General features: G+C 42.7%; 52 protein-coding genes, 1 tRNA gene and 1 pseudogene (1 of these 54 running past the window's edge). 28 read left to right on the top strand and 26 right to left on the bottom strand.

Annotation, left to right across the window (positions count from 1 at the left end):
• Positions 1 to 289, top strand: the end of a protein-coding gene (locus LW728_RS01260; RefSeq protein WP_287668517.1) for a chloride channel protein. It extends 2339 nt beyond the left edge of the window; only the last 289 of its 2628 coding nucleotides appear in the window; its start codon lies off the left edge, out of view; its stop codon occupies positions 287 to 289.
• Positions 290 to 297: 8 nt separating this feature from the next.
• Here LW728_RS01260 and LW728_RS01255 read toward each other — a convergent pair whose 3' ends face one another.
• Positions 298 to 678 carry a DUF1830 domain-containing protein gene (locus tag LW728_RS01255; protein WP_002733612.1) on the bottom strand — a complete coding sequence of 127 codons (381 nt, stop codon included), beginning with the start codon at positions 676 to 678 and terminating at the stop codon, positions 298 to 300.
• Positions 679 to 1526: 848 nt separating this feature from the next.
• On the opposite strand from LW728_RS01255, the gene LW728_RS01250 reads away from it, so the two are divergent.
• From LW728_RS01250 to LW728_RS01200, 11 genes are all read left to right on the top strand, one after another.
• The gene (locus LW728_RS01250; RefSeq protein WP_287764807.1) at positions 1527 to 4274 is read left to right on the top strand and encodes a type I restriction endonuclease subunit R; all 2748 of its coding nucleotides are present in this window, start codon (positions 1527 to 1529) and stop codon (positions 4272 to 4274) included.
• Between the two features lie 28 nt (positions 4275 to 4302).
• A complete protein-coding gene (locus tag LW728_RS01245) occupies positions 4303 to 4473 on the top strand; it encodes a type II toxin-antitoxin system HicB family antitoxin (RefSeq protein WP_287764805.1) in 171 nt (56 codons plus the stop codon).
• Positions 4474 to 4482: 9 nt separating this feature from the next.
• Positions 4483 to 4881: a nucleotidyltransferase family protein gene (locus tag LW728_RS01240; RefSeq protein ID WP_151694700.1), complete on the top strand. Its 399-nt coding sequence runs from the start codon at positions 4483 to 4485 to the stop codon at positions 4879 to 4881.
• On the top strand, positions 4878 to 5222 hold the full coding sequence (locus LW728_RS01235) for a HepT-like ribonuclease domain-containing protein (RefSeq protein WP_123230081.1): 345 nt from the start codon (positions 4878 to 4880) through the stop codon (positions 5220 to 5222). The genes LW728_RS01240 and LW728_RS01235 overlap by 4 nt, the downstream gene beginning before the upstream one ends.
• 12 nt (positions 5223 to 5234) lie before the next feature.
• The gene (locus LW728_RS01230; RefSeq protein ID WP_287764801.1) at positions 5235 to 6719 is read left to right on the top strand and encodes a restriction endonuclease subunit S; all 1485 of its coding nucleotides are present in this window, start codon (positions 5235 to 5237) and stop codon (positions 6717 to 6719) included.
• A gap of 365 nt (positions 6720 to 7084) precedes the next feature.
• Positions 7085 to 7483: a GxxExxY protein gene (locus tag LW728_RS01225; RefSeq protein WP_002734461.1), complete on the top strand. Its 399-nt coding sequence runs from the start codon at positions 7085 to 7087 to the stop codon at positions 7481 to 7483.
• Between the two features lie 125 nt (positions 7484 to 7608).
• A complete protein-coding gene (locus LW728_RS01220; RefSeq protein ID WP_002731890.1) occupies positions 7609 to 7869 on the top strand; it encodes a hypothetical protein in 261 nt (86 codons plus the stop codon).
• Positions 7856 to 8176 carry a type II toxin-antitoxin system RelE family toxin gene (locus LW728_RS01215; protein WP_002733533.1) on the top strand — a complete coding sequence of 107 codons (321 nt, stop codon included), beginning with the start codon at positions 7856 to 7858 and terminating at the stop codon, positions 8174 to 8176. The genes LW728_RS01220 and LW728_RS01215 overlap by 14 nt, the downstream gene beginning before the upstream one ends.
• Before the next feature lie 24 nt (positions 8177 to 8200).
• Positions 8201 to 9688 carry a class I SAM-dependent DNA methyltransferase gene (locus tag LW728_RS01210; protein WP_287764798.1) on the top strand — a complete coding sequence of 496 codons (1488 nt, stop codon included), beginning with the start codon at positions 8201 to 8203 and terminating at the stop codon, positions 9686 to 9688.
• A 48-nt stretch (positions 9689 to 9736) separates the two neighbouring features.
• Positions 9737 to 10039 (top strand): gamma-glutamyltransferase, encoded by a 303-nt coding sequence (locus LW728_RS01205; protein WP_223211080.1) that lies wholly within the window; start codon positions 9737 to 9739, stop codon positions 10037 to 10039.
• A 12-nt stretch (positions 10040 to 10051) separates the two neighbouring features.
• Positions 10052 to 10264 carry a gamma-glutamyltransferase gene (locus LW728_RS01200; RefSeq protein WP_198285480.1) on the top strand — a complete coding sequence of 71 codons (213 nt, stop codon included), beginning with the start codon at positions 10052 to 10054 and terminating at the stop codon, positions 10262 to 10264.
• 118 nt (positions 10265 to 10382) lie between these two features.
• Here LW728_RS01200 and LW728_RS01195 read toward each other — a convergent pair whose 3' ends face one another.
• The 5 genes from LW728_RS01195 to LW728_RS01175 form a co-directional block, all read right to left on the bottom strand.
• Complete coding sequence (locus tag LW728_RS01195) at positions 10383 to 10892, bottom strand: hypothetical protein (RefSeq protein WP_287764795.1); 510 nt, start codon at positions 10890 to 10892, stop codon at positions 10383 to 10385.
• A complete protein-coding gene (locus LW728_RS01190; RefSeq protein WP_287764793.1) occupies positions 10889 to 12127 on the bottom strand; it encodes an ATP-binding protein in 1239 nt (412 codons plus the stop codon). The genes LW728_RS01195 and LW728_RS01190 overlap by 4 nt, the downstream gene beginning before the upstream one ends.
• A 243-nt stretch (positions 12128 to 12370) precedes the next feature.
• Positions 12371 to 15076: a phycobilisome rod-core linker polypeptide gene (locus LW728_RS01185; RefSeq protein WP_287764790.1), complete on the bottom strand. Its 2706-nt coding sequence runs from the start codon at positions 15074 to 15076 to the stop codon at positions 12371 to 12373.
• Positions 15077 to 15250: 174 nt separating this feature from the next.
• Positions 15251 to 15589: a divalent-cation tolerance protein CutA gene (gene cutA, locus LW728_RS01180; protein WP_287668537.1), complete on the bottom strand. Its 339-nt coding sequence runs from the start codon at positions 15587 to 15589 to the stop codon at positions 15251 to 15253.
• 144 nt (positions 15590 to 15733) lie between these two features.
• Positions 15734 to 16441, bottom strand: a complete 708-nt coding sequence (locus tag LW728_RS01175) for a Crp/Fnr family transcriptional regulator (protein ID WP_287668539.1) — start codon at positions 16439 to 16441, stop codon at positions 15734 to 15736.
• Positions 16442 to 16496: 55 nt separating this feature from the next.
• Here LW728_RS01175 and LW728_RS01170 point away from each other — a divergent pair, with 55 nt between their 5' ends.
• Positions 16497 to 17696 carry an acetate and sugar kinases/Hsc70/actin family protein gene (locus LW728_RS01170; protein ID WP_287764788.1) on the top strand — a complete coding sequence of 400 codons (1200 nt, stop codon included), beginning with the start codon at positions 16497 to 16499 and terminating at the stop codon, positions 17694 to 17696.
• 91 nt (positions 17697 to 17787) lie between these two features.
• Here the strand turns inward: LW728_RS01170 and LW728_RS01165 are convergent, their stop codons facing one another.
• From LW728_RS01165 to LW728_RS01150, 4 genes are read right to left on the bottom strand one after another with little or no spacing between them, the layout of a single operon-like run.
• Entirely contained in the window at positions 17788 to 17961 is a 174-nt protein-coding gene (locus LW728_RS01165) for a type II toxin-antitoxin system HicB family antitoxin (RefSeq protein ID WP_287764785.1), read from the bottom strand.
• Between the two features lie 8 nt (positions 17962 to 17969).
• Positions 17970 to 18371, bottom strand: a complete 402-nt coding sequence (locus LW728_RS01160) for a hypothetical protein (protein ID WP_002758495.1) — start codon at positions 18369 to 18371, stop codon at positions 17970 to 17972.
• A gap of 20 nt (positions 18372 to 18391) precedes the next feature.
• Complete coding sequence (locus LW728_RS01155) at positions 18392 to 18919, bottom strand: hypothetical protein (RefSeq protein WP_287764782.1); 528 nt, start codon at positions 18917 to 18919, stop codon at positions 18392 to 18394.
• A 60-nt stretch (positions 18920 to 18979) separates the two neighbouring features.
• Positions 18980 to 22966, bottom strand: a complete 3987-nt coding sequence (locus LW728_RS01150) for a magnesium chelatase subunit H (RefSeq protein ID WP_287764779.1) — start codon at positions 22964 to 22966, stop codon at positions 18980 to 18982.
• Positions 22967 to 24015: 1049 nt separating this feature from the next.
• Between LW728_RS01150 and LW728_RS01145 the strand changes: the two genes are divergently transcribed.
• Entirely contained in the window at positions 24016 to 28239 is a 4224-nt protein-coding gene (locus tag LW728_RS01145; RefSeq protein WP_287764776.1) for a lectin-like protein, read from the top strand.
• Between the two features lie 696 nt (positions 28240 to 28935).
• The gene (locus LW728_RS01140; protein ID WP_287764774.1) at positions 28936 to 29811 is read left to right on the top strand and encodes an N-acetylmuramoyl-L-alanine amidase-like domain-containing protein; all 876 of its coding nucleotides are present in this window, start codon (positions 28936 to 28938) and stop codon (positions 29809 to 29811) included.
• Here LW728_RS01140 and lpxC read toward each other — a convergent pair.
• From lpxC to LW728_RS01115, 5 genes and pseudogenes are all read right to left on the bottom strand, one after another.
• Positions 29808 to 30620: a UDP-3-O-acyl-N-acetylglucosamine deacetylase gene (gene lpxC / locus LW728_RS01135; protein ID WP_287764772.1), complete on the bottom strand. Its 813-nt coding sequence runs from the start codon at positions 30618 to 30620 to the stop codon at positions 29808 to 29810. The two genes, LW728_RS01140 and lpxC, sit on opposite strands and share 4 nt — an antisense overlap.
• Before the next feature lie 119 nt (positions 30621 to 30739).
• Positions 30740 to 32725, bottom strand: coding sequence for a BamA/TamA family outer membrane protein (locus LW728_RS01130; RefSeq protein ID WP_409773324.1), 1986 nt, complete (start codon positions 32723 to 32725; stop codon positions 30740 to 30742).
• Between the two features lie 361 nt (positions 32726 to 33086).
• Positions 33087 to 33965 (bottom strand): Hpt domain-containing protein, encoded by an 879-nt coding sequence (locus tag LW728_RS01125; protein ID WP_287668560.1) that lies wholly within the window; start codon positions 33963 to 33965, stop codon positions 33087 to 33089.
• A 137-nt stretch (positions 33966 to 34102) separates the two neighbouring features.
• Positions 34103 to 34264: pseudogene (locus LW728_RS01120) on the bottom strand (IS630-like element ISMae27 family transposase); the annotation flags it as partial.
• A complete protein-coding gene (locus LW728_RS01115; RefSeq protein WP_223211078.1) occupies positions 34221 to 35378 on the bottom strand; it encodes an AAA family ATPase in 1158 nt (385 codons plus the stop codon). The gene LW728_RS01115 and the pseudogene LW728_RS01120, both read right to left, overlap by 44 nt.
• A 730-nt stretch (positions 35379 to 36108) precedes the next feature.
• On the opposite strand from LW728_RS01115, the gene LW728_RS01110 reads away from it, so the two are divergent.
• The 4 genes from LW728_RS01110 (at position 36109) to LW728_RS01095 (ending at position 39766) form a co-directional block, all read left to right on the top strand.
• Positions 36109 to 36459, top strand: a complete 351-nt coding sequence (locus tag LW728_RS01110) for a DUF6883 domain-containing protein (protein ID WP_104395420.1) — start codon at positions 36109 to 36111, stop codon at positions 36457 to 36459.
• Positions 36456 to 36764 carry a DUF4926 domain-containing protein gene (locus LW728_RS01105; protein ID WP_002732232.1) on the top strand — a complete coding sequence of 103 codons (309 nt, stop codon included), beginning with the start codon at positions 36456 to 36458 and terminating at the stop codon, positions 36762 to 36764. Before LW728_RS01110 ends, LW728_RS01105 begins: the two co-directional genes overlap by 4 nt.
• Before the next feature lie 510 nt (positions 36765 to 37274).
• Positions 37275 to 38732 carry an AAA family ATPase gene (locus LW728_RS01100; RefSeq protein ID WP_287764766.1) on the top strand — a complete coding sequence of 486 codons (1458 nt, stop codon included), beginning with the start codon at positions 37275 to 37277 and terminating at the stop codon, positions 38730 to 38732.
• Between the two features lie 23 nt (positions 38733 to 38755).
• On the top strand, positions 38756 to 39766 hold the full coding sequence (locus LW728_RS01095) for a DUF4435 domain-containing protein (RefSeq protein WP_287764764.1): 1011 nt from the start codon (positions 38756 to 38758) through the stop codon (positions 39764 to 39766).
• Between the two features lie 67 nt (positions 39767 to 39833).
• On the opposite strand, the gene LW728_RS01090 is transcribed toward LW728_RS01095, so the two are convergent.
• The 10 genes from LW728_RS01090 to LW728_RS01045 form a co-directional block, all read right to left on the bottom strand.
• The gene (locus LW728_RS01090) at positions 39834 to 40169 is read right to left on the bottom strand and encodes a ribulose bisphosphate carboxylase small subunit (protein WP_002741682.1); all 336 of its coding nucleotides are present in this window, start codon (positions 40167 to 40169) and stop codon (positions 39834 to 39836) included.
• Positions 40170 to 40184: 15 nt separating this feature from the next.
• On the bottom strand, positions 40185 to 40583 hold the full coding sequence (gene rcbX / locus LW728_RS01085) for a RuBisCO chaperone RbcX (RefSeq protein ID WP_002732424.1): 399 nt from the start codon (positions 40581 to 40583) through the stop codon (positions 40185 to 40187).
• A gap of 130 nt (positions 40584 to 40713) precedes the next feature.
• On the bottom strand, positions 40714 to 42129 hold the full coding sequence (locus tag LW728_RS01080) for a form I ribulose bisphosphate carboxylase large subunit (protein WP_002753365.1): 1416 nt from the start codon (positions 42127 to 42129) through the stop codon (positions 40714 to 40716).
• Between the two features lie 550 nt (positions 42130 to 42679).
• Positions 42680 to 43342, bottom strand: a complete 663-nt coding sequence (gene ccmN, locus LW728_RS01075; protein WP_002800746.1) for a beta-carboxysome scaffolding protein CcmN — start codon at positions 43340 to 43342, stop codon at positions 42680 to 42682.
• Between the two features lie 131 nt (positions 43343 to 43473).
• The gene (locus LW728_RS01070; protein WP_287764761.1) at positions 43474 to 45432 is read right to left on the bottom strand and encodes a RuBisCO small subunit-like domain-containing protein; all 1959 of its coding nucleotides are present in this window, start codon (positions 45430 to 45432) and stop codon (positions 43474 to 43476) included.
• Positions 45433 to 45502: 70 nt separating this feature from the next.
• Positions 45503 to 45814 (bottom strand): beta-carboxysome shell vertex protein CcmL, encoded by a 312-nt coding sequence (gene ccmL / locus LW728_RS01065; protein ID WP_002734360.1) that lies wholly within the window; start codon positions 45812 to 45814, stop codon positions 45503 to 45505.
• Between the two features lie 32 nt (positions 45815 to 45846).
• Positions 45847 to 46188, bottom strand: coding sequence for a carbon dioxide-concentrating mechanism protein CcmK (locus tag LW728_RS01060; protein WP_002733426.1), 342 nt, complete (start codon positions 46186 to 46188; stop codon positions 45847 to 45849).
• Between the two features lie 66 nt (positions 46189 to 46254).
• Positions 46255 to 46566 (bottom strand): carbon dioxide-concentrating mechanism protein CcmK, encoded by a 312-nt coding sequence (locus tag LW728_RS01055; protein WP_002734613.1) that lies wholly within the window; start codon positions 46564 to 46566, stop codon positions 46255 to 46257.
• A gap of 856 nt (positions 46567 to 47422) precedes the next feature.
• Positions 47423 to 47707, bottom strand: coding sequence for a Nif11-like leader peptide family natural product precursor (locus LW728_RS01050; protein ID WP_002741693.1), 285 nt, complete (start codon positions 47705 to 47707; stop codon positions 47423 to 47425).
• Between the two features lie 244 nt (positions 47708 to 47951).
• A complete protein-coding gene (locus LW728_RS01045) occupies positions 47952 to 48074 on the bottom strand; it encodes a hypothetical protein (protein ID WP_256377561.1) in 123 nt (40 codons plus the stop codon).
• Here LW728_RS01045 and miaB point away from each other — a divergent pair.
• Together miaB and LW728_RS01035 are read left to right on the top strand one after the other, a co-directional pair.
• A complete protein-coding gene (gene miaB / locus LW728_RS01040) occupies positions 48073 to 49413 on the top strand; it encodes a tRNA (N6-isopentenyl adenosine(37)-C2)-methylthiotransferase MiaB (RefSeq protein ID WP_002800739.1) in 1341 nt (446 codons plus the stop codon). The two genes, LW728_RS01045 and miaB, sit on opposite strands and share 2 nt — an antisense overlap.
• Positions 49414 to 49579: 166 nt before the next feature.
• Positions 49580 to 49966, top strand: a complete 387-nt coding sequence (locus LW728_RS01035) for a C6orf136 family protein (RefSeq protein ID WP_002800738.1) — start codon at positions 49580 to 49582, stop codon at positions 49964 to 49966.
• A gap of 9 nt (positions 49967 to 49975) precedes the next feature.
• Here the strand turns inward: LW728_RS01035 and LW728_RS01030 are convergent, their stop codons facing one another.
• Positions 49976 to 51388, bottom strand: coding sequence for a slr1306 family protein (locus LW728_RS01030; RefSeq protein WP_287764758.1), 1413 nt, complete (start codon positions 51386 to 51388; stop codon positions 49976 to 49978).
• A gap of 176 nt (positions 51389 to 51564) precedes the next feature.
• Between LW728_RS01030 and rpmG the strand changes: the two genes are divergently transcribed.
• From rpmG to LW728_RS00995, 7 genes are all read left to right on the top strand, one after another.
• Positions 51565 to 51759 carry a 50S ribosomal protein L33 gene (gene rpmG, locus LW728_RS01025; RefSeq protein ID WP_002734724.1) on the top strand — a complete coding sequence of 65 codons (195 nt, stop codon included), beginning with the start codon at positions 51565 to 51567 and terminating at the stop codon, positions 51757 to 51759.
• A 40-nt stretch (positions 51760 to 51799) separates the two neighbouring features.
• Positions 51800 to 52015, top strand: a complete 216-nt coding sequence (gene rpsR, locus LW728_RS01020; protein WP_002770735.1) for a 30S ribosomal protein S18 — start codon at positions 51800 to 51802, stop codon at positions 52013 to 52015.
• 592 nt (positions 52016 to 52607) lie between these two features.
• Positions 52608 to 54836 carry a sensor histidine kinase gene (locus LW728_RS01015; RefSeq protein WP_287764756.1) on the top strand — a complete coding sequence of 743 codons (2229 nt, stop codon included), beginning with the start codon at positions 52608 to 52610 and terminating at the stop codon, positions 54834 to 54836.
• 76 nt (positions 54837 to 54912) lie between these two features.
• Positions 54913 to 54985: transfer RNA gene (locus LW728_RS01010), tRNA-Phe, on the top strand.
• Between the two features lie 234 nt (positions 54986 to 55219).
• Positions 55220 to 55963 carry a HEAT repeat domain-containing protein gene (locus tag LW728_RS01005; RefSeq protein ID WP_004163699.1) on the top strand — a complete coding sequence of 248 codons (744 nt, stop codon included), beginning with the start codon at positions 55220 to 55222 and terminating at the stop codon, positions 55961 to 55963.
• On the top strand, positions 55947 to 56564 hold the full coding sequence (locus tag LW728_RS01000; RefSeq protein WP_159247621.1) for a flavin prenyltransferase UbiX: 618 nt from the start codon (positions 55947 to 55949) through the stop codon (positions 56562 to 56564). Before LW728_RS01005 ends, LW728_RS01000 begins: the two co-directional genes overlap by 17 nt.
• A gap of 327 nt (positions 56565 to 56891) precedes the next feature.
• Positions 56892 to 57506 carry a LapA family protein gene (locus tag LW728_RS00995; RefSeq protein ID WP_004163697.1) on the top strand — a complete coding sequence of 205 codons (615 nt, stop codon included), beginning with the start codon at positions 56892 to 56894 and terminating at the stop codon, positions 57504 to 57506.
• Positions 57507 to 57671: the final 165 nt, after the last annotated feature.

The following is a 57671-nucleotide window of genomic DNA, read 5'->3' as shown; positions in this document are numbered from 1 at the left end:
TAAAATCTATTCTCCGACGGAGTTACTGCCAGATCTGTCTATTTTGGAAGTTTTACAAGCATCTTTACAGAAAGCGATCGCACAGCCAGTCCTGCCTTTACCGATTCGTTCGGCCTCTCCGGCCGAGGCGGTAATTAATCTGGTAGAATCGGAGGATTGTTCTTTGGTGCTTTTGGGTGCATCTAGGGAAAGTTTGCTCAATCAGTTCTTAAATGGCAATATCCCCTCGACGATTGCCCGTGCCGTTAACTGCACTGTCATTCTCGTGCGAGGGGAATTATCGGAGTAGGTTATTAGCTAGGCGGAAGCTAAAGTTAAACCGAAGGGTACGGTATTGTCAATTTTGGCCCCTTGACTTTCCCCTAGGGAATGGGGGTAGAATATTTCCCCCTCTAGTTGACCATCGGAGTCATCGTCATCCCCATCGCTGATATAAAGGCGTTCACAGGGGATATTATCGGAAAGGATGGCACTGGCCATCATCCCCGTATGAATCTCTAAGAAAGCATCCGCTAGGGTCTCAAATACTAAACGCTGCCCGGGGAAAACCACCCTTTCAAAATACCAGTTAGCAATATTGGTGATGCGAACAATTTGAATATGATTGGTCGCATTGACATAGCAACAAAGAATACTATTTTTCTTGCCGTTGGGGAGGGGATCGAGAATCTGTGCCATAGCAATTGGGGTGATCTTAAAGTGGGTTTGTCATCGCTCCTTCACCGTAACATCCTTTGATCCCCGATAGCTGTAAAGATGATTACATTACTCTGATAAAAATCTACCGATAGCTTTTTCTGGTGATAGAAAGCGGTTTTTATTAAAAAATAATTAAATTTAACTAATGCCTAGTTTTGGCTATTTGTCAAGGGGGTAACTGCGCTTTTTTGCTGTTTTTCTTGATTTTTTGCCCAGCTATTTAGGGTCAATCCTAATTTTCAGGGAAAAAGTACCTGAATTTTCCCGCTGCTCACTCCCAGATCTGGTATTTTTTGATTGACAAAAAGTCTAAAATTCTTACCCAACAAGGTTTTTAGATTTATTCAGCCAGTCCTAAGTATGCGCTCTCTGATTCTATCTTTTTCGGTAACAATATCAACAACATTGTCAAGTTTACTACTGTTTAGCGGACTAAGCTGTACTGCATTTAAACTGCGTATTGAGAATTTTAGTACAAATGCTCGAACTGCCTCTTGCTGCTCCCCTGCAATCTTAACGAGTAATTTAGATAGTCAAGAGCTTACCACCTAAACTCGGTAGCTGGAAAAAGGTTAATTGTCTCAGTTGCTGATTTTAGCCTCTAGATTAATCATCGAGAATTGAGCAAGCGATCGCATTTATGATCTGATTTTAATTTATTGAGGGTCAGTAAGAATAGCGATAATTGACATTTCTTAAGACCTTATCTCCGACCACTGATAATTAATATTAAGATAAAAAAAAACTTTCTAAAATCTGCTTAGATAAAGATAAATATTGACATTTGCCGTTAAATTAGTCAGCTTATCGCGCCAAATTTGCTAACCATGCCTTCCAGCAATCAAACCCCAGAAAACCAATCGCGTGAACTGATTGACGAACAATTGCGTCAAGCGGGATGGTCTGTCCAAGATAAAAAAGAAATCAACTTCAATACCAGTTTGGGAGTGGCTATCAGGGAATATCGAACCGATACTGGATTCGCTGATTATGTCCTGTTTGTGGATAGAGAACCCGTCGGTATTATTGAGGCCAAACGAGAGGAAAAAGGCTTGTACTTAACGGTAGCGGAGGAACAATCAAACAAATACGCTAATAGTAAGCTGAAATATATCAATAACCGGCCCCTTAACTTTATTTACGAAAGCACAGGCAAGCTGACGCGCTTTACCAATCGCCGCGACCCGAAACCTCGTTCCCGTCTTGTTTTTTCCTTTCACCGACCGGAAACCCTGCAAGAATGGCAAGATAAACCCAAAAGCTTGCGGGATAAACTGCAAGATATTCCCCCCCTTGACCCGAATGGACTAAGAGAATGTCAAATTAAAGCTATTACCAACTTAGAAGCCTCCTTTAAGCGAAATTTTCCCCGGGCCTTGCTGCAGATGGCCACGGGAAGCGGCAAAACCTTCACCGCTATTACCGCTATTTATCGTCTCCTAAAGTTTGCCGATGCCAAACGGGTGTTATTTCTAGTCGATACCAAAAACTTAGGAGAACAAGCTGAACAGGAGTTTATGAGTTTTGTTCCCAATGATGATAACCGAAAATTTACCGAACTTTACAACGTTCAGCGATTATCCTCCAGTTATCTGGCCAAAGATGCTCAGGTCTGCATCTCAACCATTCAAAGACTGTATTCTATCCTTAAAGGCGAAAGTCTCGATGAGGCTGCCGAACAAACCAACCCGAATGAATTAGTACAAGGGAAACAACCGGTCCCCGTGGTCTATAATCCGAAAGTTCCTCTTGAATTCTTCGATTTTATCGTCATCGATGAGTGTCATCGCTCGATTTACAACGTTTGGCAACAGGTTTTATTATATTTCGACGCTTTTCTGATTGGTTTAACCGCCACTCCCGACGTGCGGACATTTGCCTTTTTCCATGAAAATGTGGTTAGTGAATACAGCTACAAACAAGCGGTAATGGACGGCGTAAACGTAGATTATCAAGTCTATACTATAGAAACGGAGATAACCAAGAATGGCGGGCGTATTCTCAGGGAATACATCGAAAAAAGGGAAAAATTAACCCGTGAAAAACGCTGGGTACAACCGGACGAGGATATTGTCTATACCGGCAAGCAACTTGACCGAGATGTGGTCAATCCCAGCCAAATACGCCAAATTATCCGCACCTTTCGCGATAAACTGCCAGAATTATTTCCCCATCGCCAAGAAGTCCCGAAAACCCTGATTTTTGCCAAGGATGACAGCCATGCTGACGATATTATTCAGATAGTCCGGGAAGAATTTAGCGAAGGGAACGATTTTTGCAAAAAAGTTACCTATAAATCGCCAGAAGACCCGAAATCTGTGCTTTCTCAGTTCAGAAATGAGTTTAATCCCCGTATCACCGTCACAGTCGATATGATTGCCACGGGAACCGATATTAAACCCCTTGAGTGTTTAATTTTTATGCGGGATGTCAAATCTCGAAACTACTACGAACAGATGAAAGGACGAGGTACACGCACCCTTGACCATGATGGTCTCAAAAAAGTCTCTCAATCCGCCCTTTCTGCCAAAACTCACTTTATTATCATCGATGCTGTCGGTGTGGAACAATCAGCCAAAACCGATAGCCGGCCCCTGGAAAGAAAATCCAGTGTCCCCTTAAAAGACCTGATGATGGGCATTATGATGGGAACAGACGATAGCGATGCCTATATCTCCCTAGCCTGTCGTTTTGCGCGATTAGAACGACAAATCACGCCAAAAGAAGCTGAAAAGATAAAAGAAATCACCGGAGGGGCAACTTTGGGAGATATGGCCAAAGCCCTGCTTAATGCCACAGACCCCGATAATATTGAGGATAGGGCCAAAGAAACCTATCAAACCACAAATCCGACCCCAGAACAGTTAAAAGCGGCGGAAAAAGCCCTTACTCGTGCGGCTGCCGGCTATTTGACTGGGGAATTGAGTCATTACCTTGAGAATGTGCGGAAAGTACACGAACAGTACATAGATACTCAGAATCTGGATAGGGTGACATTCTCAGGATGGAGTGAAGCGCAACGGATAGACAATCAAGCCCTAATAAATGACTTTACAGCCTTTATTGAGGCAAATAAGGACGAAATCACCGCCCTGCGTATCCTCTATAACCTGCCCTATCAACAGCGTCCCGTCACCTATAAAATGGTCAAGGAAGTCTTAGATATTCTCAAAAAAGACCGCCCCAACCTAGCGCCAGTGAGAGTATGGGCAGCCTATCAACAGATAGAAGCGGTGCCAAGCAATCCCACCAGTGAGTTAACAGCGTTAATTGCCCTAATCCGGCGTGTTATTGGCTTAGATGAGGTTTTAACCCCCCATGAAAAACGCATCGATAAAGCTTTTCAAACTTGGGTTTTTCAAAAACAGGCGGGCGCATCAGTAAAATTCAATCAAGAACAGATGCAATGGCTACGGGCCATCAAAGAACATATTATCAGTTCTTTTGCCTTAGAGCGAGAGGATTTGGACTATACCCCTTTTGATAGTATGGGGGGAATCGGTAAACTCCATCAGCTTTTTGGCGATGAGATGGAGGCTATTATCGAGGAATTAAACACCGCTTTAGTGGCATAAAATACGAAATCAAAAGGACTCCTAAATCATGAAACATAAAATCATTCTCTATCAATCCGAAGAAGGCTGCAGCGTCTGTTGTCCGGGGTTGCCCGGTTGTTGGTCCCAGGGAGAGACAGAGAAAGAAGGGTTAAGCAACATTCAAGACGCAATTACTGAATATTTGTCAGTTATTGAGGAATTATTTCCTAGAAATTAAGGAGTAAATATGACCTTACAAGATGTGATGGAATTAGCCAAGCAATTATCGCCGATGGATAAAAAATGCCTCGTTGAACAGCTTTCCTCTGAAGTTAAACCCGAAGAAGTTAAACCGAAAACTTTAGAGGAAATCAAAGCAATTTTAATCCTTTATAAGCCCTTTTTAATAGAGAGGTTTAAAATCCTTGAATTGGGACTTTTTGGTTCCTATGTCAGGGGAGAACAAACTAAAGATAGTGATGTGGATATTTTAGTAGAATTTTCCCAAGTCCCCACCTTATTTGATTTAGTAGAAATTGAGTATTTAATTAGTGATAAACTTGGTCTTCCTGTGGATTTAATTGATAAAAAATCCTTAAAAGCTGCCCTTCGTGAACAGATTCTCAATGAGACAGTTTATCTATGAAAAGGATTGTCAAAAATTATCTAGAGGATATTTTAAAATATGCTAAAATAATCCAAGAACAAACCATAAATTTATCTTTTGAGGAATTTGAACAAAATGAGGAGAGAGTTTTATCAGTGATGATGGCTTTGGCAATTATTGGGGAAGCGAGTAAAAATATTCCTGATGAGTTTCGCTGTCTCTATCCGCAAATAGAATGGCGGAAAATGGCAGGAATGCGAGATAAAATTATTCATGATTATTCAGAGGTTAGATTAATCACGCTTTGGCAAACATCCCAAGACAATATCCCTGATTTAATTGCAAAAATGACAACTATTATTAATCCTCAAGAGGAGTGATTTTTATTAATTATGACTGACTCAAACTCAAATTATTCAGATTTACCACAGGGGTGGAAAATTGTGCAGCTTCAAGACATAGCTGAGATTAATCCTAAATTACCCTATACAGATTTAGATGATAGCTTAACCGTTTCTTTTCTGCCAATGGCATCTGTTGAAGAAGTCTCAGGCAAATATGATTTATCTCAGACTCGTTTATATGGTGAAGTAAAAAAAGGATATACAGCATTTATAAATGGTGATATAATTTTTGCCAAAATAACGCCATGTATGGAAAACGGTAAAATAGCTATTGTAGAAAATCTTCAAAATGGTATTGGGTTTGGTTCTACAGAATTTCATGTTTCTAGAATAAAATTAGGATTAAATAAAAGATACTTATTTTATTATTTTACTCAGGCTTCTTTTAAGAGAGAAGCTAGGAGAAATATGACAGGAAGTGCAGGACAATTACGCGTTCCTAAAAAGTATTTTGAATCTGTTGAAATCCCACTTCCTCCCCTACCTGAACAACATCGAATTGTCGAGAAAATTGAAGAATTATTCTCAGAATTAGATGACGGGGTTGCATCCCTTAAAAAAGCGCTAGAACAACTAAAAACCTACCGTCAAGCAGTGTTAAAATGGGCATTTGAGGGCAAATTAACCGAAAAATGGCGCAACACACATCAAGACAGTCTAGAGGATGGTGATACCCTATTAGAACAGATTAAAGCTGAAAGAAAACGCCATTATCAGCAACAATTAGAAGACTGGAAACAAGCGCTTAAAGAATGGGAAAATAACGGCAAGGAAACCAAAAAACCCACCAAACCCCAACAACCAAAAGATTTACCTCCCCTCACCAAAGAAGAATTAAGCAATTTACCCAGTTTACCTAATGGTTGGATGTGGGTGAAATTGGAGGATATTACCAACATTACGGGAGGAATTGCAAAAAACTCCAAGAGAAATGCTCTGAGTATTAAGCTTCCATACTTGCGTGTTGCTAATGTATATGCGAATTTTTTAGACTTAAATGAAGTCTATGAAATTGGGTTAAGGCAGGAAGAAGTTGAAAAATTTTTATTAGTTAAAAATGATCTTTTGATTATAGAAGGTAATGGGAGTATTGACCAAATTGGTCGAGTTGCTATCTGGAATGATAAAATTAATCCTTGTGTTCATCAAAATCATGTAATTAAAGCTAGACCTCACACAAATACTAATCCTCTGTTTTCTCTATATTTTTTACTTTCTCATCAAGGTAGAAAATTTATAAAAAAACAAGCGGGTTCAACATCAGGTCTTTATACATTAAGCTTATCCAAAGTGAGAAATTTAAACATCCCTTTTTGCTCCCTCCAAGAACAAACCAAAATCGTGCAAGAAATCGAATCAAGATTATCAGTATGTGACCAATTAGAAGCCACCCTCACCGAGAACTTAGATAAAGCAGAAGCATTGCGCCAAAGCATCTTAAAACGGGCCTTTGAGGGGAAACTCGTACTATGATTAGGAATGATTAAATGAGGACTATGATTGAGGGATTGATGGGGTGATAAAGTGGTCAAAAAATCTGATACTTGTAGTAAAATCTAATCATAGCCAATCAAAAAATCACATAAATCACAGTACGGATTGATGGGGTGATAAAGTGGTCAAAAATCTGATATTTGTAGTAAAATCTAATCATAGACAATCAAAAAATCACATAAATCACAGTACGGGGGGTTAGAAAAATTATGTGACCCGTAGTAAAATCTAATCATAGCCAATCAAAAAATCACATAAATCACAGTACGGGGGGTTAGAAAAATTATGTGACCCGTAGTAAAATCTAATCATAGCCAATCAAAAAATCGTATCAAGTCAATAGCATGAGTTACGTTTCTTCTCAATATCCAGACAGCGAATTAACAGGTAAAATAATCGGTTGTGCCATGGAAGTACACCGCATACTAGGAAACGGCTTTCAGGAAAAAATCTATCAACGCGCCTTAGCCATAGAAATGACATATCAAGGAATTTCCTTTAGTCAAGAACACGAAATGAATATCATTTATAAAGGAACACATATCGGCACAAGACGAGTTGATTTTTTTGTAGAAGGAAGGATAATGTTAGAAATCAAAGCCGTCATTAAACTTGAAGATGTTCACCTCGCACAAGCCATTAATTATATAGAAATTTATAGACTTCCCATCGGTTTACTAATTAACTTTGGCTCAAGAAGCTTAGAATTTAAACGAGTCATGAAACCAAAACCAAAACCATGATTAGGAATCATTAAATGAGGACTATGATTGAGATAACTAATAGGATGCTCAATTCAAAAAATCTGATACTTGTAGCAAAATCTAATTATAGTCAATCAAACAACCACACAAAATATAGTACAGAAATGGCACAAGCAATTCGTCAAACCACCTTCGTTCAATCCGATGGAACAATAAAAATCGACACCCCCCAACTTCCCCAAGGGGCAAAAGTCGAAGTTATTGTCATCCTCGAAGACAATCCTCAAACCCTGTCAGCCGAAGCTTTAGCTATAGAAAGACTGCCCCAATTAGATAATCCCAGTCAATTAATTACTCTTATCGAAGCAGACCAAGAAATTGACGAAGATGAGCTAAAACAGTGGGTTGCCAATGAGCAAAGCTAAAAATCCTTATATTGTTCAAAGCGTCAAAGAATTACAAAATGACATCTCGCAATTACCGCCAAAACTGCAACAAAAATGGCAAAACTATCAAAAAATACTCGCCTTAGACCCCTATCAAACGTTAGGATTTCCTAGTCATAACTTAACAGGAAAACTCAAAGGATGTCGTGCCTTAGAAATCGATTGGAATGGAACCCCCTACCGTCTTGTTTATCGCATCCATGACAAACCTTCTCCTAAACGAGTGGTTATTCTAAGCTTTGCTGAACATGACCCTGCTTATGAAAAAGCCAAAAAACGCCAATAAAACCCTAATAAACAAACCAATGTCATGAATACCGCCTCAATTGTGTCAAAAGTTTGGAGTTTTTGTAACACCCTGCGGGATGATGGGGTCAGTTATGGGGACTACCTTGAACAACTCACCTACCTTCTATTCCTGAAAATGGCTGATGAATACGCCAAACCGCCCTATAATCGCAAAATCGGCATCCCCTTTGAATACGACTGGCAAAGTCTGCGGAGCAAACGAGGGGCCGACCTCGAAACTCATTACCTCGGCATATTACGCGAATTAGGGCAAAAAAAAGGCTTATTAGGGCAAATCTTCACCAAAGCTCAAAACAAAATCCAAGACCCTGCCAAACTGCTCAAAATCATCACCATGATAGATGAAGAAAACTGGGTGATGATGGAAACGGATGTCAAAGGCGACATATACGAAGGACTTCTAGAAAAAAACGCCGAAGACACCAAAAGCGGCGCCGGCCAATACTTCACCCCCCGGCCCTTGATTTGGGCCATGGTAGAATGCTTGCGTCCCCAACCCATGGCAACTATTGCTGACCCTGCCTGTGGAACCGGCGGCTTTTTTCTGGCAGCCTATAACTTTTTGGTCAAAAATCATCCCTTAGACCGAGAACAGAAAGAATTTCTCAAAAAAAGCACCTTTCACGGTAATGAAATCGTCGCCAATACAAGACGCCTGGCATTGATGAATATGTTTCTGCATAATATCGGCGATATTAACGATGAGCAATGCTTTATCGCCTCCACCGATGCTCTGATTGCTCCTTCTCCCCTTAGCGTCGATTATGTCCTTGCTAATCCCCCTTTCGGCAAAAAAAGCAGCCTAACTTTTACCAATGAAGACGGGGAACAGGACCGAGAAGACTTAACCTATAATCGTCAGGATTTTTGGGCAACCACTTCTAATAAACAACTCAACTTCGTCCAGCATATTCGTTCCATGCTCAAAAGCACAGGACAAGCTGCCGTGGTTGTCCCCGATAACGTCCTTTTCGAGGGTGGCGCCGGGGAAACCGTCCGCAAACAACTATTATCAACCACCGATTTGCATACTATCCTCAGATTACCCACCGGCGTATTTTATAAACAGGGAGTGAAAGCCAACGTCATCTTTTTTGATAATAAACCCGCCGCTAAAGACCCTTGGACAAAAGCTATCTGGTTTTATGACTTTCGCACCAATATTCACTTTACCCTCAAGAAAAACCCCTTAAAACCAGCCGATTTACAGGACTTCATCACCTGTTATCATCCCCAAAATCGTCATCAACGCAGCGAAACCTATTCAGAACAGAATCCCGAAGGACGTTGGCGAAAATTCACCTATGATGAGATTATCGCCAGGGATAAAACCAGCCTCGATATATTTTGGCTCAAAGATAAAAGTTTAACCGACCTTGACAACCTGCCTGACCCCGATGTGCTGGCTTTGGAGATTATGGAAAACCTCGAAGCTGGATTAGAAAGCTTTCGGACAATTGTGGACAGTTTAGAAGTCACCGAGACTTAATGCTTCCAACTTCCATCGGGGAAGGTGAGAAATTCTCGATTAATACACTTGTTCGCACCATTAATTCTACCAACAACCCCAGAAGGGAACCGTCTATCTGGCCACAAGCGATCGAGATTTTCTGGTATTGTAAAGTTTCAATCCAATTTTGATGGTTTTGCCATTGCTATTTTAGTCCCCCAGACGGGAATCGCCCTACATAACCGTGCTAGTGGTTTTACCCTCGAATTGGGTCATCCTAACCCCATTACCCCCGCTAAACGCCCTTTTCATCTGATTATCCCCAGTTTTCTCCGTTGGGATGATGGCAATTTTGATGGGTGCGCCGATGCCCCCCAAGTCCCCCGATAAATGGCGGTAAACATGGTTAACCATCATTTCAATCCTCAAACCGCCCTTGATGCCCCTAGATGGCGATTTTTACGGGGAAACAGCGTACTTTTAGAAAGGGGTGCAGCCCCCGAATTACTGCCCAGATTAACCCCCAGAGTCCATCAGGTGGCGATCGCAGATTCCTCCCATTTTGGCAAGGGTCAAATTATCCGGCAAATTGCGAACCTCGGTCCGATGGGTTAGCTTTGGGATATTGAGATAACGAAGGCGGTCGGCAGGGTGAGATTCAATATCAAACTAGGATATCTCTACACTCTAGAAAATAAATATCTTCAGAGCAAGGGAATCAAATAGAATTGAATCAGTCAATTTTGATGATATTTTGAATGATTAATCTAAACCCAGTTTCTTGGTGAAATTTTTCCATCCTCTCTGTTTGTGAAGTCTGAAAGGTAGGCTTTTTGTTATTGGCAATGTAGGCTTTTCTAGATGAATAATCCTCTATACCATGATTTTCAATAAATACCCGAATTGTGTTTCTTAGTTGCTCTTCTCCGTCTCCTACCCACCCCGAATTTTTCCCCTTTCGTTCTTTTAATTCTACAAAAATCAAACAATTAGCATAGGTCAGCATTCCATCACAGCGTTTATCCATACCACTACCATCGACTTTTCTAATTTCAATACATTTATCAATAGCGGTAAATGTCACTTCAATTTCTTGAGAGTTTTCCACAATAGCAATCCAATCCCTGGGATTTTCTGTATCTAAATAAGCGGGAGTTTCTGGGGGAAATGGCGGATCACAAATTCCAAATTTATGCCGAGGGGTTTGACTCTGACATTTTTTATCAAAGAAATTGATCTTCATAACTGTTCTTCGATTTCCAGTAAATCATCAAAAAGCTGATTTGTCTCTCCTAGGCAAAGATTGAGATAATTTTCATCAGAAGGTAAACCATTATATGTAGCAAGTTCTCGGATTTCTCCTTGCTCTGTTAATTCATATACAATAGCATCTTCTGCCGCTATACAAGAGGCTTTCGGGACAATTTGGTTGAGCTTTTCTTGGAGATAATCGGCGTTAGAAATCGCTGATGATAGGATTTTTTTAATAACTTTATCTGCTTTGATAGCTAGGGTTAGATCGTTGATAATATAAGGACTATGAGTAGTTAAAATTAGTTTATTTCCCTGGGTTAAATTGGCAAATTCAAATAATTTATATAAAATCTTTTTCTGAGATTGAGGAAATAGATTCTGCTCGATTTCTTCCACAATATTTACAAAACACTCATTGCGGTATTTAGAAGATAATACTTCTAGTGCCGCCTTTTTTAGGTTATCGGAAAGATTATCATTAGAGATAATTTTCTCGATTTCCATTTTTAATCTTTTTTGCTCCTCTCCACTGAGTTCATTGCCGGAAGTTTCTTGAGTTCGATTAATCGATAAAGCAATATTTCGAGAAACGAGAAATAAAGGAACAAAAGACTGAAAACCACTGGAAGCTTCTGATAGATTTAGTTGATAATCACTACCCACAATCTTGGCCAGTCTATTGAGTTTATCAAATTCCAATTTAACCTCACCTACTGGCAAAGTCAAACTGCCAGATAATTCCTGTTGTGAGCGATCCAATTCTTCCCAGAAAGTATATAATGATTCTGGCAGTCCTTTGAGTTTTTCTGGCCATCTTACTGCACTCAAAAAGTTTCGCTCTGCTGGTACATACATAATTTTTGGTACTCGATACTTTGAATTATCAGTACGCTCGATCGATAATTTAGCATTTTCAAAACTAATTCGATAAACATCTCCATTGTATTCAATTTGGGTTTCGGGTAAAAAGTAATTGGTTAAATTTTGGTATTGACAAAAAGATTTAACAAAACGATTATATTTAGTCACATATTTTTCCTCTAAATCTCCACGATATAGAGCTTTTTCCAACCAGCTTAATGTTGATATTAATTTAGCAATGCTACTTTTTCCAGTTCCTTGATTACCGATAAAAATCGTTACTTTCCGAACGTCGATAAAACCATCATTTTCTACTAAACCCGCCTTAATTGGACCGAAGTCTTTAACTTTAATTTGGCTCATTGTTATCCCCTTGATTGACGATAAGTAGCTGGTTATAATTAAATTAAAAATGGATTTTAGGTTCGATCCCCCCTTAGTCCCCCCTTGATAAGGGGGGTGCCGATCCCCCCTTAGTCCCCCCTTGATAAGGGGGGCATCTGATAATTTTTAACGCCTACCTACTTAATAAATTTTGGCCAGTAATTTGTCCTGAAAAAAAGCTCGTGTTGAACACGAGCTAAATTAACTAACTTCAAGGACTAATTAGCCACCGACTTTAACTACCGGTTTAAAACTGGGAACCACCAGTTCACTATCCTGTTTAGTCAGCTTATTGTATAAGCGTTCCGTATTGGGGAAATTCGCGGCCGGTAGAGTCGGGAAACGACGATAGGGAACCGTATCTTCACCAAATAATTGTAGGTATTCCATGCTATTAACCATGGCACCAATAAAGGCCTTTAATCCCTTAGTTGCCAGAATTTGGTTATATTTCTGGATTTCTTTTTGATTCAAGGGAGCGCGACCTAAGAAGTGCTTGGTTCCCAATTCAATTACTTTCGTATTCGGATAGGGAGCATAGAATTCTTTCAGGTAAAGATCCGAACCACCTAAACCCTCAATAAACTCTTTCACCGTGATCTCAGCATTGCTTAATTTACTCTCTAAAGCGGTAAATTCGGCATTGATGATATAGGGTTCGAGATCCCGTTCAAAAATCTGACGATAGGCGGCGCGAACAGTATTTTGTACGGCAACTTTATCGAGATTAGTTAACAGTTTAAAGACCTTAGTTTGTTCCCGTTGAACCGTGACACCTTGACCGACACGAGATTGAATATCGGGTTCAGTGCGAATCGAGACCGAAGGTGTACCCAATTCAATAAAGCGCGGGGTTTCCTCTTTATCAACTCTTTGGCCGATATCTTCGCGGAGATTGCCCAAACGCACCATCCGTAACTGCATCCCTTGGGGAGTTAGATAGCGCTCGTAGGGAACCGTATCTTCGCCAAAAGCTTCCGTATATTCAGGACTATCGATCAGAGCATCGATTAAAGCATAGAAGCCTTTTTTCGAGCAGATATCGAAGTATTGATTCATTTCCTGACGACCGTAGGTGGGACGACCGAGCAGACGACGGTGAATATATTCGATCGCTTTCACCACATAGAGAGGAGTCCAGTAGATTTTCCGGAAAGCCTCGGATTTAGCTAGGGTTTTGATAAACTCGCGCAGAGTAATATCGCCATTTTCTAGCTTAATCTCGGCCACGGATAAACGCTGACCTTCGTAGGGCATTCGACCGAAAACCTGACGATAAGCCGCTAAAATCACTCTTTGGGTGGAACTTTCGCCAAATTTAACGCTCACCCCATTACTAGAACCGGGTAACTCGTTATTGAGACGGAAAACTTTCGGTCCCAAAGTACCGGGGAATTCACCTCGGGCGCCGGGGTTGCTATTTTGGTTATTAGTAGCAGGTCCGCGGTGGATGAGGATACGTTTGCTATCTTTACCGAAGGGAGCGGGACTAGAACTAGGTTCGCGGGTTTCTTTCGGGAAAATTGCCCCAAATTGGATTTCTAGGGGGTCATTTCCGGAACCGTAAACGTGCTGATCCGGTAAGGGGCGATCGTATTTAGCAAAGGTGGTGATAAATTGGGGAACTTTGCGGAAAGGTGCGCTGTAGTTAAACAGGTCGATCTGCATCCCCCAGTTACGACATTCCTGTGCTTCTGCACCCAAACCCCGGAGATAGGGAACGGTTTCTTCGCCGAAATAGTCGGAATATTCCTGAGAATCGACTAAAGCATCGATTAACGCCGCTAAACCCCCGCTAGAGACGATCGAGAAGTATTTCTGCACTTCTTCCCGGGAGGAAGGACCGCGACCGAGGAAATGACGGAAAGCCAATTCTAGGGCGCGACTATTGATAAAAGGTTCAAAGAACTGTTTGCGGTAGAGAGGCGATTTACCGAGACGACGGACGAATTCTTTCATCGAGATGTCGCCGTTTTTCACCTTCGATTCTAGGTCAGAAATGGACTGACTGTAGGCGCGGGTGATGTCCCGTTCAAAAATTTGTCTGTAGGCGGCCTTGATAATCGAAGATTTTTCCGACTCTGATAAACCGGTTTTCATGACAAACTTTTGCCGTTTTTCGGCGGCGTTGTAGTAGCTTTGGGGAAGACTTAAACCCTGTTGGTCACTACTGGGACGCTGACGCAGTTTATTAGAGGGGGTGGGGGCTTTTAATTCCCCCAGTAGGATATTGAAATAGTCACTGATTAAAGTGGCCGCATCCTTGTCTCTTTGGAAATACTCGATCGAAGCGGACCGCATTTCCTGTAGGGCCACGATGGTGGCATCAATGGAACAGGCATTTTCGAGAACTTCCCTTAAACCGCGAGTATTAACGATCAGGATACTGGTATCACCAGCCACGATCGCGTATGTAATGTAACGCAGGAACCAGGATAAATCCCGGAGGGACTTCTGCATATTGCTCGGACCGTAACGAGAGACGTTAATCGGTCGGAATCCGGGGGGAATCGGGCCGCTAGAGGCGAAAATCCCTTTTAAGCCACCGAGGAAGCCACCACCGCCACCGGAGCCGCTTTCCGCGTAGGTAACGGTTCCTAATTTCATCCCTTCCTGGACGTTGATAACTTTACCCGCACCCACCAGGGCCATTTCTTCCACGGGGGGTTTTTCTAGGTAGGCCATGGGTGAACCGCCGGTAAAAATCCGGTTAGCTGCCCGCGAGACGATCAGATCGGAGTTCCGGGTGAGCGTTTGGGCAATATCTAAGCGCTTGCTCCCCGATTGGAAGTAGGCGATCAGTTCATTGAGTTCGGGTTTATCGAGAAAGCGGTCTTGTTGTTCTGCTTGGGTAATGGCAGATACTGGGACGGTTTGATAGAGTTGGGGACGCGCTAAGGAGCTGCCACCGCTTGCCTTAAGACTCATTGGATTTTAACTATCTCCCTTGACGATGTGCTGAGTTCTCCAATCGTGGAGGCGATCGGTCTTAAAACCAGATGTTTAAAAATTTAATCAGCATCTAGATTAAAACTTTTTGCGCTTCCTGAGATAGTTTATTAAGAATTATATAGATTTTTTTCGCTAAAGTTGCCGATTGGTCTATTCTGACACCCTACCCGTATGGGAGGCTAACCAGTCTAAATAGGTCTGAGAACCCGCCACAATCGGTAAAGCGATGATTTCTGGGACTGCATAGGTATGAAGTTCCTGTATCTTCGCCGATAACTGCTCAAACTGCTTTAAATCGCTTTTAATCGCTAATTGCCATTCGCTCTCGTTTTCAATCTGTCCCTGCCAACGATAAATGGAACGAATCGGGTAAATACTGACACAAGCTGCCAAGCGCTCGTTAAGTAAGGCGATCGCTAGGTATTCCGCTTCCGTTTCGCTGGCCGTTGTCACCAGCACCACTCCAAAACCGGTTAATTTTTCAGTCATAAGTAGTCGTGCAAAATAAATTTCCTAGTGAAGATAGGCAATAGGCAATAGGCAAAAGGCAAAAGGCAAAAGGAGGAATAGATAATCAGTCTTTAATAACTGGATTTAGTATGATAACTGATAACTGATAACTGATAACTGAATTTAGGTGATCGCTTTTTCTAAAGCGGCCAGATCAGGAATACAGAGAGATTGCTGCTCTCGTTGAATCAGGCCTTTTTTCTCCAATTTGGTCAAGGAGCGGGTCACGGTTTCCCGGGCCAGGCCACTAATACCACTCAATTCCCGGTGAGGTAAATTGGGAATTACTGTACCCTGGTAGCTTTTTTCTCCTTGACCTTCGGCTAAAAAGAGTAAAGTATCGGCGACTCTGGAGAGACTATCGGCCTCGCGTAAACGTAAACGCCGGTTAACTTGACGCAAACGCTTGGCCATTAACTGAGAAAGACGAATTCCCGCTAAAGGCTCCGATTTGAGCAGATTAACAAAATCTTGGGCGGGAATACTGCTAATTGTGGCCGTGGTTAAGGTGATAGCATCAGTGGAACGGGGAGATTCTTCTAAAGCGGCCATTTCTCCGAGTATTTCCCCTTTACCGACGATATTTAAGGTGACTTCTTTACCCGACATATCGTAAGTACGAATTTTCACCCAACCATCCAGAATAAAGTAAACCGAACCACCCCAATCATTTTCTAATAAAATCGCCCGATTAGCAGGATGAGTGCGGGTGACAGCATGAAAAGTAACTTGATCGAGGGTTTCAGGGGGCAAACCGACCAATAAAGTGGCTGTATCTAATAATTTTTGAATCTCTGCTGATTTTTCCGCAGGATAGCGTTTTTCTTCCATGGTTTAATATTTAAATTTTGTTCGTTTTAAGTGGGTGATTCTACAATAGACAGTTGTGGGTATTTTTAATTATCTAGTGACCGATAAACAGGATTTTTCCTCCCTACTGACCGAGATCGATCGGATTCTTGCCAAGGTGATTTCCTCTCTAGTTAACCCGCAAGAAGTTACTTCCGAGACAATTATCGCCACTCGTCAACATTTAGAATCGGCCAAAGCGCTTCTTTTTCCTTTATTATCCCCCGCTCGAACCCCTGAAGTTGCCCGTTGGTCCCTGGGAATGGAGGTACAACCACCAGGGGTGAAAATCGTCTTTTTTCGGGAAAGCCAAGGACTGATTGATTTTTATCCTCTTTCTTGGAGTCTGGCAACGGGAACAAGCGATCTCTTACCCTGCCATCAGGTGGAAGAATATCTAATTAGCTGGCTATCTAATCGGGATTTTAGCACCGATTCTTGGCTCTGGGAAGCCTTAGAGCGATTAGAAGCTATCATTATTACCGATGACGGGGAAACCCCCACGGATGACCTAAAAAAAGCCCTTCTCAGAGCGCAACTAATACCCCCCGATTGCCTATCTAGTTTAGAAACAGCGATCGCTACTGCTCTGGCCTATATTCCCACTAGCGACCAACCTCAACCCCAAACCCTACTTGTTATCGAAGGTAAACGAGAGACTACCACTTTAGCGCTGCTGGAAGTCCCACCGCAAACTTGCTCTTTATCCCGTCAAGCGATCGCTCTGAGCCATTTTAACTACGGGGAAAACACCTATGAACAGGCCATACTCTCTCAGTTAATTTATCCTCTCTGGCGTTCTTTTTTGCCGCTTTCCCTCGCCGATCTCACCGATACTAATCCCTTAAAAAAATCTTTACTGGCAGCCGCTAGATTAACCAAATTAATCCTCCAAGAAGAAATCGAATTTACCTCCTCTCTAGCCGGTCATACTTGGACTGTCAGTCGCAGGGACTTAAATAAGAAGGTGATTGCACCATATCTAGATAATTTAAAACAGAAAGTTAATGATTTGTTAGAAAAACAGCAAAAAAGTCTTAAAGATATCGATCGAATAATTTTTAGCGGTAATTTTTTCTTGACTATTTGGCCCTATTTCTTAACAGAAATTCAGCAAGAATTTGCTGGCTGCCATCTAGAAGCCCCCAACCAAGAGACCTTCTCACCAGCAATCATGGGTTTGGGTCGTCTCTGTTTATTTTCGGATCTTAGAGGTCAGAAGGTCAATAATGCTTAAAAAATCGCATCGCCGCAACAATTTACGGGGATATTTTTTTATCTTTTAGAAAACATGGGAATATCTTTTTTATCACTAAAATAAACTGTCTCTATCCAAATTCGCTCGCTTCTTCAATATGAATAATCCCTTCCTCTAAAGTTTTACTATGAGTCATACATCCGGGTAAATCGGGAATTAACGCCGTGTATCCGCCTTCTTCTTCGGGATAAATTGAAATCGGATATTTAAGAGATAAAAAGTATTCTAATATTGGTTGTTCCATCGATAGATCTAAATAGGTTTGACTAAATCGCCAACTTGAGCATTATCAAAAGGTTTTAATTCATCGGATTCTACCACTTCAGATTTATAACTCCTCAATCCCAAAGAAGAATTTTCTATTCTTTTTCTATAAGTTTTTTTCTGATCGGTTTCAATTATAGATATTTTATCTTGAACGAAAATAATTCTTCCCGTACCTCTTACTAATTCGAGAAACCCTAAAGATTCGCCAGTATGCGGATCTAATATTTCTTCGTCATCGATACGATAAACCATCATTCTTTGACCTTCTCGAATTCCGTTCTGTTCACCTCTATTCATTACTAATTTATAGTCGTCAATAACCTTAACGACCGTGGCAGGAAAAGTTCCTTTGGGGGATAAAAGGGGAATTTCTGTGACGTTTTCCATAATTTCCTCTGCAGGTTTAATTATTTTTTATAAATACTCGGTTTGACTTTGATTCTTTGAATAATTTTGTCTTCGTTATTAGCTAATCTGTCTAAAACATTTTGATAGCCCGCTTCTGGCTGGTCGAGAACTGTCTGTATTTTTTGATCGCTTTGTACATTTTTAACAACCCCCTCACCGATTAATACTTCAAACCCATCTTCGTCCGTATAGTAAAACGATATCATTAGTTGAGCGGCAAATAAATTGGAGGCTTCGAGTAAGCATTGAATATTATTATTTGCGTCCTTTTGAACTCGTAGGATTTTCGGAATAATATTTTGCTTGACTCTTTGATATTCTTCTAGTGCCGTTTGTAACGCCTTACATAGAGTAGCTATAGCTAATATAGCTATCGTGATTATAACAAAAAGAACCACTAGAGGAATAGGTGTCTGCCCAGCAAATACCCACGCAAGTAAACTAGCGACAAAACCCAGGAATCCCAGCACCAATGACTGAATTCCTAAAAAACTAGACCAAATTAACCCCCAAAAGTTATTTTTCATGTTTGTTCAAAACTCAAGAGACCGGTGATTAGCCAGTCTCTCAAGTCTTATCTATCTATTCTACTCGATTCCTTCGATACGGTCCTCCACTTCTTGATAAAGTTCCTGTAAGCGGTCTAAATTCTCTTGAGAAGTTTCCCAGTAACCGCGACCATTAACTTCTAGCAGGGTTCCCACCATCTTGCGGAAAGAATTAGGATTGAGATTCATCAGACGCTGACACATTTCCTCATCTTGAATAAAAGTGGTGTTCACATCTTCATAAACCCAATTATCCACCGCATCAGCAGTTGCCGACCATCCCATCGTATTAACCAAACGCTTCGATAATTCTCGGACTCCTTCGTAACCATGACTTAACATTCCCTCGTACCATTTGGGATTGAGTAACTTGGTGCGGGTATCTAAGCGCACGGTTTCCGACAAAGTACGCACCTGAGCATTAGCGGTGGTAGTATCAGCAATATAGGCCGCCGGTTTTTTGCCATCATCGCGTAAACTAGCGACAACTTTTGTCGGATCCGAGTCGAAATAGTGGGAAACATCGGTTAAACTAATCTCGCTAGAATCCAAGTTTTGGAAAGTTGCCTCGGCAGTTTTTAAAGATGCTTCAAACAACTGACGATTATCGGCCATCATCCCCGGATTATCCGAGTCGAAAGCAAAACCCTTGCGGTTGAGATACATATTCTGTAACTCTTTTTCGTCTTCCCAACTGCTATTTTCCACCGCGAGATTAATATTAGAAGAATAGGAACCAGAAGCATTAGAAAAGATGCGGGTGGCCGCCTGTCGAACCGTTAAACCCATTTCTTTTGCTTGTGACCTAGCGTGTTTGCGGACATAATTCATCTCCACCGGTTCGTTTGCTTCCGCGGCCATTTTTACCCCTTGGTCAAGCAAATTCATCTGATTGATAAATAAATCCCGGAAAACACCAGAACAATTGACCACCACATCAATGCGCGGTCTTCCCAACTCCTCTAGGGGAATCAATTCCAATTTATTCACCCGTCCCAAAGCATCGGGAAGAGGACGAACCCCCACCATCCAGAGAATTTGTGCCAGAGATTCCCCGTATGTTTTGATATTATCCGTTCCCCAGAGAACACAAGCGATAGTTTCAGGATATTTACCACCATTATCCAGTTTTTGCCGTTCTAACAGACGATCCACCACGATTTTAGCCGATTTTACCGCCGCTAGAGTCGGGATAGACTGGGGGTCTAAAGCGTGGATATTTTTACCCGTCGGTAAAACCCCGGGGTTACGAATAGGGTCGCCACCAGGACCGGGAAGAACGTATTCTCCTTCCAATGCTTTTAATAGGGCCCCCAATTCATTATCAGCACAGACCTGTTCCAAACAGAATTCTAGGTATTCAAACAGGGGTTTTAACGCCACCGGATCAACTTGTGGATAACCCATCGACCGTAAAGTTTCCAGCCAAGGCGATTTCTTGCCTATATTCAAGAAATTCAGCTTAGAAAGCATCGATACCCGACCTTCTGCGTCGGTTTGGGACTTGACTAAAGTTGCGACGGCAGCGCGAGTCGCGAGGGTGATGTTTTGCAGTAATTCCACATCCTCCAGCACACCTCGATCGCTATTGCGATAAACTTCCTCTAGATCCCGGCCGATGCTGTTGGCAATAATCCGCGGTAAGGAAAGTAAATCGTCCTCTTCCCGGTCTAAACTGGCAATATTGACCAAAGTTGCCACCGCTTCCAGCGCCGAGGGGGGTTTCCCAATAACATGAAGTCCGCAGGGAAGTAAGCGCGATTCAATTTCCATCAGTTTACGATAGACCGAACCGACGATATTATCCCGTTCCTCTTGACTGAGATCGGCAGTGTCACCATCAGGTAAACTTATATCTTTGTCGAGATTGACCAATAAACATTTATCGACAATAGTATTGACAATTTGCACCCCACGCCCACTATCCTTCAGGGTTTGGTAGGAACCGATCAACTCGCTTAGTTCTTTTAACCCCTTGTAAAGTCCAGCATTTTCTGCCGGAGGAGTAAGATAGGAGATAGTTTCCGCATAACTACGACGTTTAGCGATCGTCGCTTCGCTGGGGTTATTAGCGGCATAATAGTAGAGATTGGGAATCATCCCGATGAGGTTATCGGGGTAGCATTCCCCAGACATTCCCATCTGTTTACCCGGCATAAATTCTAGGGAACCGTGGGTGCCAAAATGGAGAACCGCATCTGCTTTCCAGACTTGATTGAGATAGGTGTAGTAGGCTGCAAAACCGTGGTGGGGACTAGCAGAACGAGAAAAGAGCAGACGCATGGGGTCCCCCTCATAACCGAAGGTGGGTTGAACCCCAATAAAGACATTACCGAACTCTTTGCCGTAGATTAACAGATTTTGTCCATCACTGTTGAGATGTCCAGGTGGTGGTCCCCAATTTTCCTCCAAACGGACGGAATAGGGGGTTAAACGCTCGTATTCAGGCACAGACATCCGATAGGCGATATTTAGCTCCGGACTATGGTATTGTGCGGTGGCATCATGGATTACCGCTGCCATCAGTTCTTTCGGAGATGCGGGTAAGTCCTGCAAGTCATAACCGTTATTTTGTAACGCTTGCATCACCTCGTAGATAGAACCGAACACATCTAGATAGGCTGCAGTTCCCACATTCCCTTTATCGGGGGGGAAACTAAAGACCGTGATGGCGACCTTTTTATTCAGTTTCGGTTTCTTTCTTAGGTTAGCCCATTTTAGCGCCCGTTGAGCGATCGCTTCTATCCGGTCCTGTAAAGCGATCGCTTTACCCGTGGCCCCATCCCGGCCCGATAAGATAATAGGTTCGATCGCACCGTCTAATTCCGGAATAGCAATCTGTAGCGCCACTTGAATGGGGTGTAACCCTAAATCGCTTTCTTCCCATTCCTGAGTAGTTTGGAAAACTAGCGGTAACGCGCACATATAGGGACGATTGAGACGTTTTAAGGATTCTATCGCTGACCGGTGATCTTGTCGCGCTGGACCTCCCACTAAAGCAAATCCCGTCAGGGAAATTACTGTGTCAACGATAGCAACCGCTTCCACTCCTTTTAAGCTTTTATCCCAGAAGTATTCCTCTACCGGTTTAGAAAAATCTAATCCCCCAGCAAAAACAGGAAGGACTCGCGCACCCATAGACTCAAATTCCTGCACGAGAGCGACATAATGAGCGTCATCACCAGTAACGAGGTGAGTTCTCTGTAAAATTAAACCAACACAGGGAGCCAAAGGGTCCTTCAGGTCATCAGCAATATCACTGCGGTTATTGTACCAAGCGAAGTATTCCTTGACATCCGACCACATTTTCATCGATAAAGGATGCCAGATACCCAGATCTGGATAAACTACCGGTTCCTTGTAAACTACACTGTCATCCTTGTTATCAAAGACGTACTTATCGGCCAACATTAACAGGAAATTCTCTAAATTTTCTGCCGAACCTCCCAGCCAATACTGGAAACTTAACATAAAGTTGCGTGCGTCCTGAGCTTTTTCCATAGGGAGATATTTCAGGACTTGCGGTAAAGTTCGCAATAACTTTAACATCGCATCTTGGAAACCAGCGCCAGAGTTTTCCCTGCGCTTTTTCATAAAATTAGCGATGACACTCTTAGACTGTCCCAATTGTGCCATGGAAAAGCAACCTAACTTATTTAAGCGCATTACCTGGGGCATAGAGGGAAAGACAATCACCGCATCTAATTTATCCCGATGGGGACCGACAGCGGCCACCACTTTATCGGCTAAATCTTCGATAAAGATGAGAGATGCGATGAAAATATTAGCTTTGGCTATATCCTCCTGAAAATTGCGATAATTTTCCCCATCGCGCAGTTCTTCGATTAAATAACCACTAATTTCGATCGCTAGTTTCTGGTTGTTAGCGTTGATTTCCCTGACCGCACTACTCAGCGCACTTTGGTACTGAGGTTCTAGCACGACATAGACCACCTTGACCAGCGATCGACCATTCAACCCGTCGGGAACTATGTGACGAATGGTGGACTTGACGTGAGTGAACATATATGATGGTTCTCCTTATGATTGCTGAGTCTGGTATGAAGGGATTTTCGTCATCAGATGACGATCGCCCTTTGTTTAAGGTATTTAGATATATGTTTCTGTTTTGTATCAGAAAATGTAACCCTGATGAGCATTTACTCTGGGTTTTGACACAATTCGATAAATATCTTGCCATATTTTGTAACAGATGGTAAAGAGCTTTCTGAGTAACTGCTCAGGAGTTTCTTTACAAAAATTAATATTTAATCTATTGACATATTATTCTTGCTGTGATATAATTTAAGGCTATTGAAAATTTCTCAGGCTGATAAGCATTAACCCTCGATTGCTAGTCAAGGATTTGGGGTGTTGTCGTTGTATTATCTAAACTTTCAGAGTTTATTGATCGCAATTATTATGCTGATGCGGTGCAAAGTATCAGTTGCAGAATCTAGCATTGATGAAAATCTATAGCATCTCTACTATTTAAGGAAGAAGGCTATCGCTTTTTTGAGACTTTCTTTTCATTGTCTGAAAACGCTACAAATCAGAATATCAAAGGGTTTTGAGGATTTCAGTTAAGGTAGATCAGGTTTAATCTCCCAATCGATCCAGATTAATTTATTTGTTCTAGTTTAATGAATTAGGGATCTATCCCATAAAGTTACTCTTTAAAATCTAATATAAATCTAATATAAATCTAATATTCTGCTCAAAAAAATCTATTAGAAAAGTATTAATTTTATAGATTGCCATCAGCAAAAATAAAAGCTATTCTGATATCAAAAGTGATTAATTCAATCACTTTTAACCCAAAAGACAAGACATTTTGCCTTATAGAATTATGGTAAAATCAAACAATTCAGGAATGGATTTTTCAGAGTGTCTTAAGGGTGTAAATCAAAAATACAATTGGGACTATTCAAAATTTAGCCCTGGTTTCGAGTAGAGAGATAAGCATTTATACTTATGATAAAAGTGGGATGCAGTCGCTCGGTATCTATCGATGGCTTAGTTTTGACGATTTTTTCCTTCTCCATCATTATCAAACTTTTACCAAGGTAAAGACAATGAATAATCATCAGCAAATTTCTTCTGAAGCTAGTGTCTTGAATCAGGCGATTGCTATTGCTCAACAATCCCTAAGTTCTTTTTTTGATAATCTCAGCGATGGGTCAGTAGCCTTTGGCAATAATTACAATCAAATTCTTGCCCAAGAATTATTTCAGGCTTTCGCTCAAGGTAATTTTACGGCAGTTCCTACCATAAAAATTCTCTCTGAGGAAGTGTTAGGAGCAACCAATGGAGCCTATACAAAGCAGAAAAATGAAATCTATCTGAATGAAAGATTTTTAAGCGAGAATGTAGGAAATGCGAAGACTATCGCCGATGTGATTATTGAGGAAATCGGGCATTTTGTTGACGCTCAAATTAATACAACCGATAGTGCGGGGGATGAGGGAGATATTTTTTCCCGTTTAGTCAATGGGGAAACTTTGAGCGCAGAAACCCTGGCCAATTTAAAGGATGAGGATGATAGTAAAACGATTGTTTTAGGGGGTGAAGTAGTTGAAATTGAGCAGAATACATCTCAGGGTGTAACCATTTATCAACATAGTACCTATTCTGGAACTTTCCAAACCCTTCAAGTAGGAAGTTACGATATTAATTCGTTAACCATTGGCAACGATCAACTGAGTTCATTAAAGGTAGCTCCTGGATTTGCCGCTATTTTATACGAACATGCTGGCTTTACAGGAGCAAGTCGTACATTCACCGCAGATACGTCTTTTGTTGACACTTTCAACGATCTTACTTCCTCAATTGTTGTCATTAATCCTCTCAACAATAATCTCCTCAAAGTCACCAACAATAATGATGGTGGGATTGGCTCTCTGCGTCTTGCCATTGATTACGCCAATATTAATCCAGGGATAGACACCATTGATTTAACAGGCGTTAGTGGCACAATTAACCTCAACAGTACCCTGAATATCGGTGCCGGTAATGACATTAACTTTGTTGATGATGGCAATACCACTATTAGCGGTCAAAATGCACGGCAGCTCTTTAGTATTAATGGGGCGAATGTCACCTTATCAAGACTTACCCTCGCTAATGGTTACGCCAAAGGAGGCGATGGCTTCAATGGTGGTGGTGGTGGACTAGGTGCAGGAGGCGCACTGCTAATTAACTCAGGGAATGTCACCCTTAATAATGTGACTTTTGCCAATAACCGAGCCTTTGGCGGGAATGCTAATGGCACAGCAGGAAATGGCGGCCAGGGTGGTAATTATCGATTCGCTAATGGCCACAATGGTGCTAGTGGTGGACTGGGTAACCCCGGTGCATCCGGTTTTCTAGGCAGTGTGGGGGGTGCTAGTGGTCAAGGTGGTCAAGGCGGTAAAGGCGGTTCAAACGCCTGGACTGTCGGTAATGGCGGGAATGGTCAAAACGGCCTCAATGGAGGATTCGGTAGCGGCGGCGGCGGCGGCGGCGGCGGCGGCGGCGGCGGCTCAAATCTTCTGGGAGGAAGGACAGGCGCAGGACGCGCAGGAGGCGCAGGAGGTTTGGGAGGCCAGTTTGCCGGAAATGGAGGTAATGGAAGCAATGGAAACAATGGAGGTAATAGCGTTAGTGGCAATAATCCAGGTAATGGCGGTATTGGGGGTCGAGGTGGCGGTGGAGCCGGTTTAGGCGGTGCGATTTTTGTTAACACTGGTGCTGGTTTAACCTCTTTCAATAGTGTTTTTGTGAACAACTCTGTTCAGGGGGGTACGGGGGCAAATAATGGTCAAGGATTAGCGAAGGATATTTTCGTTCGAGATGGTGTGACAGCCCAAGGCTTTGGTTTTGAGAATCTAGACAAATACGGAACGGTAAATAACCTCTCCTTACCTCAAGGTTATAAACAGTATGACGGTTCGATTTACCGCGTTATTACGGCTGGGACATGGGAACAATCTCAAATTCAAGCCCAGAGTTTAGGCGGTAATCTGGTGACGATTAACTCACAATCTGAACAAGATTTCTTAACTGGGGAATTTGGTGGTTCTGAGCAATTTTGGATCGGGTTAACCGATAAAGTAACCGAAGGACAATTTAAGTGGATCAATGGTGAAACTTCCACTTATACCAACTGGAATACAGGACAACCTGATAATGCGGGAAATGAAGATTATGTGGGGATGAATTTCGGTGCTACGGGCAAATGGAATGATTATAACGGTACCACTTCTTTGAAGGGGATTGTTGAAAACAAATTTTTTGAGTGGAATGGCAGCAAGTATCTGGTAACAGGTGCGGGAACTTGGGAACAGGCTCAAGCTCAAGCCGTTAGTTTAGGCGGAAATCTTGTCACCATCAATTCCCAGGCCGAACAAGACTTTTTAGTCTCTAAGTTTGGTGGTTCTGAGCAATTTTGGACTGGGTTAACCGATAAAGTGACCGAAGGACAATTTCAGTGGATCAATGGTGAAACTTCCACTTATACCAACTGGAATACAGGACAACCTGATAATGCGGGAAATGAAGATTATGTGGGGATGAATTTCGGTGCTGCGGGCAAATGGAACGATTATAACAGTACCACTTCTTTGAAGGGGATTGTTGAAATTAATCAGTTCAAACCCATCGGCAATAACGGCTCTCAGTTTTTTACCCTTGACAAACCAAATAACGTCAATATTACGGTTTCTGGGGGTAATTCCTACGATATTTTCCAACTCCAATCCTATGATGGTTTAACCACCTCACAAAAGGTTTACGGTGGTGGGGGAGCCGATATCTTCAATGTTGCCATACAACCTGCTTCGGGGATTGTCGGACTTGATTTCAATGCAGGCAAACTCAAACAACTTGCCGAATTGCTTGTCGAACCCGATTGGGATGTAAGAGAAAAACGCCATACCGCAGATATTGCTGCTGCTGTAACGGGGGCAGGAATTGATTATGCCGCCGCCGCTGCCACTGCTTTATCCGGTGCTTTACCTTATGGTTCTAATGCTGTCGAAGCCGTTATTAATGTAGCGGCCGCAACACTCCACTTAGCCAATGATCTTGCCAATATCGAAGTTAACTATGCCTTAGATATTGAAGAATATCAGAATAACTTAAGAGGAATTGGTGATTTCTTTGCCGGCCAAGGAAGTCAAGGATGGGGAACAGTGAAGGTTACTCAAAGTCGCTCCCTCGTAGAAATTCTAGATTTTCAACCCGGGATAGACACCATAACCCTACCTAAATTGGCAACCAATGAAAGCTATAAGTTTAATATCGCCACCAATAGTGGCGGACAAACAACCGTAGAAGTTGCCTACAACAATCAAACCAATCAAGCTTCAACTTTCTTGCGATTGGGATTCAGCCCAGATACTTTATCCACAATGAATGGGCAAAACATGGGCATAACACAGTTCATGGAAAGTTTACTCAAGGTGTATCCAACCTATTCTGTGATTGGCACAACCGTTAAAAATGGCACAACAGTCACTGGTTTAACTTATAACGGAACAATAGCAGGAGAACATATCTATGTTCCTGATAGTAATCGCACTACAGGCGTTGTCAGTATCTATGGGCAAGATGGCGATGATATTCTTAAGGGTCGCACAACGGGAGCTAATGCAATTTATGGTGGCACGGGAGATGATTTCATTGTCGCCGGTGGAGTAAATGATACTATCGATGGAGGAGAAGGATACGACCAAGTAAGTTATTCTCTCGCAAGCTCTGGAATTTCTATTACTGGTGCTAGTTCTAATCGCCTAAACATTGAATCGGTCATCGGCAGTAAATACAACGATGTGATCAATTTCACTAACTTACCCACTGCACCCGTTGACGGACGACACGTATCTATACGAGGTGGCGAAGGTAATGATAGTCTTACAGGTAGTCAATTTAGCGATGTTCTCACCGGTGGCTCCGGCATCGATACACTAATAGGAGACTCTGGCGATGATGTTCTTACCGGTGGCACCGCTCAAGGAGATGGAACGGTTGATTCTAGCAATGATATTCTTACGGGCGGCGCAGGTAAAGATATCTTTACTTTTTACAAACTAGGTGAAGGTGTGGATCGAATTACGGATTTCACTGTCCAGCTGGCATCGCCTAGCTTGTCCGATCAAATTCGTGTTGATAAAGCAGGATTCGGAGCAACTTCCACCAGTCAGTTCTCTTACAACAGTACGAATGGAGCGTTATCCTTTAATAATCAGCAATTCGCTATCCTAGAGAACTTCATAACCCTTACAGGATTCAATGTCAACCGCGATCTGGTGTTAGTGTAATTGATTTAAACAAGGAATAGAGCCTCAAACTCTATTCCTTAATCAAAATTTGCAGTTAATTAGGGTTTGCTGAATAATGGTAAAACCCTTTTAAAATAAGGCTTTTGACTTGTTAAAATCCGATGTTCATGCTGCGAAAATAGGATTGAGACCTTCAAAAACCTGGCATTATCCTTTTTTAGTACAAAAATAATACAAAAAAGAGGGCAACAAAGCCTGAAACTCCTGACGACCGACTCCTAACCCCACCAACAAACTTTTTCAGCAAACCCTAATTAGGCGGAAAATCTGGATCAAAATTATTTGGAAAAATTGGCTCGTTTAGAATTTAAAAACATGGTCAATGGCCAACTACAAGGCATTTTAAAAAAAGGTTCTGCCGAACTTACACTGTAGAAAATTCCTCAAACTCCCTCTCTGCCCAGCAATGCTCTACAGTTGATAAATATCAATCTAACAAAAACTCAAAGCTTTAGTATATAGGCTTTACAAGCATGAGTTGTTAATAGTTTTACATGACAGGTTCTTTAGAGCCTAAATAATTTGAGGATATTGATAATAAATTTATCTATAATATAGAGTAGAATATAATGAGAAACACCAACTAAACCTAGCAGATTTTAACAGTTGACAACTCTGATAGTTAATTTGTATTAGTCGGTGATAAACCCTATTATTTTCAGTAATCGATCGAAAATGTTTTTTAATTGGATAACTTTACCCTATTTATTAATTAATCCTGTTTTAATTCCCTTGAGTATAGCTCGATCGGAAACTATTCTTGCTCGAGAAGTCAGCGATCCTAATTATAAAAAACTGGTGCAGTACGCTCAAAATCAACAACTCGATCGCCTAGCCATGGCTGATATAATCCAGAATATCGCCACTCAATTTTTAGGAGCAAAATATCAAGCAGGATTACTCGATCGCTCGGCAACAGAAAAATTATTTATCTCTTTAAAAGAGTTTGATTGTGTCCTATTTGTGGAAACAGTTTTCGCTTTGAGTCACAATTTTGCTTTAAAAAATTATCAGTATTCTGCTTTTAGTCAGCAGGTTTTAAATCAGCGTTATCGCCACGGTATTCTCGACGGTTATTGTAGTCGTCTGCATTACTTTTCCGATTGGATTAATGACAACCAAAAACGAGGTAATGTGGAAAATATAACTCAAAAATTAGGTGGAATTACTCTTGACAAAAAGCTCAACTTTATGAGTAAAAATCGCCCTCTATATCCCCAGTTAAAAACTCAAAGTAATTATGATTGTATTCAACAGGTAGAACGGCAATTAGAAAGTTTATCCTTAACCTATATTCCCACCGCTAAGATTAAAGATATTTATCCACAACTACAAGCTGGAGATATTATCGGTGTCGTGACTAATATCCCTGGTTTAGATACCACCCATACCGGTCTAGTTTATCGCTTTCCTGATGGCAAAATTGGCTTAATTCATGCCTCTCCTGCTGGTCAAATTACCATTGCTAAAGACCTAGAAAAATATATCACTAAAGTGGACAAAGCCATCGGTATTTTTGTCGTTCGTCCCCTTGATCCAAGAAATAATTAACCCTGAATTGCTTTAGCTAATTGAATGTGGAGTTTATGACTAGCTTTAAAAGCCATGTAATGAGCGGTGGGAATGGTTCCCAGTAAACTCAAATCACCAATTAAGTCCAATAATTTATGCCTTGCTGGTTCATTTTCAAAGCGTAAAGGAGGATTTAACCATTGATTTTGATCGCAGACTAAAGCATTTTCTAAACTGCCTCCTTTAATTAAACCAGCCTTTTGCAGATACTCAATTTGATCAGCAAAACCGAAAGTCCGGGCATTTGCGATCGCATCTCGAAAACTTTCTTGATCAGGACTCCAACTATACCATTGATTACCGATGGGTTTATAGGTAAAATCGATGCCGTAGGTAAAACGTAATTCAGGAGAAGGAATCACCGCCACAAAAGCATCTCCTTCGTACAACCAAATCGGTTGAGAAATAGTTAAATCTGATGGAGAAAAAGAGTTATTTAAACCAGCATTTTCGATCGCTTCCACCCAGATTTTGGCCGAACCATCGAGGAGGGGAATTTCCGCACCATCCACCTCAATGCGAGCGTCCTCTACCCCCAAAGCGGTTAAGGCCGCTAATAAATGCTCAACGGTTCTAACTTTTGCTTCTCCTTGTCCCAATTCCGTTGATAAAGTCGTTTGGTAAACCGAAGAAACTAGAGCGGGAATAATCGGTTGATTGGCTAAATCTCTGCGGACAAAATAACGTCCTTCCCCGGGGTTTGCCTCACAGACGCGCACCCGTGTCATTTCCCCTGAATGCAGGCCAATTCCCGATAATTCAAATTGTTTAGCGATAGTAGAAACCATAATTATTAAGTAATAAAGCTTTGATCAGTGAACAACAAAAAAACTAAATTTATCGATAACTGATAACTGATAACTGATAACTGATAACTGATAACTGATAACTGATAACTGATAACTGATTAGAATCTTTCCCCGATACCGAAATGGAGACGAGAACCACCATCGACATTAAAACCGTAGTCAACCCGAATTTGGCCGACGGGAGATTGTACCCGAACACCCAAACCGTAACCGAGACCGGTACCGGGTAAATCCCGGACAATCCCGGGTTGGCCGGGGACATCGCCTTGGGAACCAACAGTAGTGCCGAAATCGACAAATAACGCCCCCCCAATAATTGCTACTATGGGGAAACGATATTCGGCGGTGGCTTGGAAATAACTGCGACCGCTACCCACTTCCCCCTCGGCGTAACCCCGTACAGAGTTACTACCCCCAACGATAAAAGCATCGTAGGGGGGTAAATCGCCTAATACTGTCCCTGCTTGCGCATTAAAAGCGAGGGATTGCTGACCTTTAAAAATATCGGTTTCAAAGAGATTAAAGGAATTAATAAAGCGAACGGGGATAAAGTAACTGTAACTACCCCGAACACGAGTGCCTAAAATACTGCCAGAACCGACTGGAATAGTTTGTTCTAAACCTAGACGCAGGAAAGAACCACTGGTGGGCTGCAGGGGATTATCGCGAAAATCTCGAATAGCGCCAATATTTAGGGAAAGTAGATCATCAATCCCAGAGGAACTAAAAGCCAGTTGTTGACTACCAAAACCATTGAGAGGTGCAGAGACGGGGGAGATGTCACCATTGGCATTTTGCACCTGTACCTGTTGATAGTTAAAGCCTAGGGAAAGCACCCATTTTGGTTTCGTAAACACATCGGGGGCCAAAGGACGGACAAAAGTAATACCGCCACCCGTCCGGACGATACGGGGACTATCATTATCGTTAAGCGTCCTAATTGAGGAATTTTCCCCATCATAAACCAGAGAAATCGACTGTCGCCGGAAAACGTTCACCGTGTAGGAAGTACGGAAATTATCCGTGGCAATCCAAGGATCGGAAAAACTCAGATCGAATAAAAATTCCCGTTCCCCTAACTGGAATTCTGCCCCTAAAGTTTGGTTATTACCGCCAAAATTGCGCTGTTGATAGCTAACAGTCCCGAATAAGCCCGCATTCGAGCTAATACCACCCCCAGCGGCCAGGGAACCGGTATTACCTTCCACCACATCGACGTTAACGATCACCTCCCTTGGGTCGCTGCCGGGGGAAAAAGACAGACGCACATCCTCGAATAAACCGAGACCGAAAACACGCTGTAAATCCTGTTGGGCCGTATTGCGGTTAAAAATATCCCCTGCTTTTAGGCGCATTTCCCTAGTAATGATAAATTCTCTGGTTTTACCCTTGACCGGTTCCTGTTCGACGTTAAAGTAGCGTACTTGAATTTTTTCGATTAAACCTTCGGAAATGACCAGAATCACCCGACCATCGGGAGTTACTTGCGGCGCACCGATTACCTGGGCCAGATCATAGCCGTTTTTGCTGTACCAGTCATTGATTTTTTTTACCCCCGCCTGTAATTCCCGCAAATTCAGGGTTTTGCCGTATTGACCGGCGAAAATTTCCTCGACCACCCCGGCAGGTAAAATCGATTTTTCCACGGTTTCCGGGGCAATTTGAATCTGTACGCCCTGAAAAACGGGGTTAGGTTGCACCTCAAAGGTGACTCGCACCCCCAGGGGCGTATCTTGGGGAACTGCCCGCACATCGGCAAAAAAACCCGTGGCAAAAACGGCGTTAATATCTTCTTGTAGTTGCGATCGAGTCGTGCTGCGTCCGGGTCGGGTGCGAATGGTATTATAAACTAGATTTTCTAATTCTCGATCGGCCCCCTGTACTACCACTTCAGCCACCAAAACCCGCGACTCCTCTGCCGGCGCCGGTGGGGCCGTTGTGGGAGTTTCCGGGGGGGTTGGGGTTTCCGTCGGGGTTTCCGGCGCTGGTGCCACGGGTGGAGTAGTTTCTGCCGTCGCGGGAGGAGACTGTACTAGTTGCTCGACGCGGGGAAAAACCGTCTCTGGGGGTTCTTCTTCGGCCATTACCGTCCCGTGAAATAATCCGAAAATAGCCAGCAGCAGGGCCAGCGAGGAGTATCGCCTCGAAAAATTGAGATTTTTAAGCACTTCCACACACCCAGTAACACCATTATGGTTTTGTTTGTTTTCTCTGCCCGAGAAATTTAACGAACGTTAAAACTCTAGCAGATCGCTTACTCTCAGTAAATCCCGGCTTGACCGGTGACTCAAGAGATGCTGCCTCAGGTCTGATATTGGTCAGCCATCAGCATTAAGTTTTTATCTTGCCATATCTTAGCTTTTTCTGGTTTGGCTCTATCCCAATTCACCATCGAGGATTATTGCCACCTCGGTGGGCGCACAATTAGTTACGTCGGGGCAGCTGTTAACGTCTCGTTTGTAATAACTGTACCAGTTGCGAGACCTGTTGGCGATTGAACATTTGCAGCAGGGTACTAGCTACTAATTCCGGTTCCAGGGTGATCAGGATTTGTGGTAATTTGGCGGTGGCTAATAATTGCAATTCTTGACTGACGGTGATTTCTTCCCCGCGACCCCATTCTAATAAATCACCGGCTTGTTTTAATTCCTTAATAATAACTGGGGCGAGAGTACGATAGGAATGTTTGGGGTTAGCTAGGGCCGATTGGGCATTTTTAACTAAATATTGCCATTGTTGCTGTTCTGAAGCCAATTGAGACAGAGGTAAAATTAATTTTTGTAATTGCTGACGGGAAGCGCTGGTTTCTTGCTGTTTGAACAGTTGTAACATCTGTTTGAGGATATCTCTGACGCTGATAGAAATAGAAGAGGCCGCCGCAATAGCTGGGGTGGATTTTACTTGGCCCAGAAGATAGTTAAGATGGGCGTGTAATTCGGCAAAAGTCGCTTCACCGTTTTTAACGATAGCGTCAGCTTCCTCGCCTTGCAAACCCAAGGGACTCTGCAGCTTATCGATCAATATCTGAAGCAGATCATAACCCTTGAGGAACAAAGATTCTAATTTTTGATCCACTTCTAGGGGATTTTCTTTCAGTATTTTAAGAGCATCCTCAAGACGGTGAGCAGTTTTTTGGATACTGCCATAACCTAACATGGCCGCCCCCCCCTTGACGGAATGGACGGCACGAAACATCTCGTTCATCTGTTCATTGTTGTTGACGAGATTGCCTAAGTCTAAAATCCCCTGTTCCAAAGTTTCCAGGTGTTCTTTTGCTTCTTCGATGAAATAGCCGAGAATTTTCCGAGCGTTAGCAGAGTCCAAAGTCTTATCCCCCTTATCACGATGCTGTCTAGTCCTAGATTGCCCAGTTTTTCATTAAATATATCAGTTATGAGGCAATGGCTAGGGAAACTGGCCCAGACGGGGACAAGCGAATACCATTTTTCTAAAGTCCTGACAGACCTAGCTAGAGCTTCTAAAATCCAAGACCATCCCGTCAAATAGTCGATCGTGTCATTGGATAGAGAACTGAAAAGATGGTAAAGTTTACTTCTTAAGTTATCAGGGGAGTTAAAATTAGACCATGCCAATAAGTTTTTCAAATATAGCCAAACTCTCTCGGTAACAACAAAGTACATTTCCAATATCACTATCGGGTACTGCATCTAATAACGCCTGGTTATGGGAGGTGATCAGTACCCTCAGTTTTCTTTCTAAGGCGATCTCCCGAATTTGCTTAACTAAATTATCTGCACGACTGGGATGAACACCATTATCGATCTCTTCAATAATTACGAAAGTTCCAGAATTTACACTTAGTAGAGTTGCAGCAATCGCTAAAACTCTCAGAGTACCATCAGACAACAAAGGAGCATCTATCTGATGTTCTTTGTTCCCAAAAGACTCTATTAGTTTCACCATAACATCCTTGCGGTCTGTAATGATAAAGCGAATATCGGTAATATCCTGTTCTGGTAATGAACGAATGAAGTCAAGCAACTTGTTTTTTTGAGTCTCTCCCTGCTGACAAACTGCGTAAAGAACACTAGAAAGGTTAGAGCCATCTTCTTTAATATCATCATCTTTAGCGTAAGCATAATCCCGCATTACTGCTGGACGAGGATCAAGAAAGACAATATTTCTCAAGGTTTCTCGAATTACTTTAGTAACTGCTGGAATAATTTTTTGTGATTGAGTATGACTTTGCTGGAACCGACTGGGAGTTTCCAATTGATAAAAAATAGCTTGTCGGTTAGAACAAGGTATATGAGGCTTATTTTTACCTGTCTTAAAATTGTTATACATCACCCTAATTTCATCGGTGTGTGAGTTGGGATCGCCATCAATTTTGTAAAGTGTTAATTCCTGATCTTTACTAGCTTTACTGACACTTTCTCCGATTATAATAAGTTGGTCTGATAATAGCCCAATTTCAATCTCGAAATCAGTCCAACCGTCAGGAGCGTTATCAATGTGTGTTCCCAAGGTAAAATACTGTTTTTCTGCACCGAAAAGATCGATCGCTTGTCCACGAGCAATTGCATTCCCGCTTTGAATGTTGCGTTCAATGTCATCTAACCTGCTGCCTTTCGCTAACCACGAAAGTAAGCGAATTGCTTCTAGTGTATTACTTTTACCTGACGCATTAGCACCGATTAAAAAGGTTATGGGTGCTAGAGACAAGGTTGCCTCCTGATAGCTTTTGAAATTCCGAAGAGTCAGCGATGTTAACATACTTTTCACCCATTAAATCTTGACTGGTGCAGTTTGAGCATTTGTACTAAAAGTTCCAATACCAGCGCAGCTTATAGACTCTAACAAGTACCGAAAACTAGCACCCATAAGCTTGAAAACTCAAACTGTAGGGCAGGGCATATCCGAACAGTATAATCTAGGCTTGGGGAGATAAGATCGCTGTTTATTGGCATTGGGGCGGAACCCTTACCCTTACTGCAGGTCGCTTCTCAGAAAAAATTGAAAAGACGCTACTGGGTACATTTTCCCCTTGAAAATGGCTGTACCGTTGACTGTATCTAGAGTAGAGCGATTCTGTGGAGTTGGCTTTATAGTGATCGCTAACCTTATGATCACAGATGATGTCATTAATCTCTAGAGTAAGCAATTCCCTCTGTAGCCATGTTTTTGCTGGTTTTCTGCCCCGAAACAAGCTATAATGGTCGAAAGGTCAAATTGGAAAATTTTTGCCTCAAACCCTATCTGCGTAAAGACTTCAGGATTTTGTGTTCAGTAGCTCATTGGTATTATATGGCTTTAACTCAGGCTCTGTAAGACTTTTAGCCATAGCTAGTATTTTTGTACGGGTAAAGTACAGAGCTAAATGGTTGCCTTTTTTAACTTTTTTATTGATCTCATTAAGCATTTCTACTTATTGCAAGGGTGAGATGCTCCCTTATGAAATATGAAACTAGAGGCAAAGTCAAAATTAATAATCGTCTTAATTCCAATGAAATTAAAAGATATTGTCAACAAAGTCAAAATAGATTCTAGAAAATTAACCCAATATGCTCTCAATTTAGACAATCCAAAAGGATTAAATAAAGCCATCATGTTTCAACGCCACTTAGGATATACTCAAGATAATTATGAGCCACTTCTACAACAAATCGCTAACAAATCCCTTGAAGCAAAAGCTGTTTATCAAAGTACAGATCGACATGGCAAACGCTATCAAGTTGACCTAGAAATTACAGGAATTGAACCAGGGCAACAAGAAATAGTGAGGACTGGATGGATTGTTGAGCCTGATAGTGATACAGCTAAATTAGTAACTTTATATGTGAGAAAAAAACCATGATTAAACCAGAATTATTTGACCTTGTGGAATTATTAGTTGACTTGCCTGAACATAACTTAATAATGGGAGAACAAGGGACAATTGTTGAAGACTACAATGATGGTTGTTACGAAATTGAATTTAGTAATGATCTAGGGGAAACTATAGCCCTTTGTTCTCTCCCAATGCAGCAATTTATTGTCATCTGGAAAGCTCAGAACAAAACTTGGTTATCTTTAACAGAAAAGCTAACAGCTTTAATCGATAAATTACCCAAAGAAAAGCAACAAAAAGTTTTAGATTTCACCCGCTCTTTGTATCAATAAAATCGGAAAAATAGGCTATTCCAGAATTGTTATGCAAATAATTAACTTAAAATAAAAGCTAAAATTCATATAGGGAAGGACTTAAGGCACAAACAAGTTAAGGCCACAAAGATAGACAATAGAGTTAAGATTTGATATAATCGCCAAAAACGAGATTATTTTACTTATGATAGTTGATAAATTTTTGAACCTAAAAGGAACCTCTATTCAAGGCTATCGACACCTAGAAAATATCAGTATATTTTGACGAATTGAATCAAAAAATAAAAAAGCAACGGCTCGAAGGCGTTAGATTTATTTGGGGTTTCCTTGGGTTGAATCGGCAGCAGTATCGACTAATTCAAAGGATTAGACAAGAATTTACCAAGGTCAAGGTCGATGATCGCACTAAAATAAGCTCTCTCAGTGTTAGTTATTATTACCCGTTCGGATCAGCTTAGGAAAAAACTTGACAAAAGTTTCATATTAGATTATAATTTTCGTTTGAGACTGTCATAGGAGATTAAAGGTATGTCTCGATTTATTAAGCGTTTAGAAGCGATTGGAATACATGGAAGATTTGATATTAATCTTGATTTTCAAGATGGAGTTAATATTATTCATGGAAGTAATGGCACAGGCAAAACCACTGTATTGCATATTCTTGCTAATGCCGTCAACGAAGATTTTAGACGTTTTGGCTATTTAAAATTTCAAAAATTAACCATTACATTAGATGATGATACGGAAATATTGATAAAACAGCAGAATTCTCCTCAAGAACCTCAAGAAACAGTAACAAAAGTCTTTGTTAATAATCAAGAAGTTGATTCTTACCGTTTTGCAGAATTATTATTAGAAGAAGAAAAGCAAAAAGAAAATGGCGAAATTTTATTCTCCCGACGTTATTATCTATCATCTTCTAAGAAAAAGCAAGATATTGACTTAAAAGCAACTTATTTCCCTGCTTTTAGAACAATGATTGAGGCATGGGCTACCTTAGATGAAAATGAAATTAGACATTTTGCCCGAAGATCACCTAATTTTAGAAAAGCTCTAAGAAGTTCCGCCAGATCAACCGAATTAGCTCGGATTCTATTTGGGAAATTTGTCCCTATACTTGAGTATCCTTCACCGATAGAAATAGAAGAACATATTAATTCAGAATTAACAGAAGCTCAATTAAAAATTGCTAGTCTTGATAGAAATTTGCTTTCACAAGCTTTTCTTCAATTTTCTCAAGTTATTTCTCAATCATTTGAGACAGACGATAATACAAAAGAGCCAGACGAAGTTATTACAGAAATAATAGAACTTTCGGAAAAATTGCAAAATTCACCTTTTCAAGTTAATCGTGATCAATCAGATGATGTTTATAAAAAATTAATAGAACAGTTGAGATTCTTTGAATCAGAGCCAAAATACAAAACTATTGCTAGTAGAGTTTTATCAGTGTATAAAAGTTCTCTTCAACAAAGACTAGATGCACAAATAACAGCTTATTATACTATTGAAAGATATCTTGAATCAGTCAATGGATTTTTAGAGAGAAAGCAATTAAAAATAGGTTCTACAAGCTTACCTCAAGGCAGAGGGAAATTAGGTGTTAAAATTGGTGATGAAGAAGCTATTCATAGTCTGCAAATTTTGTCTTCTGGAGAAAGACAAGTCGTAGGTTTAATTTATGCCGCCAGTCACATGACAGGTGGTAGGGTTGTTTTAATTGATGAACCTGAAATTTCACTTCACATCGATTGGCAGCGTAAATTATTACCAGAAATGGTTAAACAACTTGATGAGAAACAACTTGATGAGAAACAACTCATTATTTGTACTCATTCTGCTGTGATTGCATCCAAATATCGAGAGAGAATGATAAAACTTGAACTACAACCAACGGCAAACGCTAATATAAATACTGATACTCTTGACAGTGAAGATCAAATGTATATACTAGATGATGATGATTTTGAAAACATTCCCTTTTAAAAATTTAGATAAGTATCGACTTTATGAACAGATTACAGTTAACTCCTGAAGAATACGTTACTGAAATAATTATGTCAAATGATAGGTTTTTGTTGCTAGAAGGAGCCGATGATGAGAAGTTTTTTACTATTATTTGTAATCTTTTAAAACAAAATGAAGCTCAAATTTCAGCGGAAAAATTATATTTACTAAAAAATATTATTATTGATACTGCGGAGCGAATACAAGGAGAATTAGGAAATAGAGCTAAGATAGAAAAAATCTGTGATTTAGTTGCCCAAGAGCCGCCAGATGTTAACAATAGAGTTTTGGGCTTTGTTGATCGAGAATTTAGAGAATTTGAATGGAGCAATGATTTAAAAGATCATATTAAAACTCATAAAATTAACAAGAGATTAATTTGGAGTAGAGGTCATTCAATTGAAAACTATTTTTTTGAAATATCAACGTTGAGAAAGGCATTCAACGATTATTTAGTCAGTAGTTTTTATCAAGAAGCATTTGAAATTTTTGAATCTAAATTTGAGCATACTCTCAGAATAGCTTGTGCTTTGAGTTTAGCAGGTTTATCAGAAGATTTACTTAAGCCTATTGCTACATCAGTAAATTGGCAGTGTATAGATATCACCTCCACATCTCTGAAAATTGATTTAGAAGAATGGGATAAGATACTGAATAAAAAACACGAACTAGATCAACTTCGGATTCAAAAGCTATTTAATAAATTTGAAGTCTATTTGAATATGACCAATCAATGTGACATTGAAACCTCAAGATGGTTATCTCATGGACATATAGGATTTAATTTTATGTTTGTTGTTTATAGTAAATGTCTTTATATAACAGCCTCAGACTTATCGGATCCTCGGAAAAATCCTAGTCAAGAAGCCGAGAAAGTTAATCAATATAAAAACACACGCTTCCGCACAGTAGCAAATGCTTGGGTTAGAAATCAATCTGTAGAATTTCAAGGTAATAACCTTAATGATTTTCCAATCAAGTGTTTTTGGATGTTAATCAACGATTTTCAATAACAAATGATAGAAAAAAAGGGAGGTCTAAGAACCCCCCTCAATAGTTAATAATTAGATGACAGCCAAATTAGTAGCGGCCGGCATTGGGTTTATGAACAATAAAGCTCATGGTTTGACATTGTTTGATGTTGTCAAAAGCGATAACGCGGATATAGCAATCAGAATATTCAGTGCGGCACTCGCGAACTTCATTAAGAACTTCTTGGGGGCCAGAAACAGAGAATAAAGGCAGTTTCCACATCGTCCAATGATAATCCGCGGGTTTGGGATCTTTTTCAAATTCCACAGCAGGAATATAACCCTGATCGATCATGTATTGAATTTGTTTAGCAATTTGTTGATCGGTGAGGGGGGGCAAGTAGGAAAGAGTTTCGTAACGCTTCTCTTTAGGTAAAGTTTTCATGGGTTTCTTGATTCCTTATGGGTTGGGTAGATCATCAACATCGAGATTTAATTCCGATGTCTCTGGTTGACTTATAGCAGTACGGGTGAGACGTTCCAAAAGTTGCCGACGATGTTCGGTATTGTCATTAATAATTCCCGTTTTTACCATCTCTGGCAAGAACTCTAAAACCTGTTCGGCTAAATGTTCTCTTACCGTCATGATCCGCAAAACTAACTCTTTATTCTCAGTCATTAACCCCGCAATATAGGCCTCGCCATCCTGAATGGAATGGCTAGAAGTATAGTGACTCAGCCAAATAGCCAAAGTGGGATTAGTTTCTGACAATTGATCGATAATCGTGCGAACCGCTTGGTAAGTTAGGTAACTTTGTAAGACTTTCGCGGTATCTTGAACAACTTTTTTCGGATACATTTTATACAGTTTTCAGTTATTGGCTAGACAGTTATCAGTGTTGAAATTCTAGCGACTGCTTGCCGATTTTGGGCAAGTCCCCGGCATTATTTTGCACCGATAACTGCTAACAACCTTCTGAAGGGCTGTATTAGAGGGTATCCATAGCCTCGAACTCGAATTTGATTTCTTTCCAGAGTTCGCAAGCGGCAGCCAGTTCAGGACTCCAACGGCAAGCTTCCCGGATAACGTCGTTACCTTCGCGGGCCAAGGAGCGACCTTCGTTACGAGCTTGGATACAAGCTTCCAGAGCCACACGGTTAGCGGTGGCACCCGGTGCGTTACCCCAGGGGTGGCCGAGGGTTCCACCACCGAACTGTAAGCAGGAATCGTCACCGAAGATTTCCACCAGCGCCGGCATATGCCAAACGTGGATACCACCGGAAGCAACCGGCATTACCCCGGGTAAGGAGGCGTAGTCTTGGGTGAAGAAAATACCACGAGCGCGATCTTCTTCTACATAGTCTTCACGCATTAGGTCAACAAAACCCATCGTGATGCCGCGTTCACCTTCGAGTTTACCGACAACGGTTCCCGAGTGCAGGTGATCACCACCAGAGAGACGTAAGCACTTAGCTAAAACGCGGAAGTGGATACCATGATTTTTCTGACGGTCGATAACCGCGTGCATTGCCCGGTGAATGTGGAGCAGTAACCCTTTGTCGCGGCAGAATTTCGCCAGGGTGGTGTTAGCGGTGAAACCACCGGTGAGGTAGTCGTGCATGATGATGGGGGTTTTGATTTCGGCGGCGAATTCAGCCCGTTGCATCATCTGCTCGCAGGTAGGAGCAGTTACGTTGAGGTAATGTCCTTTAACTTCGTTGGTTTCTGCTTGGGATTTAACGATCGCCTCTTGGACGAAAAGGAAACGATCGCGCCAACGCATGAAGGGTTGAGAGTTAATATTTTCGTCGTCTTTGGTGAAGTCTAAACCACCGCGGAGACATTCGTAAACGGCACGACCGTAGTTTTTAGCGGAAAGGCCGAGTTTGGGTTTGATGGTGCAACCGAGTAGGGGGCGACCGTATTTGTTTAATTTGTCCCGTTCAACGGTGATACCGTGGGGAGGACCTTGGAAGGTTTTGATTAAAGCGACGGGGAAACGGATATCTTCTAACCGGAGACCGCGTAGAGCTTTGAAACCGAAAACGTTACCAACGATCGAGGTGAGGATGTTGGTGACGGAACCTTCTTCAAATAGATCTAAAGGATAGGCAACGAAACAGAAGAACTGGTTATCTTCGTTGGGTACGGGTTCGATATCATAACAACGACCTTTATAGCGATCGAGGTCGGTTAAGTTATCGGTCCAAACGGTGGTCCAGGTACCTGTGGAAGATTCCGCCGCTACCGCCGCACCTGCTTCTTCCGGAGGAACTCCGGGTTGGGGTGTCACCCGGAAGCAAGCTAGTAGATCGGTATCTTTGGGGGTGTAGTCGGGGGTGTAGTAGGTCAGTCGGTAGTCTTTTACGCCGGCCTGGAAACCTTTGGATTTGGCTTGCACCATTGGGATTATTCCTCCATAAACTGCATGATTAGTCGCACCTGTAAAATCTCGCCGTCAACCGACATAGATTTTTCTTAAGCTCCTGTCCCCTGCTGCTAGGAGCGAAGTTAGGGAGCAATTTTCACTAATGTTTTTTTCAACTGATCATCTTAACACGAACTTTATCCTATTCTGATCATTTTTTTTCTCTATCCCTAAAATTTTGATTGTTTTTTTTTCTCGGGGGGATTAGTTTCTTTAATCTGTCGTCATCTAACTTTGACAATCTCTACAAAAACACAAAAAAATCAACAAAAATTTACCTGATTGACACACAGAAACTTCTGCTCATCAGGCTTTGAGCGATTAAAACTACTCCTTAATTGAGGAAGATTATCAATAATTACAACCTCAAAAAATGTCGGCAATCGCTAAAGATGAATTAGATTCTTAAGCAATTATACCCAGTACCTAGAGGACAGTTAGACAGCAGTGAACTCTAGATAAATTAGGTCTAATTACTTAGTAATTATTGTTGAGATTTTTGGCTTGTGAACGATTATTTTCCCCTTCAAGAATTAAGGTTATTGTTGCCATTAAAACGATGACGTTCTGGAAATAGCGTGACCAATAACTGATTGATATAGACCTTTCCGACCACCGATGCTTGATTCGGTCGGTTAGTAGTAGATGCTGGTTCTCTGGTTTCCGCAGGACTGGCCTCGGCCACCGTTTCCTCGCCATCCCAAGGACTGGCCACGGTTTCGGCGACCACTTCCTCCATGGACGGCACTGGGGACACTTGACTGACTACGGGTTGCGGTTCCGGTAAAGGGGGTCTTTCCGGTTCCGATGGGGTCGCTGACACCTCGATGGTAATTTGACGGGAAGTATCTCCGATCAGGGAGCCAGACGGCACGAGCGACATCGCTGCCACAGAAGCATTAAAAATCGTTGTGGTTGAACCAATACAGGCATTTTCACCGATTTCACCCTGACCGACCATTAGAACACCTGTACCTAAAATTGCCCCTGCACCGATAGCAATCACACCCTGATAGGCGGTTAAAATTGTTCCCATACCCAGGCAAGCACCCGCACCGATAATTATTTGGCTATTGGGGGCTGCTCGGAGAATCACCCCCGGAGCCACGATCGCACTCTCATGAATGGTGACATCACCATTGACATAGAATTCCGAGCGGCTAATAGGTTGAACGGGGGGTAAGGACATAATTGACAGTTACTCAGTGATCAGTGATCAGTGAGCGGGGGTTAGGGGGTAGGGGTTAGAGTTTCCGGTATTTTTCCCGGTCTGCCAACACCTAACACCTATCTCCCTTCACCGATCGCCGAGTCCTGAAATTAAGGGCGTTGAATAATCGATTCGAGAACACGGCGTTTCGCTTGGGAGTCAATCCCGATCAGACGAACGTATTCCCCTTGATGGTCGCGCAGACAGGTTTCTAAAGCGGCCACCACATCGGATTCGCGACTGCTATCGATCGGGGTGCAGCTTTGCCAAGAACTGGTTTTAAAACGACGTTTATCCGCGTGTTCGGCCCCGATTTTGTGACCTTGGTTCAATAAAGAACGAATCTGAGCGATCGTTTCCGCCGTTAAGGTACTGGTTAAAGTGGCAGTACCGCCGCCGGAGGAGCCAGAAGCATAGCTTTTGAAACTCGGTTCAGCAACGGTGGCGGTTTTACCGTTGCCATTACTAGCCACCGAACCATCGGGACGCTGGATCACTGTTTCTAAAACCCGTTTTTTGGCTTTAGCATCGATACCGAGTAAGCGGACGTATTCGCCGCTATGCTCGCGTAAACAATCTTCCAAAGCAGTAATTACATCGGATTCGCGATTGCTTTCGATCGGGGCGCAACTCTGCCAAGAACTGGTTTTAAACCGGCGTTTATCCGCGTGTTCGGTGCCGATTTTGTAGCCTTGGGCAAGCAGGGAACGAATTTGAGCGATCGTTTCCCCACTTAAGCTACCACTGCTGCTATGACTGGCTCCGTTACTAGCGGGGGCGCTGTAGCTGCTGGCTTTGCCGCTGCCGTTACTAGCGGGGGTGCCGCCGGGGCGGTGAATAATCATTTCGACGACGCGTTTTTTCGCGTGCGGGTCGATCCCGATCAGGCGGACGTACTCATCGCTATTTTCAGTCACGATCGCTTCAATATCGCGAATGATGCCCGCTTCGCTCTTGGTTTCGATCGCAGGTCCAGTTAACCAAGAACTGGTTTTAAACCGGCGTTTATCCGCGTGTTCGGTGGCGATTTTCAGTCCTTGGGCCAGCAGGGAACGCACTTGTACCGACAGGTCGGAATGGCCGTTACCGTTGCCATGACCGCCGTGGACGGCGGTGGTGGTGCGGGCTGGTTCTCCGGGGGTGTCTTCGGGGCGTTGGATAATCATTTCCAGTATGCGCCGTTTAGCGGCGGGATCGACTCCGATCAGGCGGACGTATTCGCCTTGTAGGTCTCTGAGGGAGGCTTCTAGGGATTGGGATACCTGTTCTTCGCGGCCGCCGTCGATAAAGCCGGCACTTAACCAAGAACTGGTTTTAAAGCGGCGTTTGTCAGCGTATTCGATGCCGATCTTGTAGCCTTGGGAGAGGAGGGAGCGAACCTGCGCTCGAATGTTTGTATTTAAACTCATAGGTGTCACCGAATTTCTATATAGCGTCTCATTAGCGATGTTTATAGCGGCTGCCGGTGCAGGAGTCGCTGGGCTGTGGGCTTTGACCGGGACGCTGGGGGCGAGGTCGATATCGACAATGTGACGAGTGAAGGCTCGATCGATTTCTGTGACATCGGGTAAGCGGTCGGCCTGTTGTTGGCTGGTGATCACGGAACCGGATGGCACGAATTTACCGGCGGGGATTTCCACGTCTTGAACGAGGGCGTGCATCATGACGATGCAATCGGCCCCGATGCGGGCATTAAAGACGGTGGAGCGAAAACCGATAAAGCAGCGATCGCCCACATAGGCAGGCCCGTGAATGAGTGCCATGTGGGTGATGCAGCTGCCCCGGCCGATCCACACCGAATATTCTCGGCCGTCATCTCCCACCACACGGCTTTTTTCTAAACCGTGGATGATTGCTCCGTCCTGAATTTTGCTGTCGTCGCCAATGTGAAAGGGGGTTCCTTCATCGGCGCGGATGGAAGTCCCCGGAGCGATCACCACTCGCGCCCCGATCTCGATAGCGCCACTGAGGTTAGAGAAGGTGTGGACTTTGGCACTCTCGTCTATGCGCGTTTCCTCTGGGGATTTGGTCCGCTTTTTCGGACTAGCCGCCGTTGTGCGGACGACCATAGTTAGTCTTCCTCCATACTGAATTTGGCTGGCTGGTTGTTAATTAACTGTGTTTGGGTCCTATCGATTTCTAACCGGATTGACGAAATTCGTCTCTCTTGCTGTAGAGGGTGCGATTTTCTACGGTTATAGTGTCAATAATCCCCACCACCATCGCGTCAAGGGGGCGATTGTTCTGACCGTCTTCGATACGAGCCGCTCCTCCCCGGGACACTAGCACCCATTCATTAAGCCCCGCTCCGACAATATCACCCGCTACTTCGTATTTAGGCAAAAGTTGCCCCTGTGCGTCGATGAATTGCAAAAGCAGAAGTTTCACTCCCGTCATACTGCGCGGTTTCAGGGTGCTAACGACGGTTCCGCAAACTTTGGCAATTTGCATGGAATTTGTTTACACTAAAAGTTAGTTGCGCTCTAGATTCGTCTTAAAGGTTGCGGGTTAACACTTTCACGAAACTGTTCCACGGCTTCTGTATAACGGATGGGAAGAACGTATTCGAGGTTTTCGTGGGGACGGGCGATGATGTGGGTCGAGAGGACTTGACCACCTTTAACACGATTAGATGCCGCTTCTGTCCCCGCCGATACGGAGGCCTGTACTTCCGAAACGTCCCCCCGGACGATGACGGTGACGCGACCACTACCAATTTTTTCGTAACCTACTAGGGTTACGCGGGCGGCTTTTACCATGGCATCAGCCGCCTCGACAACGGCCGGGAAACCCAAGGTTTCCACCATGCCCACTGCAATTGACATAATATTTTTGTCTCCTAATGGTTGGCTTTCTTCGACTCTATAGATGCTGACCCCGATCAACGGTGTTTAATAGCTGCGGAATTGCTCTACTTCTTCGGTGTAGCGAATGGGCAGCACGTATTCGAGGTTTTCGTGGGGACGGGCGATGATATGGGTAGATAGCACTTGTCCTCCGTTAACCCGGTTGGCGTTTTCCACTCCGGCAGCCACAGAAGCTTGCACTTCTGAAACGTCTCCCCGGACGATGACAGTGACGCGACCACTACCGATCTTTTCGTAACCCACTAGAGTCACCCTGGCGGCTTTGACCATGGCATCGGCCGCTTCCACAACGGCGGGAAATCCTAGGGTTTCAATCATTCCTACTGCAATTGGCATTTTTTTGTTCCTCGCTTGTCAAGCCAAACTAAACTATTAATCTCGTTAGCGTTATCAATTTTGTTTCAGTCAAATTCTTTCCTTGTTACTTTTCCTGCTCTAGCTTTGGTGGCAGTCGGGATCGTGGCAAGGTGGGGGTAAGACCATCCTAAATTTTATCTCGATCGTGACCGTTTTCATCCACTAATTTTATTTTCTAGGGCTGGTTGGTAAAAATTTGACGAGTCAGGCAAAATTATCAACCTAAAAAAAGCATAGGAAACTATGACACCTTTGACAATATAAAACATTATGATTATTTCTCATCTTCAGGTTAACGAAAGTTAATCATTCCTTGACTTCGCCCATCAGCCTCAGCAATTCTCAGGAGATCTACAGCTAAAACCTTTGCTATGAGCCGATTTCCGCTTTAAGTTTTCTCTTGGCGGCTTGCTTGTCTCTGCCGGATTTATTGGCAGATAAAAGCCTATTTTCCCTGATTTCGGCTTTTTTATAATTTTTTTATACTATATACGGCTGGGGTGGGGGAGTGGGGTGAGGGGAGTGGGAATTATAAATTATGAATTATGAATTATGAATTGGGAGCATTCCACTTTTGCCATAAGCAATTATACTTAGATGCGAAATGCTTAGATGGCAAGCCTTTTCGGTAGTTCTGGGAATTATAAATTATGAATTATAAATTATGAATTGGAAGCATCCCAATTTTGCCATAAGCAATTGTACTTAGATGCGAAATGCTTAGTGGGATGCTCCCTATGAATTGGGGAGAGAGGGGAGCCTTTTTCAGTGATTAGTAAACAGTGAAATGAAAACTCACCTCTGATCACTGGTAACTGATCACTGATGACTGATTCTAGCGATCGATCTCACCTTCGTAGGGTTGGACACCGATCGAGGGATAATTATCGTGGTTAGGGCTGAAAACTTCTAACACTGCATGAGCTAACTTTTGGAAAAAGTCGGGACTCTCGTGCAAGGATTTAAGTGCTGCTTCTAATTCAGGACGGGAGAAATCGAAGCCTTGCGAGCGAGCTATCTCTAGTAATTGCTGAGGATCTTGGGTTGAGCGCATTTTTTGACCCAATTCTTCGTTTTTAGCGGCTAAGGCGAAGAAGTCGAACACTTGATTTTTAGACATATAAATATTTTTCCTTTGATGATTAAAGGTGTGGCCTCTGGGGTGTGGAGGTTAAACTGCCTAGTTATGGTTTATTTTTATCCTACCAGTCAGGAGATATCCTCAAAGCAAAAGTTTCGTTTTTCTTTGCTTGTATGGCTGAGTATGCTTTAGGTCTAATTCTGAGGAGTGGGAAGTGGGGTGTAGGGTGTGGGGTGTGGGGTGTAGGGTGTGGGGTGTGGGGTGTAGGGTGTAGGGTGTTTTCTCAGTGAACTGATAACTGATAACTGATAACTGAATCCTGCCGACCGCCGACCGCTTCTTTCAAGTCAGAGAATAAATAGCCTAAAATAGAAACCTGCACTCTTGTTTCTGTAGCCAGCATCATGAATAAATCCCCACGTCGTTACCATATCACCACCTTTGGTTGTCAGATGAATAAGGCTGACTCCGAACGCATGGCGGGTATTTTAGAAGATTTGGGGTTTCAATGGTCTGAGGATGCCAACGAAGCCGATTTAATCCTCTACAATACCTGTACAATTCGCGATAATGCCGAACAGAAGGTTTATTCCTATCTCGGTAGACAGGCTAAACGCAAACAAACTCAACCCGATCTTACTCTAGTGGTCGCTGGCTGCGTGGCCCAACAGGAAGGGGAACAATTATTAAGACGGGTTCCCGAAGTGGATTTAATTATCGGTCCCCAACACGCAAATCGCTTGGGAGACTTATTACAACAAGTTTTTGACGGTTCCCAGGTGGTGGCCACCGAACCCATCCACATCATGGAAGATATCACCAAACCGCGCCGGGATAGTAATATTACCGCTTGGGTGAACGTCATCTATGGTTGTAATGAACGCTGTACCTATTGTGTGGTTCCGGGGGTGCGCGGGGTGGAACAATCTCGCACTCCTGCGGCAATTCGAGCAGAAATGGCACAATTAGGACAACAGGGTTATAAAGAAATCACCCTTTTAGGTCAAAATATCGATGCCTACGGACGGGATTTACCCGGAGTGACGGCAAGCGGCCGACATCTGCACAATTTCACCGATTTACTCTACTACATTCACGATGTGGCCGGCATTGAACGTCTCCGTTTTGCCACCAGTCACCCCCGCTATTTTACCGAACGTTTAATTAAAGCTTGTCAGGAATTACCTAAAGTTTGTGAACATTTTCATATCCCTTTTCAATCGGGGGATAATGATATTCTCAAGGCGATGAAACGGGGCTATACTCAGGAAAAATACCGACAAATTATTGCTAATATTCGCGATTTAATGCCAGATGCTGCCATTAGTGCCGATGCGATTGTCGGATTCCCCGGAGAAACAGAGGCACAGTTCGAGAATACTTTAAAATTAGTCGATGAGATTGGTTTTGATCAATTAAATACGGCGGCCTATTCTCCCCGTCCAGGCACTCCGGCCGCTATTTGGGATAATCAATTAAGTGAGCAGGTAAAAAGCGATCGCTTACAAAGATTAAATCATTTAGTGGCCACAAAAGCCGCCGAACGTTCCCAAAGATATTTAGGCAGAATTGAGGAAATTTTAGTGGAAGAAGTTAACCCTAAAGATGCTAGTCAAGTTATGGGAAGAACTAGAGGCAATCGCTTAACTTTCTTTACGGGAAATCTTGAGGAATTGCGCGGCAAATTTGTTAAGGTTAAAATTACCGAAGTCCGTCCCTTTAGTTTGACGGGAGTGATCTTTTAATAGTTAACAGTGACCCCTCAGCAGTGAAAAAAGGCAATAGCTATCGGGAATAATTTGCCAAGTAGGTAGCTGTTAAAAATTGTCAGATACCCCCCTTATCAAGGGGTGCAGGGGGGATCAAAGGCAAAATCTATCTTCAATTTAATTATAACTAATTACTTATTTTATGGATATTATCGCTATTTTGCAGCAAGATTATCAAAGATTTCCCCTCGATCAAACCTATGATATTTATGCTGATGACGTTTATTTTCAAGACCCTCTCAATCAATTTCGGGGGATTAAACGCTATCGGGAAATGATTGGTTTTATGGGTCAATGGTTCCAAGCTATCAAGATGGATGTCCACGCAATTGAACAGCAGGGAAATATTATTAATACCCGTTGGACATTGCACTGGACAACTCCTTTACCTTGGCGGCCCCGCATCGCTATTTCTGGACGCAGCCAATTAACTCTCGATGACAATAATCTGATTATTTCTCATATCGATTATTGGGATTGTTCGCGCTGGGATGTGCTGCGTCAGCATTTATCTTTTCCCAGTTCTTAACTACATTTTTTAACCAGAAAATGCCGACCAACGAGCGCTCGTTTGCTTGACAAAATCCTGTAAAAATGCTAGGCGCTGATTTTGTTCCCAGACCTGTTTAACTTTATTCTGCAAACTCGTCCAATTCCAATCATTATTCAGTTGCTCGTTAATTTCCTGTTCTTGAAAATATTCAACTAAACTTAAACCAGCTAAACGAGTTAGATAGGCTGCCCCGATTCCCTGCACTGTACCACCGGCAATATAAGTAATCGCATTTCCCTTGAGAATTGTTCCTAATGCCTGGGTTGTCACTTCTACCATGCCCAATTGTACCATCATTTTCCCCAGGGTGGCCATGGCTGTTTTTGCTTGTTCAAGGGACATTTTTTGTTGATAAATTCCCCCTAAATCCACTAACATTTGAGCGTTAGTAGCTGCCGCTAAAACTAAATCTAGGGCCGCGAGAGGATTAGCAAAAGTGGCAGTAGCGGCTATCCATTGGTATTGTTCGATAACAGGTAAAGCCTTTTTGCGTCGGGATTGATTGAGTAATTGTTTGGTTTCCTTGGCTAATTCTAGCGCTTGTCTCCAGATAGTTCCCAGAACTAATTCGGACTTTTCTTGTTCGATAATTTTTCGGAGATGATTATCTAAAGGATCGATAACTACCGTTTGAGGTTCCGTCCATTCCTTGATTTCTCCATTGCTTTGATGTTGACGAACTTTTAGGGGTTCAGGGGCAGCGGCTATGGCTAAAATATGATGAGCGGGAATAGTTTCTTTTAGTCTTTGTTTCAGGGAAAGGAGTATTTCTTCTCTGGTTTCGGCGGGTAAACGATCCTGTTTATTCAGTAACAGAATAACACGCTGGTGCATTCGATCGAATTGCTGGAGGATTTGCCATTCGGAATCGGTTAAATCCCCATTGATAAGATACAAAACTAAGTCGGCTGCTAGGGACTTTTGCTGGTTAGCGGTGCAGTCGAGAGTCAGAAGGGGTTCCGTTTCCAGAAAAGCGATAGATTCTCCAAAGTTGCCGGTTTCTAGTAGTTTTTTTAAGGCAGTTTTACCAGTTTTTCTAGCACCGGTAATGGCAATTTTCAGGTCTTGGCGACTAAATTCTTGGTTTAATTGGGTTAAAGTGGTTTTGAGTGGGGTTAAGTCTTGATGGGGGTCTTCTTTGGCCAGATAATTAATTATCTTCTCGGCCTTGGTAATCGCTTGTTTAACCTTTTCTAGACTCAGGGGAGTGGGAGGGGAAAAATCGATTTTCGCGTTGGGTTTTTGCCAGAACCAGATACCAGCGCCAAGAGCAAACGCACCTAAAATACCCCAGGAACCGACTTCGCTCACTGTACTATTGAGAGTTTCCCCCAGGGTGAAAGCGATGGTAATGCCTATCCCCGTCACTAAAATCGGTTTACCCAATCTTACCGTCATTTTCCTCATCCTCGCCAACTGCTGTGATTATTCTAGCTTTTTTGTGCTGGATTTCATCCCAAACTCAACTTTTTAGCCGACAATTCCCCTGGTTCGTCCCGGCCGCTCTTGCCTAAAAGGCCCTAGATATGTCATAATGATCGATTGCGTGTAAATTTACCCGATCCCCTGTTGTTATGGCTAGTAAAAAAGGCGTTCGCCTGATCATCACTGTAGAATGCACGGAATGCCGCAGTAATCCCGATAAGCGTACCCCCGGCGTTTCTCGCTACACCACCAGCAAAAACCGTCGCAATACCACCGGCAGACTGGAAATCAAGAAATACTGTCCCCACTGCAATAAGCACACCGTCCACAAGGAAATTAAGTAAACACACTTTAGTTAAAAAGTCAAGCAATCTTTACAAATCTATGAGCTACTATCGTAAACGTCTCTCTCCCATCTCCCCTAGTCAACCGATTGACTACAAAGACACCGAACTCCTCCGCAAATTCATCACCGAACGCGGCAAAATTTTGCCTAGACGTATCACCGGTTTAACTTCTAAACAACAGCGAGATTTAACTGAAGCGGTGAAACGGGCCCGTTTAATGGCTTTATTGCCTTTTGTCAACCAAGAAGCCTAAATTCAGTGATCAGTAATCAGTAATCAGTGAACAGTGATCACTGAAAATAATTGGCTAATTAAAACAGTTATCCTAATGGTGGGGTAGGAGGTTCTCCTTTTGGAGAGCCGGTCGTCGATGCCAAATTAGGTTATGCTTCCTCTTGATAAGAAACGCTGTATTTGATAAGTAATAGCACAAAATTAACTTCTTGGTGAGGATAGGCACTCATGGAAGAAGTAATTGGATATGTGTAATTAATTGTGTCTAGCTACTTAAGTAGGTAGGCGTTAAAAGTTGTCAGATGCCCCCCTTATCAAGGGGGGCAGGGGGGATCGAACCTAAAATCCATTTTTAATTTAATTATAACCAGCTACTTAACTTAAAACTTAAACCTGATAACTGATAACTGATAACTGATAACTGATAACTGATAACTGATCTCAGTATATTGGGGTCGCTTTCTCGTTTTTGCAAAGAAATATATCGGAATCGGCAGCGGATAGGAAAACTTGTGCGAGGATCTTAAGAAATAATTAAATCGCTCTAGGAGTAGCCGACGATTTTGTGATTATCGATCCAAATCCACCAATTAGCATAATGGGAGGCTCTTATGGAAAAGCAGCCGTCAGAAATCGATACCGAGTTGGATGCACAGCTAAAAGAGGAGGATTCCGAGCAGTTTCTGCGTAGTATATTTAATTCCGTGCAAGCGTCGATTTTTGTGGTGGACGTGCTGGAAAATAGAGATTTTCGCTATGTGGGAGCAAACCCCGTTCATGAATGCTGGACAGGATTGCGCTCATCAGATATTAAAGGCAAAACTCCCGAACAAATCCTTCCCCCCGATGATGCGCGTAGTGTGCGGCAACACTACAGTGACTGTGTACGTTACGGAACGACTATTTCCTACGAACAGTATTTACCTTTTCAAAATATACCCTACTGGTGGCTAACGACTTTAACACCCCTACGGGATGACAATGGGAGCATCTATCGTTTAGTGGGAACCAGTACCAATATCACCGAACGCAAACAGGCCGAAGAAGCTTTAAGATTACAAGCAGAACGGGAACAACTACTGGGGGTAATGCAGGAAAGAATCCGGCAATCGTTGGATCTTGATCGCATTTTGCAAAGAACTGTTAAAGAAGTGCGACAATTTCTCAACTGCGATCGAGTGTTAATTTATCGTTTATTCCCCGATCATAGTGGCATGATTGTGGTGGAATCCCATACTGCGAGGATTAATTCTGTCTTAGGAAACAGGATCCAGGATCCCTGTTTTAATTTATCCCCAGAACGTCTGGAAAATTATCGTCGCGGCAGGATTCAAGTTATTGAAAATGTCCATAATTCGGGACTTGATCCCTGTTATCGCAACTTACTTACTTCTTTGCAAGTACAGGCTAACTTGGTGGTGCCGATTATCTGCGATAACCAACTCTGGGGGTTACTAATTGCCCAGAATTGCCAAAAAACTCGCCCTTGGCAATCCCAAGAAATCGATCTACTCAAACAATTAGCCATTCAAGTGGGAATTGCCATTCAACAAGCAGAACTGCACCAACGGGTAAAATGCTTGAATACTGCTCTAGAATCGGAGGTTCAGCAAAGAACCGCCGAATTGCAGATGAGTTTGAAGTATGAAGCCTTAATCGGACGGATTACCGAAAAAATTCGCGATAGTCTCGATGAAAATCATATTCTGCAAACCACCACTAGGGAATTAGTGCAGGTTTTACCCGTAGAAAGGGCCCAAATTGAGCTTTACGATCCCAGTCGCAGCAAAGCTACTATTGTCCACGAATATACCACTCAAAAGCTTATCTGTCAGGGAATTACCCGTCAAATTAGCGATTTTCCCGAAATCTATCAACCGCTGCTGCACAAACAAATTTTACAATTTGTTGATCGTCTTCCCCTTGGTAATCCGCAAATTGGTCGTGTTAACCGTTGCGCTTGTGCTATCTTTGACGATAAGGGTTTTTTGGGCAATCTTTGGCTAATTCGACCAGCTAATCATATTTTTAACTCCTTAGAAACTAATTTGATTCAACATATTGCCACCGAATGTGCGATCGCTATTCGACAGGCGCGACTTTACGAATCTTCCCAAGCACAAGTGCGGGAACTAGAAAAACTGGAAAGATTAAAAAGCGAATTCCTGAAAACCCTTTCCCATGAACTGCGAACCCCGATTACCAGCATTCGTCTAGCGGTGGAAACCCTAGAGAGTCTCCTAGAAGATCAAGGGATCGAGATCGCTCCAGAGGATTCGATCGGTGAACTGTTGCAAATTCTTAACATTGAATCTCAACGTCAGAGTAAGTTAGTTAATGATCTGTTGACTTTAACCTATCTGGATGCGGAAACCGAACCCCCGGCGATGGAAGCGATCGACTTACTTTCTTGGCTACCCTTATTAGTGGAACCTTTTCGCACTCTCACCCGCGAGCGACAACAGCAGTTAATTTTAGATATAGATGGGGATATACCGGAGATTAACAGCAGTCTGTGTCATATTGAGCGCATCATAGCGGAATTACTGACCAATGCTTCTAAATATACTCCGGAGCAGGGAATAATTAGGGTAAATGTCTGGCGTGCGGATGAGCAAATATTAATTAGTGTGAGCAATTTAGGAGTAGAAATCGCCCTAGAGGAATTATCAAGAATATTTGCCCCTTTTTATCGCATTCCTAACCAAGATCCCTGGCGCTACAGTGGCACCGGTTTAGGTTTAGCTTTGGTCGGCAAACTGATTAAACCCCTGAATGCTACCATCGATGTCACCAGTGCCAACGCTGTCACCACTTTTACCCTCACCTTGCCAATCTAGTCGAGGGGAAAACTTTTTAGAAAAAAACCTTGCAATTATTTCGAGGGCGTGCTATCTTGAGAAAGGACTGAAAAACGCCGAGATAGCTCAGTTGGTAGAGCAGAGGACTGAAAATCCTCGTGTCCGCGGTTCAAATCCGCGTCTTGGCATCGGAAAAACACCAAAATTTGCCCTGTATTTACTTTCTAGTCTGCTAGGTTTTGTAAATGCAAGAATAGGCGGTGAGAATGCGTCTTAGCTTATCAGTGATGATACGGGCTGCCTATCTTCGCTCGGATTTGGATCTTCAGTTCACTGATAACTGATAAGTCTCCCGAACCAGCAATTACTTTTTGATTTTGGGCTTGACGTAAGCGGTCACGGATTAAGATAATCTAACAAGTATGTACGACAATGAAATCCTAGACCCTAGCAACTCCTTAAATAATCCTCTCGATGGGAGCGATCCGGATCAAGCAGCGGAAATCCCCCCCGATCCAGAGGAAATGCTCTCATTGCTTACTTCTGATCATCTGAGCGAGAGAATGATCGCGGCCCGCGCCTTTTGTGAATTGCGTGACGAAAGAGCGATCGCTCCTTTACTAGAGATGTTAAGCGATGTCTGTCCCCTAGTGCGTGTCAGTGTCGCCTACGCTTTGGGCCGAAATCCCAGTCTTAGCGCCGTGGAGCCTTTAATCGATCTACTGGCCAGAGATTGGAATGGTTACGTCAGAAAAGGGGTAGTTTGGGCCCTGGGTAACTGTGGCGACCGCAGAGCGATCGAGCCTTTGGTTCATGCTCTCAAAACCGATATTTCGGCGGTGCGATTATGGGCCGCCAGTAGTTTGGCCCAGATTGCCAAGGTCAATTATGAAGATATCATCACCGTGTTGCCGCCTTTAATTGAAGGATTGCGCCGAGATTTAATCGCAGCGGTGCGGAGTAATTGCGCTTGGTCAATTGGTCAATTATGCCGAGAATTGCCCTTCAATGTGATTTATGCCACGGCGATCGATGCTTTGATCGAGGCCTTGGTGGAAGATGAGGATTTAGGTGTCAAGGAAGATGCGAGAGGTGCTTTATTAAAAGTGGGCGACCCGAGAGGATTACAATTGATCGAGGAATTAGAGCTTGAAGGAATTATCTAAACCGCTAATTTTGGGCGTTACGGGGGCATCAGGGCTGATTTATGCCGTGCGTACCCTCAAATATCTACTTTTAGCCGACTACACGATCGATCTAGTGGCTTCCAAATCAGCTTACACTGTCTGGCAAGCGGAAGATCAGACGCGGATGCCTCCAGAACCGGAACTGCAAGAACAATTTTGGCGCAGCCAATGCGGGGTGATGGAAAGGGGAAAATTACGCTGTCATCGTTGGGGGGATGTGGGGGCAACGATCGCCAGTGGTTCCTATCGCACCCTTGGTATGGTAATTATTCCCTGTAGCATGAGTACAGTGGCTAAATTAGCGGGGGGGTTAAGTTCCGATTTGCTAGAAAGAGCGGCGGATGTGCAGATTAAGGAGGGCAGAAAATTGGTTTTAGTGCCGCGAGAAACCCCTTTTAGTTTAATTCATCTGCGTAATTTAACCACTTTAGCCGAGGCGGGCGTTAGAATTGTGCCAGCAATACCGGCATGGTATCACCATCCCCAATCGATCGAGGATTTGGTCGATTTTGTCATCGCTCGTACTCTCGATCAGTTAGATATCGATTGTGTGGCCATTAATCGCTGGCAAGGACATTAACAGTTATCAGTTATCAGTGATCAGTGGATAGTGGACAGTGGTTAGTGGTTAGTGGGAAAGCATCTCATTTATGCAAGTGAGTAATTATACTTATCCATAAAACTGGTTTCTAGCAAGGCTTTCAAAATAGCTTGACATAAAAACGTACCTTTTGGGCGAACGCAGTTCGCCCCTACATTGTGGACAAAATCCGTTACTGTAGGGGCGCAAAGCTTGCGCCCTCCGATCGATTGGGATATTATTCCCACGCAAGTCCCTTAGTGATTGATCACTGATCACTGTTTACTGATCACTGTTTACTGAATCACTGAATCAAGGGAGGTAAAAATGGGCTGGATTATGGTCTTATTTGCGATCGCTGTGGGCGGATTACTGATCTGGCAGAATCTGGGGGCGATCACTTTGGTCTTTTTTGGCGGTATTATGACGGTAAAACTGCCCCTAGCGGTCTGGGTGTTACTTTTTACCCTAGCGGGAATTATCAGTGGTTTAACCCTGCAATTTCTCTATAGTTTTGGTCGTCCTGTGGCTGCCCCAAAAGCTTCCCCTCGTATAGGAAATAATCCTACAGTCCCACCGCCATCTCCCCGACCTACCTATATTCAAGATTCTGCTCCGTCTCCACCGAGTAACGATTGGGAAAGAGATAGCGGTGATGATTGGAATTTTGATACACCCCCCGAAAAACCGACGATCATTCAGGAGCGGGAAGAATTCCCGCCTAGGGTGGCTGATAGGGAAAAAGTTGATTTTGTCAAGCCTCCTAGTGACAGTTCTCAAACCGGCTCGGTTTATTCCTATAGTTACCGCACAGCCAAACAGACTCGCGGGGAAAAGGCCGATCAAGTGTACGATGTCAATTATCGGATTATTACACCCCCCGCCCAAGATCAAAACCAAGATCGGGAGGTAAACAAAGGGGATGAAGAGGAGTGGATTTAACTTTGACAGAGACAGAACCAGTGCTGATCAGCTAAAAATTGCTAAAAAGACGTTGACACTCCCCGCTCTAAAGAGACGGGGATTCTTGGTTCACAGAGATTACTTGCTTAGACAGAATTGCTTCTGAAAAAGTAGAGGTATTCTCTCCCCAAGCGTTTATTGGAT

Source organism: Microcystis sp. 49638_E5 (assembly GCF_021300285.1).
Taxonomy (GTDB): Bacteria; Cyanobacteriota; Cyanobacteriia; order Cyanobacteriales; family Microcystaceae; genus Microcystis; species Microcystis aeruginosa_C.
The sequence above is the reverse complement of the archived record's forward strand: the minus strand, read 5'-3'. Positions and strand labels throughout refer to the sequence as shown.

What these genes read in the sequence shown, in the direction of transcription:
- LW728_RS01255 (WP_002733612.1), bottom strand. Translation starts at nt 678, where the DNA reads ATGGCACAGATTCTCGATCCCCTCCCCAACGGCAAGAAAAATAGTATT.
- LW728_RS01090 (WP_002741682.1), bottom strand. Translation starts at nt 40,169, where the DNA reads ATGAAAACTTTACCTAAAGAGAAGCGTTACGAAACTCTTTCCTACTTG.
- LW728_RS01105 (WP_002732232.1), top strand. Translation starts at nt 36,456, where the DNA reads ATGATTAAACCAGAATTATTTGACCTTGTGGAATTATTAGTTGACTTG.
- LW728_RS01195 (WP_287764795.1), bottom strand. Translation starts at nt 10,892, where the DNA reads ATGAAGATCAATTTCTTTGATAAAAAATGTCAGAGTCAAACCCCTCGG.
- rpmG (WP_002734724.1), top strand. Translation starts at nt 51,565, where the DNA reads ATGGCTAGTAAAAAAGGCGTTCGCCTGATCATCACTGTAGAATGCACG.
- LW728_RS01245 (WP_287764805.1), top strand. Translation starts at nt 4,303, where the DNA reads ATGAAACATAAAATCATTCTCTATCAATCCGAAGAAGGCTGCAGCGTC.
- rpsR (WP_002770735.1), top strand. Translation starts at nt 51,800, where the DNA reads ATGAGCTACTATCGTAAACGTCTCTCTCCCATCTCCCCTAGTCAACCG.
- LW728_RS01200 (WP_198285480.1), top strand. Translation starts at nt 10,052, where the DNA reads ATGGTTAACCATCATTTCAATCCTCAAACCGCCCTTGATGCCCCTAGA.
- LW728_RS01190 (WP_287764793.1), bottom strand. Translation starts at nt 12,127, where the DNA reads ATGAGCCAAATTAAAGTTAAAGACTTCGGTCCAATTAAGGCGGGTTTA.
- LW728_RS01240 (WP_151694700.1), top strand. Translation starts at nt 4,483, where the DNA reads ATGACCTTACAAGATGTGATGGAATTAGCCAAGCAATTATCGCCGATG.
- ccmN (WP_002800746.1), bottom strand. Translation starts at nt 43,342, where the DNA reads ATGTCCTTACCCCCCGTTCAACCTATTAGCCGCTCGGAATTCTATGTC.
- LW728_RS01145 (WP_287764776.1), top strand. Translation starts at nt 24,016, where the DNA reads ATGAATAATCATCAGCAAATTTCTTCTGAAGCTAGTGTCTTGAATCAG.
- LW728_RS01250 (WP_287764807.1), top strand. Translation starts at nt 1,527, where the DNA reads ATGCCTTCCAGCAATCAAACCCCAGAAAACCAATCGCGTGAACTGATT.
- LW728_RS01015 (WP_287764756.1), top strand. Translation starts at nt 52,608, where the DNA reads ATGGAAAAGCAGCCGTCAGAAATCGATACCGAGTTGGATGCACAGCTA.
- LW728_RS01050 (WP_002741693.1), bottom strand. Translation starts at nt 47,707, where the DNA reads ATGTCTAAAAATCAAGTGTTCGACTTCTTCGCCTTAGCCGCTAAAAAC.
- LW728_RS01130 (WP_409773324.1), bottom strand. Translation starts at nt 32,725, where the DNA reads ATGGCCGAAGAAGAACCCCCAGAGACGGTTTTTCCCCGCGTCGAGCAA.
- LW728_RS01225 (WP_002734461.1), top strand. Translation starts at nt 7,085, where the DNA reads ATGAGTTACGTTTCTTCTCAATATCCAGACAGCGAATTAACAGGTAAA.
- LW728_RS01055 (WP_002734613.1), bottom strand. Translation starts at nt 46,566, where the DNA reads ATGCCAATTGCAGTAGGAATGATTGAAACCCTAGGATTTCCCGCCGTT.
- rcbX (WP_002732424.1), bottom strand. Translation starts at nt 40,583, where the DNA reads ATGTATCCGAAAAAAGTTGTTCAAGATACCGCGAAAGTCTTACAAAGT.
- LW728_RS01165 (WP_287764785.1), bottom strand. Translation starts at nt 17,961, where the DNA reads ATGGAACAACCAATATTAGAATACTTTTTATCTCTTAAATATCCGATT.
- LW728_RS01150 (WP_287764779.1), bottom strand. Translation starts at nt 22,966, where the DNA reads ATGTTCACTCACGTCAAGTCCACCATTCGTCACATAGTTCCCGACGGG.
- lpxC (WP_287764772.1), bottom strand. Translation starts at nt 30,620, where the DNA reads ATGGTTTCTACTATCGCTAAACAATTTGAATTATCGGGAATTGGCCTG.
- LW728_RS01160 (WP_002758495.1), bottom strand. Translation starts at nt 18,371, where the DNA reads ATGGAAAACGTCACAGAAATTCCCCTTTTATCCCCCAAAGGAACTTTT.
- LW728_RS00995 (WP_004163697.1), top strand. Translation starts at nt 56,892, where the DNA reads ATGGGCTGGATTATGGTCTTATTTGCGATCGCTGTGGGCGGATTACTG.
- LW728_RS01080 (WP_002753365.1), bottom strand. Translation starts at nt 42,129, where the DNA reads ATGGTGCAAGCCAAATCCAAAGGTTTCCAGGCCGGCGTAAAAGACTAC.
- LW728_RS01235 (WP_123230081.1), top strand. Translation starts at nt 4,878, where the DNA reads ATGAAAAGGATTGTCAAAAATTATCTAGAGGATATTTTAAAATATGCT.
- LW728_RS01185 (WP_287764790.1), bottom strand. Translation starts at nt 15,076, where the DNA reads ATGAGTCTTAAGGCAAGCGGTGGCAGCTCCTTAGCGCGTCCCCAACTC.
- LW728_RS01110 (WP_104395420.1), top strand. Translation starts at nt 36,109, where the DNA reads ATGAAATTAAAAGATATTGTCAACAAAGTCAAAATAGATTCTAGAAAA.
- LW728_RS01140 (WP_287764774.1), top strand. Translation starts at nt 28,936, where the DNA reads ATGTTTTTTAATTGGATAACTTTACCCTATTTATTAATTAATCCTGTT.
- LW728_RS01175 (WP_287668539.1), bottom strand. Translation starts at nt 16,441, where the DNA reads ATGGAAGAAAAACGCTATCCTGCGGAAAAATCAGCAGAGATTCAAAAA.
- LW728_RS01155 (WP_287764782.1), bottom strand. Translation starts at nt 18,919, where the DNA reads ATGAAAAATAACTTTTGGGGGTTAATTTGGTCTAGTTTTTTAGGAATT.
- miaB (WP_002800739.1), top strand. Translation starts at nt 48,073, where the DNA reads ATGAATAAATCCCCACGTCGTTACCATATCACCACCTTTGGTTGTCAG.
- LW728_RS01030 (WP_287764758.1), bottom strand. Translation starts at nt 51,388, where the DNA reads ATGACGGTAAGATTGGGTAAACCGATTTTAGTGACGGGGATAGGCATT.
- LW728_RS01100 (WP_287764766.1), top strand. Translation starts at nt 37,275, where the DNA reads ATGTCTCGATTTATTAAGCGTTTAGAAGCGATTGGAATACATGGAAGA.
- ccmL (WP_002734360.1), bottom strand. Translation starts at nt 45,814, where the DNA reads ATGCAAATTGCCAAAGTTTGCGGAACCGTCGTTAGCACCCTGAAACCG.
- LW728_RS01005 (WP_004163699.1), top strand. Translation starts at nt 55,220, where the DNA reads ATGTACGACAATGAAATCCTAGACCCTAGCAACTCCTTAAATAATCCT.
- LW728_RS01070 (WP_287764761.1), bottom strand. Translation starts at nt 45,432, where the DNA reads ATGGTCGTCCGCACAACGGCGGCTAGTCCGAAAAAGCGGACCAAATCC.
- cutA (WP_287668537.1), bottom strand. Translation starts at nt 15,589, where the DNA reads ATGACTGAAAAATTAACCGGTTTTGGAGTGGTGCTGGTGACAACGGCC.
- LW728_RS01060 (WP_002733426.1), bottom strand. Translation starts at nt 46,188, where the DNA reads ATGTCAATTGCAGTGGGCATGGTGGAAACCTTGGGTTTCCCGGCCGTT.
- LW728_RS01115 (WP_223211078.1), bottom strand. Translation starts at nt 35,378, where the DNA reads ATGTTAACATCGCTGACTCTTCGGAATTTCAAAAGCTATCAGGAGGCA.
- LW728_RS01035 (WP_002800738.1), top strand. Translation starts at nt 49,580, where the DNA reads ATGGATATTATCGCTATTTTGCAGCAAGATTATCAAAGATTTCCCCTC.
- LW728_RS01230 (WP_287764801.1), top strand. Translation starts at nt 5,235, where the DNA reads ATGACTGACTCAAACTCAAATTATTCAGATTTACCACAGGGGTGGAAA.
- LW728_RS01045 (WP_256377561.1), bottom strand. Translation starts at nt 48,074, where the DNA reads ATGATGCTGGCTACAGAAACAAGAGTGCAGGTTTCTATTTTAGGCTAT.
- LW728_RS01210 (WP_287764798.1), top strand. Translation starts at nt 8,201, where the DNA reads ATGAATACCGCCTCAATTGTGTCAAAAGTTTGGAGTTTTTGTAACACC.
- LW728_RS01215 (WP_002733533.1), top strand. Translation starts at nt 7,856, where the DNA reads ATGAGCAAAGCTAAAAATCCTTATATTGTTCAAAGCGTCAAAGAATTA.
- LW728_RS01220 (WP_002731890.1), top strand. Translation starts at nt 7,609, where the DNA reads ATGGCACAAGCAATTCGTCAAACCACCTTCGTTCAATCCGATGGAACA.
- LW728_RS01095 (WP_287764764.1), top strand. Translation starts at nt 38,756, where the DNA reads ATGAACAGATTACAGTTAACTCCTGAAGAATACGTTACTGAAATAATT.